This window comes from Bradyrhizobium sp. SZCCHNRI1009 (genome assembly GCF_032487575.1).
GTDB lineage: Bacteria > Pseudomonadota > Alphaproteobacteria > Rhizobiales > Xanthobacteraceae > Bradyrhizobium.
The window spans coordinates 344,141-400,153 of the sequence record NZ_JAUEUL010000005.1 but is presented as its reverse complement, the minus strand read 5'-3'; the positions used below and the strand labels follow the sequence as shown (position 1 = coordinate 400,153).

Here is a 56,013-nt window from a genome sequence, read left to right as displayed (position 1 = left end):
CCTCAGCGCGCGCTGCCGGCCGACGTCGCGCAGATGATCGGCCGCAAGATCTGGCTCAACGAGGCCGGGGGACGGCGCGACGCGATCACGTCGTGGAATGCGGGTGAAGAATTCGCCTCGCTGGGAATCGGGCATTTCATCTGGTATCCGGCCACCGCGAAGCCGCCGTATGAGGAGGGCTTTCCGGGGCTGATCGCATTTCTGCGCAAGGGCAAGACGCCGTTGCCTGCATGGCTCGACAAGACGCCGACTCCGGCATGCCCCTGGACCAGCCGGGCCGACTTCAAGCGGAATTTCAACTCGCCGCAAATGCGGCAATTGCGGCAGTTCCTGCTCGACACGATTGCGGAGCAGACGCAGTTCCTGGTGGCGCGTGCGCAAGGCGCAATGGACAAGATCCTCGCCAACACGCCCGACAGCGCCGAACGCGAGCACATCGTCGCGCAGTATTCGCGAGTCGTCCGCGCCTCGAACGATCTCTATCCGCTGATCGACTACATCAACTTCAAGGGCGAGGGCACCAACCCATCCGAGACCGCCGTGGACAAGGAGACGGGCCAGCGCCAGGGCTGGGGTCTCAAGCAGGTGCTGCTCAAGATGAACGGAACCACGACCGAGTCCAAGGCCGTGCTCGCCGAATATTCCGACGCGGTGCAGGTCGTGCTGCAGCAGCGGGTGCGCAATCTACCCTCGAACCGCGTGTGGGAGGCGGGCTGGCTGCGTCGCGCCGAGACCTATCGCCGTCCGATCGCGCAGCTCGAGCAGACCCCCGAGCGCGCGCCGCGCAGGTCGTCGCGTTACAGGGCCGACAACACGCGGTTCTGACGGGAGCATCGTTCCGGACGATCGAGGGGCGTGCGATCCGCGCGTCCCATGCGCGTGTCCGGCAAGCGAGCGTCTGATCACGACTTGCCCGAAGCGGCCTTCTTGTCGGCAACCACCTTCTCGTAAGCCGCCCTCAGCCGCTGACCGACGCTTGGCCCGGCCTTCCTGCGCCGTTTCGTGCCGAGATGAATCTCGCGCAGCTCATCCATGAACTCGGCCCACATCTTCGGCCCGCCTTCCATCAGCAGCCTGGCGCGGATGCCGAGCTCCTCTGAAACCGGCAGATATTTGTAACCCCAGCCCGCCATCTGCGCGAGGATCGGCAGCAGCTCGATGCCCTGCTCGGTCAGGGAATAGATGCCCTTCTGCTTGTGGCTCGGATCGTCCTCGCGGCTGATGATGCCGGCGGCGAGCAGCGTCTTCAGCCGGTCGGCGAGAATGTTCGAGGAGATGCCTTCCTCCGAGCCGCCGAGCAGCTCGCGATAATGCCGGCGATTTCCGAACATCATGTCACGGATGATCAAGAGGCTCCATTTGTCGCCCACCACTTCGAGCGAAAGGTTGATCGGGCAGCCGGAACGCTGAAGGTCGGACATCGACGTCTCATTGGGAGGGATCGCATATAAACCGCTTGCAATATTGCACCGGTCTGGGCATTCTCCAACTGCTTGCAAAATGAAAGCAGTCAGGGAGGAGCGTCGATGGCGAGACTGGTGATGTGGAACATGATGACGCTGGACGGCATGGTTGCGGGCCCGAACGGCGACATCTCCTGGCACGAGGATGTGTGGGGCCCGGAGCTAGAGCAGATCTCCGAGACGCAGCTGCAGGAGGCGGGCGGATTGCTGTTCGGCCGGGTGACCTACGATCTGATGGCCGGCTATTGGCCGACGGAGAAGGGCGTGACCGCCGACTTCATGAACAGCATCCCCAAATATGTTGCCTCCCGCACGCTGTCTCGCCTGCCATGGTCGAACGCGCATCTGCTGGGTCCGCAGCTCGCGGCTGAGGTCGACAAGCTCAAGCAGGAGAATGCCAAGGACCTGTTCCTGTTCGGCAGCGCGGACCTCGCCTCGACGCTTGTGGCGTCCGACCTGATCGATGAGTTTCGAATCGCGATCAATCCGCGCGTGCTCGGTGCCGGACGCCCGCTGTTCAAGCCGGGTCAGGCCTTGAAGCTCCGCCTGATCGACAGCCGGGCGCTGTCCAACGGCGTCGTCATCGCGCGCTACGCCCCCGTTCGGGACGTGTGAGCCCTATCTTGCGCCGCGTTCCGTGTCCCGGGCGAGCGCAGGTCTTTCAACTCACGCACCCGCCCGTCCAGCCCCTCACCTCAGCCCCCTCGAACAACGGGGCGCGGGAGCGCGCCGTCCTGCGGCCGCGCGTTCGGGACCAAACAACTTGTTCTCACCCCAACCTATCAGGAGCTTAAGATGTCCCTGACCCTTTACTATCATCCGCTGTCGTCGTTCTGCTGGAAGGTGTTGATCGCGCTGTATGAGAACGACGTTTCGTTCACGCCGAAGCTGATCAATCTCGGTGACGCGGATGAGCGCGCGGCGTTCTTGAAGCTGTGGCCGGTCGGCAAATTTCCCGTGCTGCGCGACGAGCAGCGCACGATTCCGGAATCGAGCATCATCATCGAATATCTCGACCAGCACTATGCGGGCGGGACGCGCTTCATTCCCGATGATCCCGATCTCGCCTTGCGGACACGTCTGCGCGATCGCTTTCTCGACCTTTATCTGCACATGCCGACGCAGACCGTCGTGTTCGACCGGCTGCGGCCGGCCGATGCCCGCGATCCGCTCGGCGTCGCCGACGCGCGAAGCCGGCTGCGCACGTCCTACGCGATGCTCGAGGCCGAGCTGCCGCCGCGTGGCTGGGCGATGGGCGACCCGTTCACCCTGGCGGATTGCGCGGCCCTGCCGGCGCTGTTCTACGCCGACAGAGTCGAGCCGCTGGGTGACGGGCTGCCTGGGGTCACAGCCTATCTCGACCGGCTCAAGGCGCGGCCATCCGTGGCGCGGGTGCTCGCAGAGGCCCAGCCTTATTTCCACATGTTCCCGCAAGAGGCGGGCTGAACCGGGAACCCGGTCAAAATAATCGCGAGGGCGTGTCGGCGGCGCCGGGACCGGATCGTCTTACTGATGCGGGCAGGGCAGTCCTGCCGCACAGCATCAGGAGAGAAGCCATGCGGTTCATGGTGATCGTGAAGGCGACCCGGGACACGGAAGCCGGAATCCTGCCGACCACCGAGGAGTTCGCGGCGATGGGCCGATTCAATGAGGAATTGGTCAAGGCCGGCATGATGGAGGCGGGCGAGGGCCTGCATCCGACCGCGAAGGGCGCGCGGATCGACTTCTCGAACGGGACGCCGAGCGTCGCGCGCGGTCCATTCGACCTCTCCGGCGATCTGGCCGCCGGCTTCTGGATGATCAAGGCCGGCTCGCTCGACCAGGTGATCGCGCACATGACGCGCGCGCCGCTCCCGGGCGGCCAGATCGAGATCCGGCAGGTCTATGCACCGGAGGATTTCGGCGAGACGTTCACATCCGAATTGCGCGAGCGGGTCGAACGGCTGCGTGCGCAGGTCGCCAAGGGCTGAACCGCGAGCCTGATCAGGAGAGGAGAGGCGCAATGCGATTCATGATGCTGATGATCCCGCTCGGCTATGAGAGCGCGCCGCCCGACGTGCAGCTCGATCCCGAGCGGGTCGCGGCGATGATGCGCTACAACGAGGCGCTGAAGGAGGCCGGCGTGCTGATCACGCTGGAGGGCCTGCATCCGCCGTCGATGGGTGCGCGGGTCTCGTTCGCGGGCGGCAAGCCCGCGGTGACCGACGGCCCGTTCGCGGAGGCCAAGGAGGTGCTCGGCGGCTATTGGATGATCGAGGTCGCGTCGCGCGACGAGGCGATCGCCTGGGCCAGGCAGTGCCCGGCCTCGGACAACGAGATCATCGAGATTCGCCAGGTCCAGGAGATGGCGGACTTTTCCGAGGAGGTGCAGCAGGCCGCGGCCGGCTTCGCCGAGCTGCCGCATGCCGGCCGTGTCTGATCGATCCGTTTCACAGCAGGAGAGGGAAGTGCAATGAGCGACAACAGCAACACCTATCTCGCCGTCTTTCTCGGCAGCAAGACCAGTCCGGCCTCGAAAGCCTGGGAGGCGCTGTCCGAGACGGAGCGCAATGCCAGGGGACAGCAGGGCATGGCGGCCTGGCATGCCTGGGTCGACCAGTACAAGGACGCGATCCTCGCGATGGGCGGGCCGCTCGGCAAGACCAAGCGGGTCGACAAGGGCGGCGTCAACGACATCGCCAACGAAATGGGCGCGTTCACCGTGGTCCGCGCCGCCTCGCATGAGGATGCGGCGAAGATGTTCGTGAACCATCCGCATTTTGCGATCTTCCCGGGCGAGCGGGTCGAGATCATGCCGGTGCTGCCGATCCCGGGCGGCGGATAGTTTCCAGTGGCGAGGACGCGCGGCCTTTGCCGCGCGTACGTTCTCAAGCGGGAAAATGCTCGACATGCGTCTCGGCGGTGCGGCCGAAATAGACCACGCGGCGGCCGGCAAACGACACCAGGTAGCCGGCGCAGCCGGCGGCTTTCGCCTTCTCGCAGAAGGCCACGTAGTTGTAGTCGGCGGGATTTGCCTGCGCCCATCGCACCAGATGCGCGATCTTCCGGGCATCGAAGGCGGGCGCGACGCGTCCGGCTGACGGCTGCATCGCGAGCGTCGCATGGTCGCCGTCGGGCAAATAGCAGGTCTGGGTGTTGCAGCGATAGTCGACGGTGTAGCTCTCGAATCCGGCAGCCATCAGCCGGCCGACGATTTCCGGAAAGCTCAGGCTGCCATCGTGGGCAGCATCGAGGCATGTCTTGGCAATGGAAATCCGGTCCGTGTCCATATCGGCGTCCTTCGATGAATCGAGTGCGTTCAGTCCAACGGGATCGTCTTGAGGCCGCGTCGTTCGGCGAGCGCCTTCAGCAGGCGGTTGAGCGTGTGGTGCTCGCTTTTGCTGAGCACGCCGAAATAGGCTGCGTCGTTCGCATCGGCCAGCGCGGCAAGCACGGGCACCTTGAACCGTCCCTCGGCCGTCAAAGCGAGGCGGTGCCCGCGCTTGTCTTCCGGGTTCTCCGTTCGCGCGATCAGGCCTTTGCTCAGAAGCCGATCCGCAAGCTTGCTGACCGCCCCCCGGGTCAGGCCCATCCGCTGCGCCAGAACGGAGGGGGGCATCGGGCCTTGGTCGTAGAGCGCCCGCATGAACGACCATTCCGCAACCGTGACTCCCTCGGCCGCGACCTTCCGCGCGAATTCCTGCGACACCGCGTTCGACACCATCCGCATCCAGAAGCCGGTATGGTCAGTCAGGTCCGAGACAGGGGTCACGCGATCACCATGTGGTTGACAAGGAAACTAGATGGATTTGGTTTCCTAGTCAACCAAATTCGCGCGGGCGCGCTGCCGGGACGCCGGGGCGGCTGCGGGACTGCGGACAGCCGCAGGCGCCTGAGCAAGTTCATCGACGCCGGGCGGTGGACCGCCGTCACTCTCGGCGGTGGTTGGTGACCGTTGGCACGTTGGAAAAGTCTCTGGCTTGTTTTCACCCGGCTCATGTAAAAGCCCTTTACATGAGCTGGCGCAAGGAAGAGCGCCGCGCCGAGCGCGGCTATCATCACGGCAACCTCAAGGAGGCGCTGCTGCAGGCGGCGCTCGACCTGATCGCGCAGAAGGGGGCCGCCGGCTTCACCTTTGCCGATGCGGCCCGCATGGCCGGCGTCAGCCCGGCCGCGCCGTACCGGCATTTCCGTGACCGCGACGAGTTGCTGTCGAGCATCGCCCAGCGCGGCTTCGAGCAGTTCGAATCCCAGCTCTCTGCGGCGTGGGACGATGGCCGCCCCGATACCGTTACGGCGTTCGAGCGCGTCGGCAAGGCCTATCTCGCTTTCGCCCGCGCGGAGCCAGCGTTCTATTCGGCGATGTTCGAATCCGGTGTGCCGGCCGACTCCACGGCGGGCCTGCTGGCGGCCGGCGAGCGGGCGTTCGGCGTGATCCGCGCCGCGGCCGAGCGGCTGGCGGCGCTGGCGCCGCCTGGCGTGCCGCGGCCACCGGCGATGATGATGGCGCTGCACATCTGGTCGATGGCGCACGGCATCGCCTCGCTGTTCGCCCGTGGCGACGCCGCCCGGCGCAAGCTGCCGATGTCGCCCGAGGAGCTGCTGGAAGCCGAGGTGCTGATCTATCTGCGTGGGCTCGGCTTCCCCACCGATCGCCGGCCTGCCGGGTCCTCCGCCGCCGAGCCGCCGCCGCTGCCGGACGACGACAAGCCGGCCGGGCCCTGGGGCCGCCCGAAATAAGGTTCAAAGACGAGCGAGAAATAATTCGGGCGGCGCGTCAGGCGGTCGCCTTGACAAAATCCCGGGTTGGTCTAGCTATGTAAATGTTATTTACATTCACACGGCATGGCGCCGCGAATGGAGAGGGAGATGGCCTACACCGCAGATGTCAATCGTTGGCGCGGTTCGGAGGAGGAGCAGAGGTACCGGCCCCATATGATGGAGTCGCCCTGGCATCCCGGCTGGATCGCCGTGACCGTGCTCGGCTTCATCATCTGGTGGCCGATCGGACTTGCCCTTCTCTTTTTCACACTCGGGAGCAGAAAGATGGCGTGCTGGAACGGCGGTGATCGCTGGTCGAACAAGATGGAGCGGATGCAGTGGAAGATGGACCGCATGCGCGACAAGATGGAGCGCCGCGGCTTCGGCTTCGGGTTCTCGGCGCCGTCGTCGAGCGGCAACCGCGCCTTCGATGAATACCGCATGGAGACCCTGCGCCGGCTCGAGGAGGAGCAGCAGGAGTTCCGCGACTTCCTGACCCGGTTGCGCCACGCCAAGGACAAGGAAGAGTTCGACGCGTTCATGGCCCAGCACAAGCCGCGTCCGGCGACCCCGCCGAACGACCAGCCCTCGAGCTGATCGCCCCTCACCCTGACGCCGCAGGGCTTTCAGCCCCCGCCCTGACGGCACAAGACGCCCGCCTGCGGTTCCCCGCCGGCGGGCGTTTTGCGTTTCCCGTTACCGTCCGGCTGCGGCGGCTGGCCGCTGCCGACGCCGGCCAAAATGGTCAAGCGGCTGATCACAAAGGCTCTATCTGGCTGGTCCGGCTGGACCTTTGACCTCCGCAATACTCCGCGGTAACCCCGCCTTAACCCCGGACGGGGTTTGGTTAAGGGGCGCTTACGCGCGCCAAGAGCCCTTGTTTTGACACGTTGGCAGAGGAAGCAGGCCGCTTATGGCTTCGGCGGGCCTCTTAAAGCGATCAGTTCAGGGTTTTCTCGCGCAGGCGCTTTCCGCCGCGACAGCATCCGGCATGGAACGGCGGCTGCATGGTCCCGGGCGTCCCGGGATGATTGGTTGAGAGGATACTTGCAGATGTCTGTCGATAGCGGCGGCCTGTCCCTGATCGATCTGTTCGGCAATGCCGGCTGGGTGGTCCGGATCATCATGCTCGGCCTGATCTCCTGCTCGATCTGGGTCTGGGCGATCGCGATCGACAAGATGTTCCTGTTTTCACGCACCCGCCGCTCGATGGACCGGTTCGAGCAAGCCTTCTGGTCCGGGGAATCGATCGAGGAACTGTACCGGGTGCTGTCGGCGAAGCCGACGCAATCCATGGCGGCGTGCTTCGTGGCGGCGATGCGGGAGTGGAAGCGCTCGTTCGAGGGCCATGCGCGCTCCTTCGCCGGCCTGCAGATGCGCATCGAGAAGGTGATGAACGTCTCGATCGCGCGCGAGGTCGAGCGGCTGGAACGCCGTCTCCTGGTGCTCGCCACGGTCGGCTCCGCCGGCCCGTTCGTCGGCCTGTTCGGTACGGTCTGGGGCATCATGACCAGCTTCCAGGCGATCGCGGCCTCCAAGAACACCTCGCTGGCGGTGGTCGCCCCGGGCATCGCGGAGGCGCTGTTCGCTACCGCCATCGGCCTGATCGCGGCCATCCCGGCGACGATTTTCTACAACAAGTTCTCTTCGGAGGTGAACCGGCAGGCGCAGCGGCTGGAAGGCTTCGCAGATGAATTTTCCGCCATCTTGTCCCGTCAGATCGACGAGCGGGGATGAGGGCAGGTATAGTGGCATCCGGATCGTGAGTACCACAGCATGGGCATGAGCATGGGCAGCGCGTCCGGCGGCAGTGGTCGCCGCGGTCGGCGCAAGGCGGCCGTGATGGCGGAGATCAACGTCACGCCGATGGTCGACGTCATGCTGGTGCTGCTGATCATCTTCATGGTCGCAGCGCCGCTGCTCACCGTCAACATCCAGGTCGACCTGCCCCAGGCGCAAGGCGGCTCGGCCTCGACGGCCGACGCCAAGCCGCCGCTCGAGGTGACCGTGAAGAAGACCGGCGGCGGCTGCGCGTCGAAGGTCGACGTGTATCTCGGCGACTCGCCGATCGCGATCAACGAGCTCGGGCCGAAGATCAAGGCGATGAAGGATGCGGGCGCCGGCGGCGCCGACAACGTCGTCAAGATCCGCGGCGACCGTGACGCCTGCTACTCCGACATGATGAAGGTGCTGGGACTGGCGCGCGACGCCGGCTATCGCGCCAGCATCGTCGTGCTGCCGGATCAGGGCTCATGACGTCGAAAGACCTCATCCGGTTCGTGCGCACGCGCAAGGGGACGGTGCTGTCCGTCGCCCTGCACGTGCTCGTGCTGTGCTGGGGTCTGTTCAGCTTCTCCGCGCGCTCGATGGTGGCGCCGCCGGAGGACCTGGTGCCGGTCGACGTGATCTCGGAGGACAACAGCTCGAAGGCCAAGGCCGGCGCCCTGACCGGCAAGAAGGAAGCCCAGAAGCTGCTGGCCGACAAGCTCGGCGAGAAGAAGCCGACCGAGGACATCGTCGGCAAGGTCGATACCAAGCAGGTCGCCGAGACCGATGCTGCGCCCGAGCCGCTGCCGAAGCCGGAGAAGCCGGTCGAGAAGAAGCCCGAGCCGCCGAAGCCGGTCGAGAAGCAGCCGGACACGCCGAAGCCCGTCGCCGAGAAGAAGCCGGAGCCGCCGAAGCCCGCGCCGGCCGAGAAGCCGAAGCCGGAAGAGAAGAAGCCGGATCCGTTCAATCCGGACCAGATCGCCAGCATGCTCAACAAGGACAAGGCGAAGCATCCGCCGAAGCCGCAGCAGGCCGCCGCCGCGCCGCCGGAGCCGCCCAAGCACAAGAGCGAGCGCAAGTTCGACGCCGAGAAGATGGCGAGCCTGATCAATCAGAAGGACCCGACGCGCCAGGCCGTGACGGGTTCGGAGCTGAATGCCAACGCCGCGCTCGGCGCTGTTCATGGCACGGCGGAGAGCAATGTCGCGAGCTGGCAGGCCGCCTTCCAGGAGGCGGTCACGCGCTGCTTCACGACGCCTTATAACGGCGTCGATGAAGACAAGATCGAAGTCGATATCGACATCCAACTCCGTCCCGACGGCTCGCTGGCCGCCGTCCCCTCGGTCGCGGGAACGCGAGGGCCGCCGCGGGTGAGCGCGGCGATGGCGGATAGCGCGAAGCGTGCGGTCGAGAACTGCGCGCCCTACGCGTTTCTGCCGAAGAACCGGTACAATGAGTGGAAGTTGATCCCGACGACATTCAATCTCAAAATGATGAATTCGATGCGAGGCCGAACTTGACGACACCTCCAACGCGCAAGACTGGATTCACCACGCGGCGCCAGGTTCTGCTGGCCGGAGGAGCCGCGATGGCGGCGTGGGGCGCGGGACCCGCCTTCGCTCAGCAGCGTCTGCAGATCAATCCCGGCGAGTTCAAGCCGATCCCGATCGCGATTCCGCCGTTCGTTCCCGGCGGTGCGGGCGATGCCGATGTCGGCAACGGCATCGCGCAGGTGATCACGAACAATCTGAAGCGCAGCGGCCTGTTCGCGCCGGTCGACCCGGCTGCGTTTCCCGAGCGCATCAGCAATTTCGAGGCGCCGCCGCAGTTCGCCAGCTGGAAGCCGCTCAACCTCACCGGGCTCGTGACCGGCCGCGCGACGCGGCAGCCGGACGGGCGCCTGAAGGCCGAGTTTCGGCTGTGGGACCCGAACTCAGGCCAGCAGCTCACCGGGCAGCAATATGTGACGGCGCCGGAGTATTGGCGGCGCATCGCCCATATCATCTCCGATCAGATCTACACGCAGATGACCGGCGAGAAGGGCTATTTCGACAGCCGCGTGGTGTTCGTCGACGAGAGCGGGCCGTCGGAGCGGCGCGTCAAGCGGCTGGCGCTGATGGATCAGGACGGCGCCAACGTCCGCTATCTGACCCGCGGCGCCGACCTCGTGCTGACGCCGCGATTCTCGCCGTCGAGCCAGGAAATCACCTACATGGAGTTCGGGCAGGGCGACCCGCGGGTCTATCTGTTCAACATCGAGACCGGCCAGCGCGAGATCGTCGGCAACTTCCCGGGCATGTCGTTCTCGCCGCGGTTCTCGCCGGACGGCCAGCGCATCATCCTCAGCCTGCAGCAGGGCGGCAACTCCAACCTGTTCGTGATGGACCTGCGCTCGCGCACGACGACGCGTCTCACCGACACGCCGGCGATCGACACCTCGCCGTGCTACTCGCCGGACGGCAGCCAGATCTGCTTCGAGAGCGATCGCGGCGGCAAGCCGCAGATCTATGTGATGGCCTCCAGTGGCGGTGCTGCGCAGCGCATCTCGTTCGGCGAGGGCAGCTACTCGACGCCGGTGTGGTCGCCGCGCGGCGACTACATCGCCTTCACCAAGCAGGGTGGCGGCCAGTTCGCGATCGGCATCATGAAGACGGACGGCTCGGGCGAGCGCATCCTCACCGCCGGCTTCCACAACGAAGGGCCGACCTTCTCGCCCAACGGCCGCGTGCTGATGTTCTTCCGTGACCCCGGCGGCACCGCCGGCCCGTCGCTGTATTCGATCGACGTCTCCGGCCGCTTCGAGCAGAAGGTGCCGACGCCGGGCTTCGCCTCGGATCCGGCCTGGTCGCCGCTGCTGTCGTGACGGCGAGCGAGCCTCTGGGCCCGCTCACGTCGTGGTGGACGCGATTTTTCGAGTCGCGCGATGCGTGTTCCCGTAAAATATGGAACCATTCGTTGCAGCAACCGGGTAGTGTTTGCCTAGTTGGCTGAATTTTCGAGCGAATCCGATCACTTCGCGAGTGCGGAAACGCTCTGCTAACGATGTTCCCTCAGAAAGACTTCACCTGCGAACGGTAATGTTGCGCACCGAACAGGACGCGTGCGCACGAATGCAGCTTGCCACTCAGAACGGAGAAGACGATCGAAAGTTGTCGCCTGCGATCCAGGCGGCTCTCGTCGACTCCCTCTTCCAGGATCCCGGCCCGATGTTCGCCGGCGCACTCTGCGCTGCCGTCGCCGCCGTCATGACCGCGATCAAGAGCGGCGACGTCAATCTGTGGCCGTGTGCCGCGATGCTGATCATCGCAGGAGCGTTCCGCTCGCTCGACATGCGCTACTATCGGAGCCTGTGCGACGCCGGCCGCCTCACGCAGACGGCGGTCGAGCGCTGGGAGGTTCGCTATCAGATCGGCGCCATGATCTATGCACTGGTGCTCGGCATTTGGTGCGTGGTCGCCCTGGTCGACAACAGCGACCCGGTGGTGCACCTGATCGCGATCACGGTGACGCTCTGCTACATGTCGGCGGGCGCAGGCCGGACCTACGGGCGGCCCTGGATCTTCCACGTCCAGATCCTGCTCGCCTGCGGACCGCTCGCAGTGGCTCTCGCGATCCACGGCAGCCCTTATTACCTGGGCATGGCGGCGTTCTGCGTCCTGTTCTTCGTATCGCTGAAGCACATCTCGACCAACCTGCAACGGATCTTCGTCCAGGCCTTTGTGGCGCGCGAAAGCGAGGCTGCACTGGCCAAGCAGTTCGATACGGCCCTGAACAACATGCCGCACGGCCTGTGCATGTTCCGCTCCGACGGGCGTCTGGCCGTAATGAACCATCGCTTCGGCCAGATGATGAACCTGCCGGATGACATCCTGCAGCGTGGCGGCAAGGCGGCCGACATCATCAACGCCTGCGTGATCGCAGGCTCGATCTCCGCTTCGAGCGGCCGGCTGATCCTGGCCGAGATCGAGCACACCAAGACCCATAATGTCATCACGAGCGATCCCGACGTCGCGCGCGACCGGTCGCTGTCCTGGACCTTCCAGCCGATGGCCGACGGCGGCGCCGTGGTCCTGCTCGAGGACATCACCGAGCGGCGGCATGCCGAGGCGCGCATCTCGCATCTGGCGCGCTACGACGAGCTCACGACCTTGCCGAACCGCGTCAGCTTCCGCGACGAGATCGAACGGCTGCTCAGGATTCCGCAGCGGCACGGCGAACTGTCCGCGCTGCTGTTCGTCGATCTCGACCGCTTCAAGCAGGTCAACGACACGCTCGGCCACCCCTGCGGCGATCAACTGCTCTGCGCGGTCTCCGAGCGGCTGCGCGACATGCTGCGTCCGGAAGATTTCGTTGCGCGCTTCGGCGGCGACGAGTTCGTGGTGTTCCAGCGCAACATCCGCTCCAACGACGACGCCGCGATGCTGGCGCGCCGGATCGTCGACCAGCTCAGCGAGCGCTACAAGATCGACAATCACCTGGTCGAGATCGGCGCCAGCGTCGGCATCGCGATGACCGCGCCGGGGATCAGCGCCGACACCCTGCTGAAGAATGCCGACATGGCGCTGTACCGCGCCAAGGCGGAGGGACGTGGCACCTTCTGCTTCTTCCGCGACGAGCTCGCCCAGACGGTGGAAGCACGCCGCATCCTCGAGCTCGACCTGCGCAAGGCGCTGGCGAACGAGGAGTTCGAGCTGTTCTACCAACCGCTGGTCAACCTGAAGTCCGGCAAGATCTCCACCTGCGAGGCGCTGCTGCGCTGGAACCACCCGGTGCGCGGCACGGTCTCGCCGGTCGACATCATTCCCGTCGCCGAGGACATGGGCCTGATCGTCGATCTCGGCCGCTGGATCCTGCGCAAGGCCTGCCTGGAATGCATGAAATGGCCGGATGCGGTCAGCGTCGCCGTCAACTTCTCGCCGCAGCAGTTCCATCAGCGCGATGTGCTCAGTGAGGTCCGCTACGCGCTGGAAGTGTCCGGGCTGCCGCCGCATCGGCTCGAGATCGAGATCACCGAATCCTCGCTGTTGCGCAACACCCAGCTCACCCACGATGTGCTGTCGCAGCTGCACATGCTCGGGGTCCGCATTTCGCTCGACGATTTCGGCACCGGCTATTCCAGCCTCAGCTATTTGCACAACTTCCCGTTGGAGAAGGTCAAGATCGATCGCTCTTTCCTCGAAGGCATCGACAGCGATCGGCCGCTGACTCTGTTGCGCGGTGTCGCAAGATTGTCCGCCGATCTCGGCATGTCGGTGGTGGTGGAGGGCATCGAGACCAACGAGCAGCTCGAATTGGTCAGCGCCGACGGCACGGTCACCGAAGCGCAGGGCTATCTGTTCAGCCGGCCCGTCCCCGCAATCCGCATCCGGCAGCTCCTGAATGCATCGCATGGGCGCCGTTCGAGCGACGGGGCGATCGCGGCCGCCGGCGGGACACGTTCGATCGCTTGATCGCTCGACCTCCGCCTTGATGCGGAGGTGCCGCGAAGATCGACCAGTGGAGGCGAGCCCTGTGCGCTGCATCCCGCCGGTCCGAGCATGGCTCGTATGTGAATGGCGATGTGACAACCCCACGTCGCATCATTCGGAAACATTGCACGTGTATGCCAAGCGAATCCGTTTCGATTTGACACGCAAGTGATCCGAAGCAATCCGTCCAGCACTGCATCCAATCCCGTAAGTCACGGTTAAGTCTCCGGGATTCTACGTGCCGTTAACTTTGTACCGCCGAAAGCTTTGCGTCGGCATTAACCCGCTGTTAAGCTCATACTGCTCGTAGGAGTTGTGTGAAAAGGGGTTGCGGATGAAGTCGGCGGCTAGAGTGAGTGCCGTTGCTGAACAGAAGTCGGATGTGCTGGAGAACGTGGATTATCGACTGGCGCTGACTGCTGAGGACAAGGACGAGATCTATCGGCTGCGCTACCGCGCCTATCTGCGTGAAGGCGCCATCCTGCCGTCGCCCAGCGAACGCGTCAGCGACGAATATGATGATCTTCCCAACAGCTTCATCTTCGGCGTCTACGTCAATGGCGAGCTCTACAGCTCGATCCGCATCAGCGTGCTGAACTCGCAATGGCGCCGATCGCTGTCCTCGGACATGTTCGCCGACCTGCTGCATCCCGAGCTCGATCGCGGCAAGGTCATCATCGACCCGACACGGTTCGTCGCCGACCATGAGAAGGCGCGGCTGTTTCCGGCGCTTCCCTATGTGACCGTCCGGCTCGGCTACGTCGCCTGTGCCCATTTCAACGCGGATATCGGTCTCGCCAACGTGCGCCCGGAACATCGCGCCTTCTACAAGAAAGTGTTCCTGCAGGAACCATGGGGCGAGCCGCGGCTCTACTCCGGCCTCACCAAGCCGGTCGGCCTGGTGGCGGCGCACTATCCGTCGATCCGCGATCGCGTGTTCCAGCGCTTTCCGTTCATGCGATCCAGCGCGTTCGAACGGCGGATGCTGTTCGATCGTCCCGCGCCGGACGCCTTCACTGATTCGTTCAGGATTCAGGCGGTCGCGAAGGCCGGCTGATCATCGGCCGATATCGGGGCCGGTTCGGCCGTCCGGCCGGTTCACACCGTGGCGCTGATGCAAAAATCAGCGAAAAAGCGCCCTGCTGCAGGCGCTGAGCGGCTTGCCTTCACCCTGGCGCCACATTTACAACCCATTAACCATCGCGGTCGCTTTTCGGGTTTCGTTAGCATTTGACGGGGTTCGGCAAGACCCCATCAAGGTTGACGGAACGTTCGCTTAACCATCGCCCTGTAGACCGGATGGCAGTCTAAGAACGTGAGCGTGGAGGCTCCGGGAATGAAATATCAGATGCGTATCCTCCAGGGATTGAAGTTGGCCGCCGTGCTGGCCGTGGCGCTGTCGATGGGCGCCTGCGCCAACAAGAATCTCACCGGGGCCGACGGGGCGATGGCCAGCGCTGCGACTCCAGGCAGCCAGCAGGACTTCGTCGTGAATGTCGGCGATCGCGTCTTCTTCGAGAGCGATCAGACCGATCTCACGCCGCAGGCGATCGCGACCCTGGAGAAGCAGGCTCAGTGGCTGCAGAGCTATCCGCGCTACTCCTTCACGATCGAGGGCCATGCCGACGAGCGCGGCACCCGCGAGTACAACATCGCGCTGGGCGCGCGGCGCGCGCAGTCGGTCCGCAACTTCCTGGCGTCGCGCGGCATCGACCAGGGCCGCATGCGCACCATCTCCTACGGCAAGGAGCGGCCGGTGGCGGTCTGTAACGACATCTCGTGCTGGTCGCAGAACCGCCGTGCGGTGACGGTCCTGAACGCCAGTTCATAAAGCTGAACGAATCCGTTGCTGATGAAGCCGGCGTCGCCCATCGACGCCGGCTTCGTCGTTTCTGGTCGGCGGGTCTCGTCCGGACTTGGTCTTGTCTTCGCTTGAACGTCATTTGTATCTATCGCATTTCTGCTTTACAGCCTCGCTCACAGGCCTGTTTTCAATGTCTCGCCGATCCGGTCGTCAGGGCAGCATGTCATTCATGTTTCTTCCACGGAGCGCCGCCGCGATCCTCGCCGCGCTCGTCATTTTCTCGTGCCAGGCAGTTTCGTCGCGGGCGCTCGCCCAGACCGATGACGATGATCCCGAGATCCGGATTCAGCGGCTCGAAAATCAGCTCCGGCAACTGACCGGTCAGAACGAGGAGCTGCAATATCGCAATCGCCAGCTCGAGGAGCGGCTGCGGCAGTTGCAGAGCGCTGCACCCGGCGGTGCGCCCGCGGCGCAGACCAACGCGGCTGCTCCCGCGCCGGCCAATCCCGCTTACGGCCAGCCCCCTCAGGCGGCCAACGGCCAGCAGCCCTATGGCCAGCAGCCGTACGGCCAGCCGCAACAGGCCTATCCGCAGCAGCAGCCGATCTACGCGCAGCCGCCCGCCGTCGGTGCGCCGGTGCAAATCGTCCAGGAGCCCGCGGCCCCCGGTCGGGGCCGCCGCGGCGATGCGTTCGACCCGAGCCAGAATCCGACCGCTCCAGGCGCCCCGCAGGCGCTCGGCGGCGGCCAGTTGCCGATCCAGCCGGGTGGCGGCCAGCCCGCTGGCCGTCCCGTCGGCGATCCCGCGGCTCTCGCCAACACCGCGGGCGGGCGCTATCCCCAGGGCGCGCCGCCGGCCGCCGCGCCGGGGGCGGGCGGACTGGAGACCGCGCCGCCGCGGCAGACGCCGCGCGACGAATACGACCTCGGCATCGGCTACATGCAGCGCCGCGACTACGCGCTGGCCGAGCAGACGATGCGCAACTTCACCCAGAAATATCCGAACGATCCGATGGTCGGCGACGCGCAATACTGGCTCGGCGAGAGCTTCTACCAGCGTCAGCAATATCGCGATGCGGCCGAGGTCTTCCTCGCCGTGACGACGAAATACGAGAAGTCGGGCAAGGCGGCGGATGCGCTGCTCCGGCTCGGCCAGTCGCTGGCCGCGCTGAAGGAGAAGGAGGCGGCCTGCGCCGCGTTCGGCGAAGTGACGCGCAAATATCCGCGCGCCTCGGCGGGCGTGAAGGCGACCGTCGATCGCGAGCAGAAGCGGGTGAAGTGCTGAGCGCCTGCGGGCGAGGGGAGGCCTCTCGCCTATAACCGGCGGGGCGGATAGGCTGCGGCGCCATGTCGAAGGCCCGTTCCGAAGCCGATCTTGCGATCTCCGCCGCCGAAGCCGAGCGCCTGTTCGCGCCGCTTTCGGCCGCGCCCGCACTGGTGCTCGCCGTATCGGGCGGTCCCGATTCGATGGCTCTGATGTGGCTCGCGGCGCGGTGGCGTGCGGGGCTCGCACAGGGACCGCACCTTGTGGCCGTGACGGTCGACCATGCGCTGCGGCGCGACTCCGCCCGTGAAGCCCGCATGGTGAAGGAGATCGCGCGCCGGCTCGCAATCCCGCACCGGACCCTTCGCTGGACCGACGCGAAGCCGGACACCGGGATTCCCGAAGCGGCGCGGCTGGCAAGATACCGCCTGCTGGCGCGCGCGGCGCGGCAGGCGCGTGCCGGACACGTCGTCACCGCCCACACCCGTGACGACCAGGCTGAGACGGTGCTGATGCGGCTGTTGCGCGGCAGCGGCATTGCGGGGCTCGCGGCGATGGCACCGCTCAGCGAGCGTGAAGGGGTGTTGCTGGCGCGGCCCCTGCTGAACGTTGCCAAAGTCCGGCTGGTAGCGACGCTGCGCTCGGCCGGAATCCCGTTCGCAGATGACCCGACCAATCAAGATCCCGCCTTCACCCGGCCGCGGCTGCGCGCCCTGATGCCGGCCCTGGCCGCGGAGGGCGGCGATGCCCGGACGCTGGCGACGCTGGCCGACCGGCTCGGACGGGCCAACGCCGCGATCGAATTGATGGTGGATGGCGCCGAACGCTATCTCGCACTGCGCGCGGCCGGGAGCAGGCGGGTCGGCGGGGGTCACGGCGAGACCTTCGAGGCGCGCGCCTTTGTCGCACTTCCAGCCGAAATCAGGCTGAGGCTGCTGATCCGCGCGATCAATCGCATTGGAACCGAAGGTCCCGTGGAACTCGGCAAGGCAGAGTCGCTGCTGGCGAGGCTGGACCGGACTCTTGCGGGGATCGCAGATGGTGGTACGTCTGCTCCGGGCAGGCTAAAACAGACCCTGGCTGGTGCACTGGTAAGCATGACGAGAGAGACGATCCGCATCACGCCCGCGCCGCCGCGGCGCTCGCGCGGGATTTGAAGCGGTTCACCGCCTTCGCGGACGCTTAACCACCTGCCTTGGCGACGCTTTCCCGCGCCATTTTTTGAGCGGGAATCGGGCTAGGATGCGATAAATAGTCCTTTCTAGTTCCCTTGGCATTGCCGTGAGTGGTACCTAGATTACGAGACGGTCGACCGGGGGATTCCCTCGTGGCTACCCAGGGATGAGTCCGAGGACTAACGGCCGCGATCCGCGCGACCACGAAGGAAAATCGATGAACGCCAATCTGCGCAATTTCGCCCTTTGGGTCATTATTGTCCTGTTGCTGTTGGCGCTGTTCACACTCTTCCAGAACCCGGGGCAACGCGCGTCGTCGACCGACATCAACTTCTCGCAGTTGTTGACCGAGGTCGATCAGGGCAATGTGCGCGATGTCGTGATCCAGGGGCCGGAGATTCACGGCACCTTCAAGAACGGCTCGTCGTTCCAGACCTACGCGCCGAGCGATCCGAACCTCGTGAAGCGGCTGTACGACGCCAAGGTCAACATCCAGGCCAAGCCGCCCGGCGACAACGTGCCGTGGTTCGTGTCGCTGCTGGTCTCCTGGCTGCCCTTCATCGCGCTGATCGGCGTCTGGATCTTCCTCTCCAGGCAGATGCAGGGCGGCGCCGGCAAGGCGATGGGCTTCGGCAAGTCGCGCGCCAAGATGCTGACCGAGGCGCATGGCCGGGTGACGTTCGAGGACGTCGCCGGCGTCGACGAGGCCAAGCAGGACCTGCAGGAGATCGTCGAATTCCTGCGCGATCCCGGCAAATTCCAGCGGCTCGGCGGCCGCATCCCGCGCGGCGTGCTGCTGGTCGGCCCTCCGGGCACCGGCAAGACGCTGATCGCGCGCGCCGTGGCCGGCGAAGCCAACGTGCCGTTCTTCACCATTTCGGGTTCTGACTTCGTCGAGATGTTCGTCGGCGTCGGCGCCAGCCGCGTCCGCGACATGTTCGAGCAGGCGAAGAAGAACGCGCCCTGCATCATCTTCATCGACGAGATCGACGCCGTCGGCCGCCATCGTGGCGCCGGTCTCGGCGGCGGCAATGACGAGCGCGAGCAGACCCTCAACCAGCTGCTGGTCGAGATGGACGGCTTCGAGGCCAATGAGGGCGTGATCCTGATCGCCGCCACCAACCGTCCCGACGTGCTCGATCCGGCCCTGATGCGTCCCGGCCGCTTCGACCGCCAGGTCGTGGTCTCGAACCCCGACATCATCGGCCGCGAGCAGATCCTGAAGGTTCATGTCCGCAAGGTGCCGCTGGCGCCGGACGTCAACCTCAAGACCATCGCCCGCGGCACGCCCGGCTTCTCCGGCGCCGACCTGATGAACCTCGTCAACGAGGCCGCCCTGACCGCCGCCCGCCGCAACAAGCGGATGGTCACGCAGTCCGAGTTCGAGGAAGCCAAGGACAAGGTGCTGATGGGCGCCGAGCGCCGCTCGATGGTCATGACCGAGGAAGAGAAGATGCTGACCGCCTATCACGAGGCGGGCCATGCGATCGTTGGCCTCAACGTCCCGAGCCACGACCCGATCCACAAGGCGACCATCATTCCGCGCGGCCGCGCGCTCGGCATGGTGCAGTCGCTGCCCGAGGCCGACCGTCACTCGCATACCCGTGAATGGTGCGTCTCCAAGCTCGCGATGATGTTCGGCGGCCGCGAGGCCGAGGTGCAGAAGTTCGGGCCGGAGAAGGTGACCAACGGCGCCACCGGCGATATCCAGCAGGCCACCAACCTCGCGCGAGCGATGGTGATGGAATGGGGCATGTCCGACAAGCTCGGCCGCGTCCGCTACCAGAGCAATGAGCAGGAGGTGTTCCTGGGCCATTCGGTGGCGCGCTCGACCAACATCTCCGACGATACCGCCCGCCTGATCGACTCGGAAATTCGCGGCCTGATCGAGGCCGGCGAGCAGGAGGCGCGCCGCATCATCACCGAGAAGCGCGACGATTGGGAAGCGATCGCCCAGGCCCTGCTGGAATACGAGACGCTGACCGGCGAGGAGATTCTCGACCTGCTCAAGGGCAAGAAGCCGAACCGCGAATCGGCGATCGAGCCGTCGACGCCGCGCGCGTCGGCCGTGCCGCCGGCCGGCAAGCCGCGGCCGCGACCCGATCCCGGCCTGGAGCCGCAGCCCCAGGCGTGAGCCAGGGCGGGATACGCAACAGGCTTCCGACGGTCTGGCTGCGCCTGATCCGGAAGATCGAGAGAGACGACGAGCCCGGCTTGCAGCCGGGCTTTTCGTTTGTTGGAGCTCTGTGCCGATGCTGATCCGACTTGCGCCGCAGGCGCGCGCTGCTGTCGGTCCACGCGCTTAAGTCTTCTTCAAGCGTCCCCGCCTATGTCTCGATGAGGAGGCGCCCATGCAGGCGCGGGGCGAGGTCCAGATGGCTGACAATCCTGATGCCGCCGCGATCCCATCGCAGGGTCGTGACGTTCCGCTCGGCCTGTTCACGGCCTGCTTTGCGCTCGCCTGCATCAACGCCTCGTTCTTCCCGGCCGGACTGTGGTCGGGCACCTGGATCTGGGACCAGGCGGGTCTCGGCATTCCCACCGACTTCGTCAACGTGTGGGCGGCCGGCAAGCTCGCGCTGCAGGGACATCCGGCGCTGGCCTGGGACTGGAACGTGCAGCGCCAGGTCGAGCTCGATCTGCTCCGGCAGGATTTCCCGGGCTACTTTGCCTGGCACTATCCGCCGCCGTTCCTGTTCGTCGCGGCGTTCCTGGCGCAGTTTCCCTACACGCTCGCCTTCGTCGGCTGGGTCTATGCCAGCTTCGTTCCCTATGCGCTCGCGATGCGCGCGATCGTCGGCCGCGGCTTCGGCCTGCTGCTGGCAGCCGGCTTTCCGGCCCTGTTCTCCAACGCGCTGGTCGGGCAGAACGGATGCCTCACCGCCGCGCTGGTCGGCGGCACGCTCTATCTGCTGCCGGTGCGGCCGGTGCTGGCGGGGATCTGTCTCGGGCTGCTGACCTACAAGCCGCAATACGGTCTGCTCTTCCCGATCGTACTGATCGCCACCCAGCGCTGGACCGCGTTCATGTCGGCGAGCGTCACCGCCGTCGTGCTGGCACTGCTGTCATGGCTCGCCTTCGGGCTGGAGAGCTGGCAGGCCTTCTTCCATTGGCTGCCGATGTTCTCGCAGGCGTTCCTGACCGAGGGCAAGGCGACCTGGTGGAAGCTGCAGAGCCTGTTTTCGCTGGTCCGCTATTTCGGCGGCTCGGAAGCGCTCGGCTGGACCTTCCAATGGGTCCTGACCGCAACCGTCGCAGTCGTGCTGGTGACGCTGTGGCGCAGCCCGGTACGTTACGCGCTGAAGGCGGCGGCGCTTGCCGTCGGGCTGCTGCTGACGACGCCGTATCTGTTCATGTACGACATGATGGTTCAGGCCGTCGCCGTGGCCTGGCTGGTGCGGATCGGCCTCGCCGAGGGCTTTCGCCGCTACGAGCTGCCCGCGCTCGGCGGCATCGCGGCGCTTCAGATCACGTTCATGCTGTCCGGGATTCCGCTCGGGCTCGCCGCCAACCTGATCATGGCCGGCCTGGTGCTGGCGCGCGCCGGCTCGTGGTGGCGTCGGCAGCCGGCGCCCGCCGACATGGCGCTCGCGAGCGCCTGACGCTCCGGGCGGGGTCGGGCAGGGTCATGATTTCCCTTGTCTTCCTTCGTGAACAAGTGTTCAGTTCTTCCCACCTTTTGTGAGATCGATCCTCCAAAAACACTGAACCAGCGTTCGCCGGGTGCCCTGGACGAGCGCGTCCGGGACGAGAAACGCCATGGTCTATCGGCGAACCCATCAGGTCGTGAAGCGGCTGGCGGCCCGCCGCAGCGCGATTTTGGCTGCCGCACGTGAGACCGCCGCCGAAGGCGGCATGTCGGCCGTCCAGATCGCCCCGGTGGCGGTCCGGGCCAATGTCGCAGCCGGCACCGTCTATCGCTACTTTCCCTCGAAGGCCGATCTGATCTCGGAGCTGATCGCGGAGGTCTCGCGCGACGAGCTCGCCGCCGTCCGGCGCGCCGCCGATGCCGCGCCCGGTCCATCCTCGGCGCTGGCTGCCGCGGTATCCACGGTCGCAGTGCACGTCCTGTCGCAGCGCAAGCTCGCTTGGGGCATCCTGGCCGAGCCCGTCGACGTCGACGTGACGGCGTCACGGATCGCGAGCCGCCGCGAGATCGTCGGCGAGATCGCCTCGCGGATCGACGCGGCCGTCCGTGCCGGCCACCTTCCGGCGCAGGACACCCAGTTGGCCGCGACCGCGCTGCTCGGCGCGCTGCACGAGGCGCTGGTGGGGCCGCTGGCGACGGAGAATCCCGACGACCCTGCCAAACTCCGCGACACCGTTCAGGCGGTCACCCTGCTGGCGCTGCGCGCGGTCGGCGTCATGGACGCGCGTGCGCGCGGTCTCGTCGTGCAGGCCGTGCTGCCGGTCAGGAGCCTGGTCGGCGCGTAGTCCGCGCTTAAGCAAGGATTCACCCGGCGCGGCGATGGTGAGGCTGGCGTGCCGCGAGAGCACCGCCTTGCCCCACTCCAGGTGCCTCCTCGGACGATGTCGATTGCACGCAACCCTCTGGCGACGCGCCTCGTCATCGCCGGATCGGCCGCCGCCGGCGCCGTCTATGCGTATCTGGCCGGCGAGGACATCAACTGGGACTGGCAGAACTATCACGACTATGCCGGCTTCGCGCTGCTGCATGGCTGCTTCGATGTCGATGTGGCGCCCGGCGGCTTTCAGAGCTTCCTCAATCCGCTGATCTATGTGTTGCCCTATGCCGTCCGCCACGGGCTCGATGCGCCGTGGTGGGGCGTCGCGCTGGGCGCGCTGCACGGCCTCAATCTCGCGCTGGTCTACTGGGTCGCGCGCGTGTTGCTCGGGCGCCTGGCGGACGCGTTCACGCTCAGCGCGGCGATCCTCATCGCGGCCCTCAGTCCGATGGCGCTGTCCGAGGTCGGTACCAGCTTCGCCGACATTCTCACGACCCTTCCGATCCTTGCCGGCATCGCGCTGATCTTCGGGGAGCACGATGAGCGCGGCCGCCGTTTCGTCGCCGCTGGCCTGCTGATCGGCGCGGCCACGGGATTGAAGCTCACCAATGCGACGTTTCTGGTCGGAGCCGGCGTGTCACTGCTGCTGGTGGCGCGGCCGTGGCGCGCGATCGCCGCGTTCGGAGCGGGCAGTGCGGCCGGCGTGTTCGTGACTGCGGGGCCGTGGGCGCTGAAGATGACGCGCGACTACGGCAGCCCGCTGTTTCCGTTCTACAACACGATCTTCCGGTCGCCCGAAGCGCCGCTCGCCTCGATCGTCGATACGCGCTTCATGCCGCAGGGCCTGCTCGATGCGCTCGCCTATCCGTTCTACTGGGTGATCGGCAAGCATCCCTCGTCGGAATGGCCGTTTCGCGATCCGCGCTTCGCCGTCGTCATCGTGCTGCTCGTCGCGCTGATCGTCACCGGCCTGTGGCAGCGGCGCGAGGTGCTGCCGCTGCGCGAGCGGCGGCTCCTGATCTTCTTCTGGCTCAGCTACGTCCCGTGGATGCTGGCCTTCTCGATCCAGCGCTATCTGATGCCGCTCGAGCTGTTGTCGGCGCCGCTGATCGTCCTGCTGCTCATCCGCCTGATTGAGTCCTGGCAGGCGGGCTCTGGCTTGGACGTGTCACCGCCGCGGCGGATGACGCAGGCCGTCGCGGTGATGGCCGCGCTCGGCATCGCGCTGGCATCGCAGCCGACCGACTGGATGCGGCGGCCGTGGTCGGATCCCTACCGGCCGCAGCTCGCGGCCAGCCTGCAACGTCCGGCGACGTTCCTGCTGCTGCAGAAGCCGCTCGGCTACGTCACGTCGTTCCTGCCCCAGGGCTCGCGCGTCTATCAGTTGTCGGAGCTCGTCGTGCCGATCGTGCCCGGCGGCGTGCTCGATCGCCGCGTTCGCAACGGCCTGGCCGATCCGTTGCCGGGCGGCGTCTGGGCGCTGTATTTCTCCAACAGCCCGGAGGACAACCCGCCGCGGCTCGCGGCGCTCGCGGACTACAACCTTGAGATCGATTCATCGCGCGGCTGTGAGCGCATTCCCGGCGCCGCCGGCATTGCGATCGAGGCGTGTCCGGTGATCGCGCGGGTCAAGGCGCCGTCAACGGCCGGACTGGGGTCGACGACGCGTTAGCGTTCGTCTCAGATATGGGCGTCGCTCGACGGCCCGACATAGGCGATCCGCACCATGTTCGTGGTGCCGGGTGTGCCGAGCGGCACGCCGGCGACGATGATGACGCGCTGCCCGGCGCGGACGAAGCCGTCGCGGAAGGCGATCGAGCCGGCGCGCTCGACCATGTCGTCCTGGTCGCGCGCGTCCTCGGCCACCACGCAGTGCACGCCCCACACGACCGACAAGCGGCGCCCGGTCGCCAGGTTGGGCGTGATCGCGACCACCGGCGGCTTCGGCCGCTCGCGCGCGACGCGGATGGCGGTGGAGCCCGACGAGGTCCAGCAGATGATGGTGGGCAGATCGAGATTCTCCGCAATCTGCCGCGCGGCTTCGGCGATGGCGTCGCCCGCGGTCGATTCGGGCTCGGGGCGCTGGGCCGCGATCACGGAGCGGTAGACCACGTCGCGCTCGACCTCCTCGCCGATGCGGTTCATGGTCGAGACCGCCTCGACCGGATATTTGCCGGCGGCCGACTCGGCCGACAACATGATGGCGTCGGCGCCTTCATAGACCGCGGTGGCGACGTCGGAGACCTCGGCGCGGGTCGGCACCGGCGACTGGATCATCGATTCCAGCATCTGCGTCGCCACCACCACCGGCTTGCCGGCGCGGCGCGCCAGCCGCGTCATCTGCTTCTGCAGTCCGGGCACACGCTCCAGCGGCAGCTCGACGCCGAGATCGCCGCGCGCCACCATCAAGGCATCGGAGACGTCGACAATGTCGTTGAGCCGGTCGATCGCCTGCGGCTTCTCGATCTTGGACATCACGGCGGCGCGGCCGCGGATGATCTTCTTGGCTTCCAGCACGTCGTCGGCGCGCTGCACGAAGGACAGCGCGATCCAGTCGATGCCGATGTTCAAGGCGGCATCGAGGTCGGCGCGGTCCTTCGGCGTCATCGCCGAGACCGGCAGGTCGGTGTCCGGCAGGCTCACGCCCTTGCGGTCGGACATCCTGCCGCCGATCACGACCCGGGTGACGGCGCGGGTCGGCGAGGTCTCCTCGGCGATCAGCCGCACCTTGCCGTCATCCAGCAGCAGCGCATGCCCGGGCTGCAGGGCGGCCAGGATTTCCGGATGCGGCAGGTGGACCCGCGTCGCATCGCCCGGCGTCTTGTCCGAATCGAGCACGAAGCTCTGGCCATTGTTGAGCTGAACCGGGCCCTCGGCGAAGGTGCCGAGCCTGAGCTTCGGGCCCTGGAGATCGACCAGAATGCCGATCGGGCGGCCGTAGCTCGCCTCGACGCTGCGGATCGTGGCCACCAGCTCCCGCAGCTTGTCGTGCGGGGTGTGGCTCATGTTGATCCGGAAAATGTCCGCCCCGGCCTCGAACAGCTTGCGAATCATCGCGCTGTCCGAGGAGGCGGGACCGAGCGTGGCGAGGATCTTGATGCGTCGCAGCCGCCTCATGGCTTGGGTGCTTGTCCTGGCGGCAGGGCCGGCGCGGCCGCCGGCGGCGTGCCCTGCGGCCCATTCGGCAGACCGGGGACGTTGCCTCCGGGTCCAAGCGTGCCGGGAATTCCAGGCACGCGCTGCTGCGCCGGCTGCTCGTTGGCCTCGGTGAGCTGTACCGTCCAGGCGCGCTGGTCGCCGGTGTCGACTTCGAAGAAGCCGGTGCGGTCGAAGCCGCGGGCCAGGCAATTGTCGGTGCCCTTGATCGTGAATTCCTTGTCACGCGAGCACATGAAGGCCTGTCCCGACCATTCGCCGCCGCGGTCATAGTCCAGCGCATAGATGTAATAATAGCGCGCCACCAGCGTGCCCTTGAGCAGCGTCTCGCAGCTGCGTGACGACACGTTCCACCAGCCTTCGGTGGTCCAGCCTTCGGAGTCCTTGTAGCCGAGGGCGATCCCGACCCGGCTTGAGGTGTTGTTGCAGAGCCGAAAATCGGCGGCCGCAGGGGAGGACCACAGACAGAGCGCGGCCAGCCCAAGCAGCGAAAGCAGTCCGTAACCGGGGCGGAAGGGATTGCGATGCAGGAGAGAGGAGATTTTCGGGATCATTGCGCGACGCTATATCAACCGTTGAACGATGTCGCTGGGCTTGGCTGCGGCTGTCAACGCCATGACGATCTCGTGCGAAGCCGCTGCGATCGAGCGCCTCGCTCCTCCTGACGGTGCTGCGATATGGCCAAATCCGCGACGAAGCCTCATTATATAGCAGACATCCGTCACGGCGCGGAACAGGGAACAAAGAGATGACGATGGACAGCACCACCCGGACCGAGCTCGAAGCCGCCGCCTTTCGCCGGCTTGTCGAGCATCTGCGGACGAGAACCGACGTTCAGAACATCGATCTGATGAATCTGGCAGGCTTCTGCCGCAACTGTCTCTCCAACTGGCTGAAGGACGCCGCCGACGCCCAGGGAGCGCCAATGACCAGGGACGAGAGCCGCGAGGCGGTCTATGGCATGCCCTACGAGGAATGGAAGGCGAAACACCAGCGTGAGGCCAGCGCCGAGCAGCGCGAAGCCTTCAAGAAGTCGCATCCGGGCCACTGATCAGACGCGCAGGAGCCGCGCTGTCCGGCGCGGCAATGTGCGAATCGGGTGCTGCGCGGGATGGCGACGAAACACAAGTGGCGCGAGCTGCTTGCGCAGGCTTGACGCTGCGCAGGCCAACAAGGTGTGGGCGCTCTGTGGATGAGGTCGATGCCGCCTTGACGCAGGGCACGCCAGATTTGAGGGTCGCGGCGAACACGTAGCGCCCTTTGGCGCCTTCCTTGGACACAGAGTTCCACTCAGGAGTATCAGATGGCCACCTCCGCCGCCGCGAAGGACGACGACTCGCCCGCGACCCGCTTTGCCGTAGACCAGCTCAAGTCGATCATCGAGCGGATCGAGCGTCTCGAGGAGGAGAAGAAGGCGATCTCCGAAGACATCAAGGACGTCTACGCCGAGAGCAAGGGCAATGGCTTCGACGTCAAGGCGCTGCGCACGATCATCCGGCTGCGCAAGCAGGACCCGAACGAGCGCCAGGAAGAGGAAAGCATCCTCGAGACCTATATGCAGGCGCTCGGAATGATCTGAGCAGCAGGCCTCGCTCACCTGCAGGAGATCTCCGCTGCCCCTGACGGGGCATTCGCTTTCTCCCGATCCGGCTCGGCTTGCCGGCGGCATGCGCATGTTGCGGCGATCGACGCCGCACTCCAAACCCGCCGATGCTGAGGAGAACGACTAGCAGGCCGCCGCGGCGTCAGCGCAAGGCTGCCGCGCGCATGGCGAAGGATTTGGTTTCGAGCTTGATGATCGCCGGCCCCGTGAACTGGTCGTAGCTCAGTCCCGGCGTCGGCTCGGCGGCGAAGCTCATCGCCAGCGCGACCTGCGGCTTGACGAAATAGCTGCGCATCACGGTGAGGTCCACGTCGCCCATTTTCGTCACGGACATCGAGGATGAAGCGCTCGGCGTCAGCATGATGGCCCGCATCCAGGTCGAATCGGGACCCTTGGCCGCCGAGATCCGCGTCGCCATCGTGATGGCGCCGTCCTGACCTTGCCCGTTCTTCGCGGCCTCCGGCACCGGCGCGACGCTGCGGGTCGCCGGGCGGCCATTTCGCACCGGGATGACGGTCGTGGAGGCGGCATTGGCGCGATCGAGCGGAGAGGAGGCCGGGGGCGCGAAGGCCATGGCCTGCATCAGGCTCGCGGTCTGCTGCTGATCGATCGACGACAGCGCACGGCGCGCCGTGATCGCGGCAACCTGCTCGGGGGTGGCCTGCTTCGGCGTGCCGGGATTGTCACCCCAGAAGCCGCGCGAATTGATGATGTCGGCGACGCTCTGCGGCGCGCCGTCCCTGGATCTGCTGCCGACGGCGCCCGTCGTTTCGGACTTCGTCTCCGGCTTGGTCGCCACGGGCTGAGCTGCAGATTGCGCATCCGCGGAGGCCAACTGCAGGGCGTTGACGATCTTGCCACGCGCGGTGGCGGCTTTGCTGTCCACCGATCGCTCGGCGGTCCGGCTGTCCTTGTCGGAGTTCTTGTCAGCCGGCTTGGCGGCGAGTGCCGCGGTTTGAACCGGCTTGGCGTCGGCCTTGCTCTCGCTCTCGCCCGACTCCTCGTCATCCTCGCTCGGACGACCGCGGAACAGCCGTGCAAACAGGTTGGGGCTGGACGACGTGTCATCGCCATTGCCGCGCTTCTCGATCTCGGCCTTGGCCAGCTCATAGCCCTTGAGCGGAACGCCGTTGCTCGGCACGTGAACGGTCTTGCCGTCGGGGAACACGCGGGCGAGCTGCTCGGCGGTCATGCGCGGCCAGTGGCGGATGTTGCCGGTGTCGAGATGGACGAAGGGCGAGCCGGAGGTCGGGTAGAAGCCGACGCCGCCGCGCTGCAGGCGCAGGCCGGCAAAGCGGATCTGCTCCAGCGGCACGCCAGGGATGTAGAAGTCCATCGCATGGCCGAGCATGTGCTGACTGTGGCGGGCCACCCCGGAATGCGCCGAGCGCCGGCGCAGCATCGAGTTGGTGGCGGGCGACCGGTACGACGAGATGATCTGGATCGGCTGCTTGGCGTCGACGTCGCGATAGACTTCCCAGAGGATGTCGAACAGGCGGCGGTCCATGACCGTCTCGTCCTGGGTACGCCAGTCGCGCAGGAAATGGTTGAGCTTCTTCAGCGCGTCTTCGTCGTAGCGGCCTTCGCGCTTGAAGGTGACCGTGAGATCTTCGCCGGAATGGGTATGGTGGAAGGAGAGAGTCTTGGTCTCGTTCAGTGCAGCGGCGTCATGCACCGAGCCGGCGCCCAGCACCAGGAGCAGTGCCGCCAGTCCGTATTGGCATCCAGCCTTCCAGCCCGCTCTCGTGAGCGAAACAGATTGGCGCGCGAAAACAGACAGCAAGATGCAGCCCACCCCGTCGACGAGCGTTTACTCGAATACCCTCTTGCGGCCCGTCCGGCGGAAGAGAGAGGAAACGCTTACCTAAGGCGGGATGGTTAAGGGATACTCACCGACCCGCCCCCCAATTACCCTTAACATATACTCTTGAGTGTGGCGAAAAAGAGCCATCGAATCTTGGTTGATCATTGTGGTTAACCTAAAGCAAAGGCCCCGCCGATCGGCGAGGCCTTTGATCTCAAAATGGAATTTGACCGTGATCGGCGGCCTGATCAGCGGGTGAAGACCCGCCGGGCAGGGCGGCCGACCGGCGCCGGCGGCGTCGGCGCGCCGCCGCCGCCAAACAGCCGCTCGAAGAAGTTCGGGCCGGAGGAGAAGCTGTTGTCGCTGAGGCTGACCGAGTTCGGCAGCGGCCCCTTCGGACGCGCGTAGCTCGGCTGGGCATGGGCGACGACGTTCTCGAGATCCTTGCCGCGGCTGTTCTTCAGGATCGCGATCATGGTGGCGTCGCGGCCATAGATGTCCTTGCGGAATTGCAGCTTGCCGGCATCGTCGACGAAGGCGGTCTGGTAGGTGATGTTGACCGGAATCGGCGTCGGGAATTTCAGGTCGATCTCGCTCCGGCCGTACATGCTGCGGATGCGCTCGGGCGTGTAGCGCTCGCCGGGCATGGTGATGTTGAGCAGGACCGACGCGTACTGATCCGGATACTGTACGCGCATGCAGCCATGGCTGAAGGCGCGCTCGTCACGGGCGAACAGGTTCTTGTCCGGCGTGTCGTGCTGATAGACCAGGAACTTGTTCGGGAAGTTGAAGCGAATGCGGCCGAGCGCGTTGGCCTCGCCCGGCGGCTGCGAGATGTGGATCGAGCCGTCGCGCGCGCGCTCCAGCCGGAGCCCCATGCGGTCGAGCACCGTCGGATCCTGCTGCAGGGCCGGCAGATACTCGTTGTAGATGATCGACGGCGGCACGTTCCAGGTCGGATTGACCGTGATGAACTTCATCGTCTCGCTGAGCAGCGGCGTCGCATGCTGCCCGGGCTTGCCGGTCACCACGCGGGTGCTCCACACCTGCGCGCCGTGCTGCATCACCTTCAGCGTGTAGTCGGGGATGTTGAGGATCACATAGGCGTCGCCGATGCCGGGGGCGCCGAGGTCGCGCGGCAGCCAGCGCCAGCGCTCCATGTTGACGAGGACCGTATCGATCTGCTTGTCGCGCTTGGGCGTGTTCAGCGCCTTCACGGTGCGGTCGTCGAGCACCCCGGTCGGCTTGAGGTCGACGCTCTCCTGGAACTTGCGGACGGCGGCGGCGACCTTGGCGTCGTAGCGGATGTCGTCGGCATTCTCGGTGAGACCGAGCTTGGCGCGCAGCTTCGGCACGCGCGGGTCGGACATCTGCGCCTCGGCCTCCGGCGCATTCTTGCCGCGGGCAGGCGTGTATTTCAGCGGCTGGCCTTCGTCGATGATCACGGGCGCGCCGTCGGTGACGCCGCGCAGCTCGGCGAGCTTGGCCTTCAAGAGCTTGTAGAGCTTGTGCGGAGGGTTGTAGCTCTCGAGCGCCGCCGAGGCGTCCTTGGCGCCGGTGACGTTGGCCAGCACCTCGTTGGGGTCGACCGGATGCTCGGGATACTGGATGTCCGCCGAGACCTGCGACCAGTGCATGCGGCCGCTCTGCGCCTGGCGCGCGTAGTCCATCATGCTCTCGGTGAGCCTGAGGTCGGCCTCCGCGAGTGCATCCGGTGCGGAGGCTGCGGCTGCGAAGTCCGGCACCGGATAGTCGCCGGGATTGAGGCCGTCGGCTGCTGCATCCTTGAGACGGGCGATGACGCCCTTCGCGGCGGCGGTCAGGCTGCCGCCCTGGGTCCAGACCGGCGCATAGTCGCGGCCGGTGTAGAACTTCTCGACGGCGGCGCGCTCGGCCTTGCGGTCGAAATACTTCGTCGCCTTGGTCGCCATCAGGTCGCGCAGACGGTCGGCAACGGGCTGGTCGGCGGCGGGAACGGTGCTGGCGGCCTTGACCGGCTCCGGGGCTGTCGCGGTGGCAGGAGCCGCTGCGGGCGGCGTGGCGACGGTCTTGGTGGGATCGGCCGCAGGCGCCGCCGCAGAGTCGACCGGCTTGACCGTGGTCTCGGGCGCCTTGACCTGCTCGGGCGACACGGTTGCGGTGGTGTCGGATTTGGTTGTGTCGAGTTTGAAGTCACTGGCGGTCGGCGGCGGCACGTTGGCCGGCTCGGGGAACGGGATCGCCGCATCGATGGCCAGCTCGGCCGCGCTGTTGCGGGGCGGATCGCTCTGGGCGAAAGCAGAGGTCGAGGACACCGCGAGGAAGGTCGCCGCGACAGCCATGAGCACGCGGTCATATCCGCCACGGGTGGTCACACAATCTCGCATCGTCAATCCCTCGGATGATCTGTCCCGGCTGGAACAGGTGTAACAAGGTCGATCCGCCAGCTTCGGCGTGGGTACCGCCGGTGAGGATGGCTCACGTCTGCACGCAATGATTCACGCCCAAACGATACTCAAGCCCCACTTCTGCGGCCAGCGCCACACGGGACAACTCACGACAAACTGACTCTTGGGAAACCCCGGCCAAACCGATCGTGCGTTTGTGCCACGCGTTATTTCCTTTGTCTGTCACCGCAAGGCAACGGTTCAGATGTTCCATTGTTGCCAAGACTTGCGGCCTTTTTCGGACGACAGCCGAGCGCGACCATGGTGAGCATCCGCGCGGCTCAGCCGAGCGGCGGGCTTTCCGTTGCGGGCGTCTCGCCATTGGCTTCGTCGAGTTTGCGGTAGAGCGTTGAGCGTCCGATTTTGAGGCGGCGCGCCACCTCCGACATCTGGCCGCGGTAATGGGCGATGGCGAAGCGGATGATCTCATGCTCCATCTCCTCGAGCGGCCGCACCTCGCCGCTCGCGGTGAGCAGCGGCAGGAACCCATGCGAGGGCAGAGGGGCAATGGGTACTTCACTACCCGGCACCATCGCAGGCAGGGGAGGAACAGGCCGCTCCACGGTGAGGGCCGGCGCAGGCTCCACCGGCGGCGCGTGGGTGGGAATCAGCGGAAAATCGGCGACGCCGAGCTGGTCGCTCTCGCCCATGACGACGGCGCGGTAGACCGCGTTTTCCAACTGGCGGATGTTACCGGGCCAGTCGAGCTTGGTCAGATAGGCGACGGCCTCGCCGGTGATGCCCGAAATGGCGCGGTTCTCCTCGGCCGCAAACCGCGCGAGGAAATGCCGCAACAGATGCGGGATGTCCTCGCGGCGGGTGCGCAGCGGCGGAATGGTCAGCGGCAGCACATGCAGCCGGTAGAACAGATCCTCGCGAAAATGTCCTTCCTTGACGCGGTCGAGCAGCCTGCGATTGGTCGCCGAGATGATGCGCACGTCGACCTTGACCGGCTTGCGGCCGCCGACGGCCTCGACGGCGCCCTCCTGCAGGGCGCGCAGCAGCTTGACCTGGGCGGTGAGCGGCAGCTCCGAGACCTCGTCGAGGAACAGCGTGCCGCCATGGGCTTCGACGAACTTGCCCATGTGACGCTCGGTCGCGCCGGTGAATGCGCCCTTCTCGTGACCGAACAGGATCGATTCCACCAGATTGTCCGGAATCGCGCCGCAATTGACGGCGACGAACGGCTTCGTCTTGCGCTCGCTGGTGCCGTGGATGGCGCGGGCGAACAGCTCCTTGCCGACGCCCGATTCGCCTTCGATCAGCACGGGAATCGACGAGGCCGCGGCCTTCTCCGCGATGCGCAGGATCGGCGCCATCGCCTCGGCGCGGGTGATGATGTCGGCGAAGGTCAGGCGGCCTTCGCGGCTGTGCCGGATGCGCTGCAATTCGCCCTTCAGGGCCGAGGTATTGAGCGCATTGCGCAAGGAGACCTGGAGCCGCTCGATGCCGACCGGCTTGACGACGAAATCCTGCGCGCCGGCGCGCATCGCGGAGACCACGTTGTCGATGCCGCCATGCGCGGTCTGCACGATGACAGGTATCGAAATCCCGATCTCGCGCATCTTCGAGAGCACGCCCATGCCGTCGAGGCCGGGCATCACGAGGTCGAGCACGATGGCGTCGATGGGGCCGGCGTCAGGATTGGTCAGCTTCTCGATGACGGCGTCGCCGGTCTCGACGACGACCGCCTCGTAGCCGCATTTCTGCACCATGTTCTCCACCAGCCGGCGCTGGACCGGATCATCATCGGCAATCAAAATGCTGGCAGCCATGGCTTTCCTTGCACGCTACGACTATCTGTCTCGAATCGGGGCACTCTCGCCGACGCCGATTAACGCAACCTTAAACCTCGCTGATCGGGATAAACGTTCGAACAACAGGTTACCCATCCGATGACCTCGCGCGCCTCTTCTGCCCTTCGCAAGCCGACCAAAGCTGCTCCTCCGCCCAAAGCCGCGTCAAAGACTGCCAAGGCCAAACCGGCCAAGACGTCCGTCGTCAAGACGCCGTCGAAGCCGGCGGCCGCCAAGGCCAAGCGTGGCGCGACGGCCAAATCATCTGCAAAGCCGGCGAAGAAGGTGGTCGCGGCCAAGACCGGAATCGGAACGCTGCCCGAATGGAATCTCGGCGATCTCTATATGGGCATCGACGCGCCTGAGATCGCTCACGATCTCGCGAAGATGGATGCCGAATGCGTCGCGTTTGAGACAGACTACAAGGGCAAGCTCGCCGAGCATGTGGCGCGCGAGGATGGCGGCGAATGGCTCGCAGAAGCCGTGCGGCGCTACGAGGCGATTGACGATCTTGCCGGACGGCTCGGCTCGTTCGCCGGTCTCGCGCATGCCGGCGACAGCGTCGATCCGGCGATCTCCAAATTCTACGGCGACATCTCGGAGCGGCTGACGGCCGCGTCGACGCATCTGCTGTTCTTTCCGCTCGAGCTCAACCGCATCGACGACGCCGTTATCACGCGTGCGATGGAGACGCCCGCGCTCGGTCACTACCGGCCATGGATCGAGGACCTGCGCAAGGACAAGCCGTATCAGCTCGAGGATCGCGTCGAGCAGCTATTCCACGAGAAGTCGCAGACCGGCTATTCGGCCTGGAACCGGCTGTTCGACCAGACCATCGCCGGTCTGCGGTTTCAAGTCGGGGCCAAGGAGCTCGCGATCGAGCCGACCTTGAACTTCCTGCAGGACCGTGACGGCGCCAAGCGCAAGGCCGCCGCCGAGGCGCTGGCCAAGACCTTCAAGGCCAATGAGCGAACCTTCGCGCTGATCACCAACACGCTCGCCAAGGACAAGGACATCTCCGACCGCTGGCGCGGTTTCCAGGACGTCGCGGATTCGCGCCATCTCAACAACCGCGTCGAGCGCGAGGTGGTCGATGCGCTGGTGGCGTCGGTGCGCGCGGCCTATCCGAAGCTGTCGCATCGCTACTACCAGCTCAAGGCGCGCTGGTTCAAAAAGAAGAAGCTCGCGCATTGGGACCGCAACGCGCCGCTGCCGTTCGCCGCCAATGCCACCATCGCGTGGCCGGAGGCGAAGAGCATGGTGCTGACGGCCTATCGCGGCTTCTCGCCGGAGATGGCCGACATCGCCCAGCGCTTCTTCGATCACAGCTGGATCGATGCGCCGGTGCGCCCGGGCAAGGCGCCGGGCGCGTTCTCGCATCCGACCACGCCCTCGGCGCATCCCTATGTGCTGATGAACTACCAGGGCAAGCCGCGCGACGTGATGACGCTCGCGCATGAGCTCGGCCATGGCGTGCACCAGGTGCTGGCGGCCAAGAACGGCGCGCTGATGGCGCCGACGCCGCTGACGCTCGCCGAGACAGCGAGCGTGTTCGGCGAGATGCTGACCTTCAAGCGGCTATTGTCGGAGACCAAGGATGCCAAGCAGCGCCAGGCGCTGCTCGCCGGCAAGGTCGAGGACATGATCAACACGGTGGTGCGGCAGATCGCGTTCTATTCGTTCGAGCGCGCGGTTCATACCGAGCGCAAGAATGGCGAACTGACCGCGGAGCGGCTCGGCCAGATCTGGCTCTCGGTGCAGACCGAGAGCCTCGGCGAGGCGATCGAGATCAAGCCGGGCTACGAGAACTTCTGGATGTATATCCCGCACTTCATCCATTCGCCGTTCTACGTCTACGCCTATGCGTTCGGCGACTGCCTCGTGAACTCGCTCTATGCCGTCTATGAGCACGCCGCCGACGGCTTCGCCGAGCGTTATCTGGCGATGCTGTCCGCCGGCGGAACGAAGCACTATTCGGAGCTGCTCGCCCCATTCGGACTGGACGCCAAGGATCCCAAGTTCTGGGACGGCGGCCTGTCGGTCATCGCCGGCATGATCGACGAGCTGGAGGCGATGGGGTAGGGCTGTTAAACATTTGTTGAACGGCAGAAAGGGGTGCGTTATACGTCTGTATAACACGCCCCTTTCTCGCTAGCGGACCTCACCATGAAGATCGAGATCAAGAAGATCGGCAATTCCGATGGCCTGTTGCTGCCGCGCGAGTTGATGCAGCGGCTCGATCTCAAGCGCGGCCAGCAGTTGCATATCGTGGAACTGCCCGGGGGCGGATTCCAGGCGCTCCCCTACGATCCGGATTTCGAGCGGACGATGGAGATCGCCGACGACATTATGGATGAGTACCGCGACACCCTCGCCGCGCTCGCCAAATGAGCGACCAGCAAGAGCCGCTTTGGATCACCTACGAGCAGGCGATCGCGATTCACGCCCGTCAGTTGCGCCGCTTCGGCGGCGCGCCAGGACTGCGCGAAGAAGGAATGCTGCGGTCGGCGTTGGAGCGTCCGGTCAACAAATGGAGCTATGAGCAGGCGACGCTGCCGGAGCTTGCCGCGGCCTACGCATTCGGGCTCGCCAAGAACCACGCCTTCGTCGACGGCAACAAGCGCATCGCGTTCATGGCGATGATGACGTTTCTGCGCAGAAACGAAATCGCGTTCGCGCCCGACCCTGCGCAGGCAACTGCCATGATCCTCGCCCTCGCCGCCGGCGAGGTCAGCGAGGCCAGCCTGACGCGCTGGATCCGTGACAATTGGCCTGGCCAATAGCCCGATCGGAAAAACCGATAAAATCGCCTTGCATGCCAGCCGTTGCCCTTGCATCGGCTTTGAGGTATGCGACCTTAACAAAGCAATTTTTCTCTGGGGGACCCCGATGGCAAACCATGGCGAGATCGCCTACTCGACGGCTGACGGCAACGACTACGTGGCACATGAGGCCACCTATGAGGGCTTCATCAAGCTGGTGAAGTACGGCACGATCAGCGTCGCTCTCATCGTCATCTTGATGGCTATTTTCCTCGCTTAATGTCGCTATGGGCCCGCCGGCATCTCCGCCGGCGGGCCTTCAGCTGACTGGCCGGGCCGATCCGCCGTCATGCTGAAGCCATGGACGTCCCGCCCTTTTAAGCTCGCGCGCGCATTCGCGCCGGAGGCCTCATGAAGATTGCCGTCGCCAAGGAAATCGACCCGTTGGAGCCGCGGGTCGCCGCCTCTCCCGACACGGTGAAGAAGTTCAAGGCGTTGGGTGCCGAGATCGCGGTCGAGCCCGGCGCCGGCATCAAGTCCGGCCTGCCGGATTCGGAATTCACGGCGGCAGGCGCAACCGTCAGCGCCGACGCGCTGAAGGACGCCGACATCATCATCAAGGTGAAGCGGCCGGAAGCCTCCGAACTCGCCAACTATCGGCGCGGCGCCTTGGTGTTCGCGATCATGGATCCCTACGGCAACGATGCCGCGCTCAAGGCGATGGCCGATGCCGGCATTGCCTCGTTCGCGATGGAACTGATGCCGCGCATCACCCGCGCCCAGGTGATGGACGTGCTGTCGAGCCAGGCGAACCTCGCCGGCTACCGCGCCGTGATCGAGGGCGCAGAGGCGTTCGGTCGCGCCTTCCCGATGATGATGACCGCGGCCGGCACCGTGCCGGCGACCAAGGTCTTCGTGATGGGCGTCGGCGTCGCCGGCCTGCAGGCCATCGCAACCGCGCGCCGGCTCGGCGCCATGGTCTCCGCCACCGACGTGCGCCCCGCCACCAAGGAGCAGGTGGAGAGCCTCGGCGCCAAATTCCTGGCGGTTGAGGACGAGGAGTTCAAGAACGCGCAGACGGCCGGTGGCTATGCCAAGGAGATGTCCAAGGAGTACCAGGCCAAGCAGGCGGCGCTGACGGCGGAACACATCAAGAAGCAGGACGTCATCATCACCACTGCGCTGATTCCCGGCCGTCCGGCGCCGCGCCTCGTCACCATGGAGATGGTGAAGTCGATGCGCCCTGGCTCGGTCCTGGTCGACCTTGCGGTCGAGCGTGGCGGCAATGTCGAGGGCGTCAAGCTCGGCGAGACCGTCGAGATCGACGGCGTCAAGATCATCGGCTACCCCAATCTCGCCGGCCGGGTCGCAGCGTCCGCCTCCGGCCTCTACGCCCGCAACCTGTTCTCCTTCATCGAGACGATGATCGACAAGAAGGAAAAGACACTGGCGGTGAACTGGGACGACGAGTTGGTCAAGGCCACGGCTTTGACAAAGGATGGCGCCATCGTCCACCCGAACTTCCAGCCGAAGGCCTAAGGAGCAGAGCCATGGAACATGTCGTCCAAGCCGTCGACCCCTTCGTCTTCCGGCTGTCGATCTTCGTGCTGGCGGTGTTCGTCGGCTACTTCGTGGTGTGGTCGGTGACGCCGGCCCTGCACACGCCGCTGATGTCGGTGACCAATGCGATCTCCTCGGTGATCGTTGTCGGCGCGCTGCTGGCGGTCGGCGTTCCCATGCTGTCGAGCGGCAGTGGTCTGGCGCGAGCGTTCGGCTTCATCGCGCTGATCTTCGCCTGCGTGAACATCTTCGGCGGCTTCCTCGTCACCCAGCGCATGCTGGCGATGTACAAGAAGAAGTCCAAGTAACAACGCCGCACGACGCGGGATGACAGGCACAACGGGGCATCTGCAATGAACGCCAATCTGTCGGCACTCCTTTATCTCGTGGCAGGTGTGCTGTTCATCCTGTCTCTTCGCGGGCTGTCGAGCCCGGCCTCCAGCCGGCAAGGCAACTTCTTCGGCATGGCCGGCATGGCGATTGCGGTCGCCACCACGCTGGCTGGGCATCCACCGGCGGATGCGATCGCCTGGATCCTCGTGATCCTCGGCGTTGCGATCGGCGGCGGCATCGGTGCGGTGATTGCGCGCCGGGTGCCGATGACGTCGATGCCCGAGCTCGTCGCCGCCTTCCACTCGCTGGTCGGCATGGCCGCGGTGCTGGTCGCCGCCGGCGCGTTCTTCGCGCCGGAAGCGTTCGACATCGGCACGCCCGGCAACATCCATCCGCAGAGCCTGGTCGAGATGTCGCTCGGCGTCGCCATCGGCGCGCTGACCTTCACCGGCTCGGTCATTGCCTTCCTCAAGCTGTCCGCGCGGATGAGCGGCGCGCCGATCATCCTGCCGGCGCGTCACATCATCAACATCGCGCTCGCCGTGGCGCTGGTCTTCTTCGTGGTCCGCCTGGTGATGACGGGCGGCGGCTTCGACTTCCTGATGGTGACGCTGCTGGCGCTGGCGCTCGGCGTGCTCATGATCATCCCGATCGGTGGCGCCGACATGCCGGTCGTTATCTCGATGCTGAACTCCTACTCCGGCTGGGCGGCCGCGGGCATCGGCTTCACGCTCGGTAATTCGGCGCTGATCATCACCGGCGCATTGGTCGGCTCGTCCGGTGCGATCCTGTCCTACATCATGTGCCATGCGATGAACCGGTCCTTCATCTCGGTCATCCTCGGCGGCTTCGGCGGTGAGACCGCAGCGGCCGGCGGTGGCACCGGCGAGCAGAAGCCGGCCAAGCTCGGCTCGGCCGACGATGCCGCCTTCATCATGAAGAACGCCTCGAAGGTGATCATCGTGCCCGGCTACGGCATGGCGGTCGCCCAGGCGCAGCACGCGCTGCGCGAGATGGCCGACACGCTGAAGAAGGAAGGCGTCGAGGTGAAATACGCGATTCATCCGGTCGCGGGCCGCATGCCCGGCCACATGAACGTGCTGCTCGCCGAAGCCAACGTTCCCTATGACGAGGTGTTCGAGCTCGAGGACATCAACTCGGAATTCGCCCAGGCCGACGTCGCCTTCGTGATCGGCGCCAACGACGTCACCAATCCGGCAGCCGAGGAGGACAAGTCCTCGCCGATCTACGGCATGCCGGTGCTGCAGGTGTGGAAGGCCGGCACCGTGATGTTCATCAAGCGCTCGCTGGCGTCGGGCTATGCCGGCATCGACAATCCGCTGTTCTACCGCGACAACACGATGATGCTGCTCGGCGACGCCAAGAAGATGACCGAGAACATCGTCAAGGGCATGTAGCCGGCGGCATCGGGAGCCATGACGTTTCTGAAATGGCTCCTGATCGTCGTGGCGGCGGTCTACGGCATCGTGCTTGCGGCCCTATTCGTCCGCCAGCGTGCAGTGCTGTTCCCCATTCCGCCGGTGGGCCGCACGGCACCGGCTGCAGCCGGGTTTCCTCAGGCTGAGGAGCATGTGCTGACCTCGGTCGATGGCGAGAGGGTCATCGTCTGGCATGTGCCGGCGAAGCCTGGCCACAAGGTCGTTCTGTACTTCCCGGGCAATGGCGATTTTCTCGCGGGCGTGGTGTCGCGCTTCAAGGCGCTCACGGCCGACGGCACCGGTCTCGTTGCGCTGTCCTATCGCGGCTATGCGGGGTCCAGCGGCAGTCCCAGTGAGCACGGGCTGCTGCAAGATGCCGCAGTCGCCTATGCGTTCACGACACAGCGCTACGAGTCGGGACGGATCGTGGCCTGGGGTTTTTCCCTCGGCAGCGGCGTGGCCACCGCGATCGCCGCGGAGCATCCGGTCGCCAAGCTGATCCTCGAAGCGCCCTATACATCCACGGTCGATGTCGCGTCGGAGATGCTGAAGGTGGTTCCGGTCAGTCTGCTGATGCTCGACAGCTTCCATTCCGATCGGCGCATCGCCGATGTGCGTGTGCCGCTCCTGATCATGCATGGCGAAAGGGATCCGGCGATTTCGATCCGCTTCGGGGAACGATTGTTCGCACTTGCGCATGACCCCAAGCGCTTCGTACGGTTTCCCAACGGCGGACATAATGACCTGGATCTTTTCGGTGCGACTGAGACGGCCAAGAGCTTCATCGACGGCTTGTAACGTTCATCGATCGCGGTGGCCGGCTCTCCTCGGGATCGTCCTGCTCTTTGGGAGCCTGCCGGTGCAGGCGCATGCCGCCGGGCTGAACGGCGCGGCGATGACCTGGCCGTTCGCACTGCCATTCGCGGGACTGCTGTTGTCGATCGCGCTCGGGCCGTTGCTGTTTGCCAGGTTCTGGCATCATCACTACGGAAAGATCGCCGCGGCATGGGCCTTGGTGGCGTTGGCGGCGTTGACCTGGAATGCAGGGCTTGGCACGGCGCTCGCTGCCTTCGTCCACGCGCTGCTCGCCGAATATCTCAGCTTCATCGTGCTGCTGTTCGCCCTCTATACGGTCGCCGGCGGCATCCTGGTGACCGGCGACATCAAGGGCACGCCCGCGACCAACACCGCCATCCTGGCGCTCGGCACGATCATCGCGAGCGTCGTCGGCACGACGGGCGCCGCGATGATCCTGGTGCGTCCCCTGATCCGCGCCAATCTGAGCCGGCCGCATAATGTGCACGTGCTGATCTTCTTCATCATTCTGGCCGCCAATGTCGGTGGTGCACTGAGCCCGCTCGGCGATCCGCCACTGTTCGTCGGCTTTCTGCGTGGCGTCGACTTCTTCTGGACGACGCAACACCTCTGGCTGCAGACGGCGATCGTCGCCGGATTGCTGCTCATCGTCTTTGCCGCTATCGACTGGTGGCGCTTCCGCGCCGAGAAGCTTGCGTCGCATGCGTTCGCAACAAAGGAGCCGGTGCGCATCCGCGGCCTCATCAATGTCGTTTTGATCGCCGCGATCGTTGCCAATATGCTGCTATCGGCGACCTGGAAGCCGGGCATCTCCTTCGACGTCTTCGGTACGCATGTCGCGCTTCAGAACCTCCTGCGCGATGCCGTTCTCGTGGCGATCGCCGGACTGTCGCTCTGGCTTACGCCGGACGAGCACCGCGAGGCGAACGGGTTCAACTGGGAGCCGATCCGAGAGGTCGCCAAGCTGTTCGCGGCGATCTTCACCGCGATCGTTCCGGTCATCGCCATGCTGAATGCTGGGCGCAGTGGCTCTTTCGGCTGGCTGTTGGATGCCGTGACAACGCCCGCCGGCGCACCGCGGGAGGTCGCCTATTTCTGGTTCACTGGTCTGATGTCGGCCTTCCTCGACAATGCCCCGACCTATCTCTTGTTCTTCGAATTGGCGGGCGGCGATCCCAAGGTGCTGATGGGCGAGCTCTCGGGAACGCTGGCGGCGATCTCGATGGGCGCAGTGTACATGGGCGCGCTGACCTATATCGGAAACGCGCCGAACTTCATGGTCGCAGCGATCGCCAAAGAGCGCGGCATCCAGATGCCGAGCTTCTTCGGCTACATGCTGCGGGCAGGTGCCGTCCTCGTTCCGCTGTTCGTGCTGCTGACGGCGCTTCCGATCCATCCGCTGCTCAGTCCGCATTGATCTGATCGACGGCGCGTTCAGAGGGCGTCCCGGTCGAGACCCTGCCCCGGCCGGACCGCGTGACGATCGCCTCGCTGTCGCGCATAGTCGGACAGAACGGATCGAAGGGACGCGAATCATGAGCGTGAAGGGCGCAACGCCCGCATCATCGGTGATCTTTCCCGGCCTCGCGGTCGCGCTCGTCGCGATCGTCACGGCGACGCATTACGACTTCACGCCTTCGGCTGCCGGCTTGGTCTTCGCCGCGGTGCTGCTGGTGATCCTGTTCGGCACGGTGTTCGCGGCCGTGCACCATGCCGAGGTGATCGCGCATGAGATCGGCGAGCCGTTCGGCACGCTGCTCCTGACCCTGGCGGTGACGGTGATCGAGGTGGCGCTGATCGCCACCATCATGCTCGGCGACAAGGCTGCGCCGGCGCTCGCCCGCGACACCGTGTTTGCGGTGGTCATGATCGTGTGCAACGGCCTGGCCGGCATCTGCATCTTCATCGGCGGCCTGCGCTATCGCGAGCAGGACGTGCTGGTCTCCGGTGCCAATCTGTATCTCAGCGTACTGTTCACGATGGCAACCATCACGCTGGTGCTGCCGAATTATACCTTGACGTCGCCAGGTCCGGTGTATTCTGCCGTGCAGATCGCCTTCGTCAGCGTCGTGACGATCCTTCTCTACGCGGTGTTCCTGTATACGCAGACCACCCGCCATCGGGATTATTTCGTCGGGAACTCGGTGGGGTTCGCCGATGACGATGTCAGGCTGCCGCGCGCGAAGCTGTTGCTCAGTGTCGGGCTGCTGCTGGTCGCGCTGCTCGCTGTGGTCCTGCTTGCCAAGAAGTTCTCGCTGGTGGTCGACGCCGGCGTTGCCGCAACGGGTGCGCCGCAGGCGGTCGCAGGCGTGCTCGTGGCGCTGTTGATCCTGCTGCCGGAGAGTGTCGCCGCCCTCTCGGCCGCCCGCGCCAACGACCTGCAGAAGAGCATCAATCTCGCGCTTGGCTCCTCGCTCGCCACCATAGGGCTGACCATCCCGGCAGTGGCGGTCGCCGCCCATGTGCTCGACAAGCAGCTCGTCCTCGGGCTGGACCCGCAGGGAATAGTGCTGCTGGTCCTGACCTTCGTCCTGAGCATGCTGACCTTCGGCACCGGACGGACGAACATCCTGTTCGGGCTGGTGCACATGGTGGTGTTCGCGATATTCCTGTTTCTGCTCTTCGTCCCCTGATTCAAGAGATCCAGCATGCTCAGCGCCCAGTCCGACGTCCAGGTCGATACGCCCGAAGTCCGCGTCACGGAGTGGCGGCTATTGCCCGGCAGTGCCACGGGGCGCCATGTTCATGAGATGGATTACGTGATCGTGCCGGTCACCGCGGGTGAGATGACGATCGTGGCGCCGTCCGGCGAGCGCTCGAAGGCGCAGCTCGCGGTCGGCAAATCCTATTTCCGAAAGGCCGGGGTCGAACACGATGTGCTGAACGAGACCGGTTCCGAGATCGTTTTCCTCGAAGTTGAATTGAAGCCGTAACCAATTGTTTACCGGGATGCCGCTGATTGTGGTATCTTGAGCCGGCGATCCGGAAGCTGTGGCAACACCCTCGGATTGCTGCACGGCTCCGGTTCGAAGGGTTTCAGGAAACGACTTTTCGGCGGTCGCGGCTGCACGGAGTGCAGTCCGCGAGCTCCGGAAGGTGTGGGATGGTCCCTTAATTGTGCCTCAAAGTTCCCGCAAATACCGCGCGGGAGTGGTCAGCATGCTGAAATATCTCACAAAGTTCGCCATGGAGATCATCCCGTCGGTGGTTGCCACCATCATCGGGGCCTACATCGTCAATCACTACATCAACACCAAGCCCGACTCGCCGCCATCGACCATGGCGGCGGTGGCCTCGGCTGCTTATGCCAAGCTCACAGGCGGTAAGAGCGAGGCTCCGAAATCCACAGGCAAGGGGACCGACCCTGCCAAGCTGGACGCGAAGGCCGATCCCAAGTCTGACGCCAAGCCGGCGGAAACGTCGAACGAGGTCTCCAGCATTCCCGCTCCCGGCATCAAGGCCAAGGGCGTGTCGGAGAAGTCGCTGGCCGACAAGGCCGCCGAGAAGGCCGTCGAAGTGAAGCCGACCGAAACGGCGAGCCTCCCGGCCGATCCGCAGACCTCGCGCCATCCTGCATCGTCGAAGGAAAAGCTGATCGTGCGTGGCACTCCGGCCGAGGCCCCAGCGACCCAGCAGGAAGATCGCCGGGATGCTGCCGACCTTGCCCGCGCCGCGATCGAGCGGTTGCGCGCGAGCGAAGGTGCCGGCAAGGCGGCTGCCGAGAAGCCATCGACCGATGCAGCCCGCGGGGCTGGCGAGGCGCCGCGCGTCGCAACCGTGTCACCTCAGGTGTCGCCGGTTCGTCCGCTGCCGCCTCCGGTGACGGTCTCCGCGCCTCCGGCCGAGCAGGGTTTCATCATGCCGTCGGCCTCGAGCCCGACCTACACGGGATCATTGCAGCCGGACGGGCGCCCGACGCCGCCCGCGGAGATCCCCGTCCAGCAGTTGCGTCCGCTCGACCTGCGTGCCGACAAGTCCGATCCTTCGATCAAGGACCAGATGTCCAACGTGGCGCAGGACATGATGTCGGCGGCGAAATCGGTGTTCCACTCGGTGCTGCCGAAATAATTGATCGGCATTGCTCTCGAACGAGATCGAGCGGCGGGCCTGCTGGTCCGCCGCTTTTTCTTTGGGGCGTGCCGTGCTCTGCATCGTAGCGACGGGCGGGCACACCGCGGCCGGCTCCGGACGCCGGATGGCAGGGAGGCGCGAAATCAAAATGAGGTGCCCAAAACAAAAACGCGAGCCAGAGGCCCGCGCTTCAGACGACGTCAGATCTAGCGGGCCAGATCAGCGCGGCGCGCCGGGACGGGCACCTGCGCCCGGACCACGACCAGCACCACGGTCACCGCCGGGGCCAGCGCCAAACACCGGCTTCGGCTTCATCGGCAGCAGGCCTTCACGCTGCAGCTTCTTGCGGGCCAGCTTGCGCGCACGGCGCACGGCTTCGGCCTTCTCGCGGGCTTTCTTCTCGGACGGCTTCTCGTAATGGCCGCGAAGCTTCATCTCGCGGAAAATGCCCTCACGCTGCATCTTCTTCTTGAGCGCCTTGAGGGCTTGATCGACATTGTTATCGCGAACGAGAACCTGCACGCGGCATCCTCTTTCTCAGTCTATCGGTTTGAAATCTGGTGAAGTCAGGGCTGGCAAATGGCCGCGCCCTTAACCTTGAGGGCGCCCGTGTATCAGAGGACACCGTCGCTGTCCACCCGCTGACGTGCTCTTGACCGCAAGTTTAACCCGCCCGAGCGGTTTATTTCAGCCCTGCCTCGGCGGCAGGGGCGAGACCTGGGTCACATGCCCCATCTTGCGACCCGGGCGGGCGGCGCCCTTGCCGTAAAGGTGCACGGTGGCGCCGGGAACCGTGAGCCACTGCTCGTAGGTGTCGATCTCGTCCCCGATCAGGTTCGTCATCGTGACGTGGCCGTGGCGCAGCGGCTTGCCGAGCGGCCAGCCTGCGATCGCGCGGATGTGCTGTTCGAACTGGGAAATCGAGGCACCGTCAAGGGTCCAGTGGCCGGAATTGTGCACCCGGGGGGCAATTTCATTGACCAGGACGCCGGGCGCAGGTCCATCGGATACCACGAACATCTCCACGGCGAGCACCCCGACGTAATCGAGGGCGGTGGCGATCCGGCTGGCAATGTCCCGGGCCTCGTCGGCGAGCGGATCGGGGATGCGGGCTGGCGCCCGCGACACCTTCAGGATGTGATCGCGATGCTCGTTCTCGGTGACGTCGAAGCACTCGACCTGGCCATCGGCCGCGCGGGCCGCTACGACCGAGATCTCGCGCTCGAACGGAACGAACGCCTCGAGGATCGCCGATTTGGTGCCGAGCTCGGCCCAGATCCGATCGAGATCGTCACCCTGGCGGATCTTGATCTGGCCCTTGCCGTCATAGCCGAACCGCCGTGTCTTCAGCACGGCCGGCAGGCCGATCCGAAAGGCTGCTTCGCGCAACGTGGCGAGTGAGGACACGTCGGCATAGTTCGCCGTGCGGATACCGAGCGAGGTGACGAAATCCTTCTCGATCAGCCGATCCTGCGTCGTCTCCAGCGCAGAGCGGCTCGGCAGCACCGGGCGCCTTGCCGCCAGCACCATCGCGGCCGCCGACGGGACGTTCTCGAACTCGTAGGTGACGACGTCGACGTCATTGGCGAACAGCTCGAGCGCCTCGACGTCGGCATATTCGGCGCAGGTGGCGTTCAGCACGACGTCGAAGGCGGGCGAGTCCGGGTCCGGCGAGAACACCTGGCAGCGCAGCCCGAGCCGCGCCGCAGCCAGCGCCAGCATGCGGCCGAGCTGGCCGCCGCCGAGAATACCGATGGTGTCGCCGGGCTTGAGCTTCACCCGATTGGAGCCGGTCACGCCGTGCCCTCCGGACGTTCGGCGATCGCATTGGTCTGCGCCTGCCGCCAGGCCGACAGGCGGCCGGCGAGCGCGGAATCCGAGAGAGCGAGCACGCTGGCCGCCAGCAGCGCTGCGTTAATGGCGCCGGATTTGCCGATGGCGAGCGTTCCGACCGGAATTCCGGCCGGCATCTGGACGATGGAATACAGCGAATCGACCCCCGACAGCGCCTTCGACTCGACGGGGACGCCGAACACGGGCAGTTCCGTGAGCGAGGCCGTCATGCCCGGCAGATGGGCGGCGCCGCCGGCACCGGCGATCACGACCTTGTAGCCCGCCGCCTTGGCACCCTTGGCGAAAGCATACAGCCGGTCCGGGGTGCGGTGCGCCGAGACGATCCGGGCGTCGTAGCTCACGCCCAGGGCTTCGAGCGTCTCGGCGGCATGGCGCATGGTATCCCAGTCCGACTGGCTTCCCATGATGATGGCGATCGGGGCGGTCATGACCTCAATTCTTCTCGGGAATCCATCAGCATGGGCCGGAGTATAGGATCGGTCCTGACAGCGGCAAGCCATGGCATGAAGGTCCGAATGGACTATCCTGTCTTGGTCAAGCCCGGCAAGCCCAAACGGTGGCGCGGCAGGTGTCCGATGAAAAAGAAGCGCATGGCGGCCGCGTGGCGAGCCGGGAAGCGAAGAACCCGGTACCGTCATCGGCCTTCGCGGCGCGCGCGGGCTCCTGAACCCGGTTCCGTACCGGCAGGCGCGCGGCAGACGATCCGACGCCTTAATGCCGAGTTGGCGACAGCACAGGCCCGGATCGCCGAGCTGACGGCCTCCGCTGAGCGCGACTTCCTGCTCGACATCTTCAATCGTCGCGGCTTCGCCCGCGAGCTCCATCGTTCGATCGCCTTCATCAAGCGCTATGACGCGACCGGTGCCCTGGTCGTGCTCGACGTCGATCGGCTGAAACCGATCAATGATACGTTCGGCCATGCCGCCGGTGACGAGGTCCTGAAGGCGGTTGCGCGTGTCCTCAGCGAGCATGTCCGATCCTCCGACGTGATCGGCCGGCTCGGCGGCGACGAGTTCGGCGTGCTGCTCTGGCATCTCAGCGCGGCGGACGCCCATGCCAAGGCGGCGGAACTGGAGCAGGCCATCGACAGCCTGACCTTCACCTTCGGCGATCAGACCGTGCGTGCCGGCGCGTCGGCCGGGATTGCTCTGCTCGACAAGCGCGTCAACCCGGTGCGTGCGCTGGAGGAAGCCGACCGCGCGATGTACATGCGCAAGGCCCAACGAAGGTACGAGAGCCCAGCGCACGCAACGGCCCGGTCGGGCGACCAGCGGTGACGCTCCCGGGCCATCCGCGCCGATGACAGAGCTTGTGGTGCACGGCGCTCACAACTCGCCGAGATCGTCGGGCAACTCGCCGAACTTGTGCAGCAGCCGGGCGTCGCTGAATTCCCCCATCAAGGGATCGCCGCTGCGGCTGAAGGCAATGGCGCCGATGTTGTCCGGCAGGCGCGACATCGCTTCGGCACGACGCAGCGCTGCGGACGAACTCTGGCATTCCTCGGCCGCGCCTGCGACCAGCATCCCTGCCTCGTCCCGTCTGAACGGCATGGCGACGTAATAGGTGATATCAGGCATTGCACGCACCTCCCGGCCTTCGTCGAAGCTGCGAGCGAGCGCGGTGGCAATCGTCCGGAGAGTCTCGACGGCCCGAGGACTCAGGTAAGACTCAGGCAGGGCTCAGGCCGCATTGCTCTCCGGACCGTCCGAAGCGGTGTTGGGCACGCAGCCGCAGGAGATCGCGGCCCGCAGCTCCTGCAGCTCCAGCTCGAGATACTCGTTCGCCATGATCAGCGCCTTGATCGTGGAGCGCAGATTGCCGTCGCACATCGCGATGGCCTGGTCACAGGCCTGTTCGTAGAGCCGATCCTGTGGGGAGAAGGAGGCGGGCATCACAACCATCCTTGTTGTCGTCAGGGGACGAGGGATGACCTGATTGTTCTCTTTTTGTTCTGTTTGTCAAGGCGCCTCGGCATATCCTGCACCGCTGATGCATATTGCCTGTGTGCATACGGTCAGGCGTGCTGACGCTTCGCCTCAGGCGATAATGTCGGGCGTGATCTGGTCTTCGATGAAGGCGATCCGATCGCGTAGCAGAAGCTTCCGCTTCTTCAGTCGTTGCAGCCGCAACAAATCGGGGGCGGGCGATTGATGCAAAGCGTCGATCGCCGCGTCGAGATCGCGGTGCTCCTGCTGCAGGCGCGCGAGTTCGGCCTGCAGTTCGCGCTCGTCTTGGTCAGCCATGATCTATGATAGCAAAAAAGCGGAAGGAAGTGGAAAGCCTTGCGAAGGCGGGCGCAAATATTGCGCCTGCGAAGCTGATAAGCAAGCCGCGCCCCTCAAGATCCGTGCAGCTGTCCCGTGAATTTCAGGTTGGCACCGGCGTTAGATTCGTCCGGATCTGCTCACGGTTCGTTACACACGGCGCTCAAATTTGCATGTGCGGTCTTTTGGCCCCATCGACAGGTCAAGCGACTTGTGTACACTCATTAGCCCTGGTCGAATCTCAGGTTCACCTACCGAGGAGGTTTCGAATGGCCATTCAGGCGCATCTCGTTGAACTGGAGCGTAAGCATAAAGTTCTTGAAAGCGAATTGCATGAAGCTCTCCTGCATCCATCGACGGACGACCTGCGAATTGCCGAACTGAAGCGACGCAAACTGATGGTGAAGGACGAGATCGAGCGCTTGAGACAGGTAACCAGCGAAACACTTCACTGACATGTGACCATCACCCGCCGTACCATCCGATCGTAAGACCGTGCGCCTGGGATGGTGACTGTCCATCCCAGACGCAACTTCAATCAAATTAGTTGCGATAGACTTAGTTGCGATAGACGATGACGCGAACGCATCTGCCTGCGTTGTCTCCCGCTATCGCCACACGCCGTTCATCCCGATATCGGGGTCTTCAGCTCAAGGCGAGATCGCGGACGTGAGCCGCAATCGCCAGCGATGACGTCAATCCAGGCGATTCAATTCCGAACAGATTGATGAGTCCGGGCACCCCGTGATCGCGGGGGCCCTGAATGACGAAATCCTGCGACGCCACGGCCGGCGGTACGATCTTCGGCCTGATGCCCGAATAGCTCGGCATCAGCGCCCCATCCGGCAGCGACGGCCAGTACTTGCGGATCGCCGGGTAGAAGCGCTCGGCGCGCGCCGGATCGACCGTATAGTCGATCCGGTCGATCCACTCGACGTCGGGGCCGAATCTGGCTTGGCCTGCCATGTCGAGCGTGAGGTGCACGCCGAGGCCGCCTGGTTCCGGCACCGGGTAGATGAGTCGGCTGAACGGTGCCCGGGCGCTGCAGCTGAAATAGTTGCCCTTGGCGAGATAGGTCATCGGCACCAGCGGCGACGGCATGCCGTCGATCAGCCGCGCCAGCTCGGGCGCGTCGAGGCCGGCGGCGTTCACCAGCAGCCGGCAGCTCAGCGTCATCGGTTGCGCGCCGCCCGCATCGACCTCGATCGATCCCCCCGTCGCCTTGGCCCGCAGCAACGGCGTGTGGAAGGCGAAGGCGCCGCCGGCGTCCTCGATCTCGCCGCGCAGCGACAGCATGAAGGCATGGCTGTCGAGGATGCCGGTGGATGGCGACAGCAGCGCGGCCTGGCAGGCCAGGGCCGGCTCCAGCGCCAGGGCTTCGGACCCGGGCAGCAGCCGCATCCCTTCGACACCATTGGCTTCGGCGTGCGCGCGGATGCCCTGCAGCTTCTCGGTCTCGGCTGGATTGGTTGCAACGATCAGCTTCCCGCAATTGCGGTAGGGCACGCCATGCTCGTCGCAATAGCGGTAAAGCATGCGCTTGCCGGCCACGCAGAAGCGGGCCATCAGGCTCCCGGCCTTGTAATAGATGCCGGCGTGGATCACTTCGCTGTTGCGAGACGACGTGACGGTTCCGATGCCCTCGGCCGCCTCGAGAACGATGACCTCGCGTCCGGCCCGCGCCAATTGACGGGCGACGGCAAGTCCGACGACGCCGGCGCCAACGACCACGCAATCCACTTTATCCATGCATAGTCCTGAGACGATTGGGAGAAGTCATGTCTCTCTGCAATCCCTGGTAGGTGGAGCCTCGGTCCGGAGTTCGTCTGCCCTTAGCAAACCATTCATCATAGGGCGGCCATTGACCAAATTTGCTTCGTCTTTTTCGAAGTTTGCGGAACCCGTTTACCCGATCCCAATAGGTGAAGCCAGATACTGTCGCCGAATACCGCGGGTGATTGATGGCTGGCAAGAATTGGCAGGCGAGCGACCGAAACGCGTTTTCTGCGCGTGTCGTTGCGGCCTCGGTGGCCGCCATGGCAGCGTGGGCGGCTGCGCCGACGCGCGCCTGGGCCGCTTCCTCCGATTTCTCGCCCTCCGGCTACCTGGGCACCATCGAGCCGGACGTGCTCTGGAAGGTGTTGATCGCCGGCGTTGTCGTCTGCGCCTTCCTCGCGTCGGTCGTGATCTGGATCCATTCGGCCTTGCGGCGCGCCAAGCGGGCACAACTTCGGCGTAACGTTTTCATCAGCTCCGCGCTCAACAATTTGAGCCAGGGGCTGATGCTGACGGACGCCGCCAACCGCGTCGTCTTCTACAACCACCGCTTTCTCGAGATCTACGGCATGAGCCGGGCCGACATTCCGCCCGGCTGCACCGGCCGGGATCTGGTCGAGTTGCGGCGGCAGCGTGGCCTGCTCAATCTGACGGTCGAGGACTATGCGCGCCAGGCGCGGCAGCCGGACGGGTGCCTGACCGAGCTGCCCGGCGGACGTGTGGTGCGCGCCCAGATGTTCCGTCTTCCGACCGGCGGATCAATCGGCATCCATGAAGACTGTACGGTGCAGCACCGGCTGGAGCGCGAGCTCGCCTCGACCAAGCAGTTCCTGGAATCGGTGGTCGATCAGGTTCCCGTCTGCGTCGCCGCCAAGAACATCGAGGACGGCCGCTACATCTTCGCCAACCGGGCGTTTGAGCAGTTCGCGCAGGTGCCGCGGGATCAGATCATCGGACGGCGCCCGAGCGACCTGTTCGGCGAAGAGACCGCGGCCGACATCGCGGCTGCCGACCGCGAAGCGATGCTGGCGCCCGGCACCACCTATTGCAGCGAACTCGTGGTTCAACGCGGTGACGAGAAGCGCATCCTGGACGCCCACCGGGTCGTTGCACGCAACGACAAGAACGAACCGCAATTCCTCATCGCGCTGTTCGACGATGCCACGGAGCGGCGATCGCTGAGCCGCGAGCTGGAGAACAGCAAGAAGTTCCTGGAACTGGTCGTCGACAACATTCCGGTTTCGCTCATCGTCGAGAGCGTCAGCGACGGCCGCTATCTGCTCGCCAACCGCAGCGCCGAGATCATCCTCAACCGCAAGCGCGAGGACGCCACCGGCCTGACCACCGCCGACATCTTCAATCCGCGCGAAGCCAGACTGATCACGGCGCGCGACGAAGCCGCCATCAAGAAGCGCGGCCTTCTGACTGAGGAACATCCGATCTCGACCAAGGACGGCCTGCGGCTGTTCCTGACGCGGCGGGCAACCGTGCTGGGCGAGACCGGCCAGCCGCAATATCTGATCAAGACCTATGAGGACGTCACCGATCGGCGCCAGACCGAATCGCGGATGGCGCACATGGCCTATCACGACGGCCTGACCGATCTGCCTAACCGCGCCGCGTTCCTGCAGGCCCTGAGCCAGATGATCGAGGCCTGCGCGGATACGGACGAGGAGTTCGCGGTCCTGAACGTCGATCTCAAGGGCCTGAAGGACGTCAACGACGTGTTCGGCCACGCCATCGGCGACAAGCTGTTGATCGAGGTCGCCCGCCGCGTCCACGCCGTTGCCCGGGGCGGGGTGGTCGCGCGCCTCTCCGGCGACGAGTTCGGGCTGATCATCGACGGCAAGCAACCGGAAACGGGCAGGGCTCTGGCCGAGCAATTGGCGGCGGCGATCGCGGTGGACTTCCAGATCGAGGGCAAGTCGATCCGCACTGCGCTGACGACGGGCATCTCGGTGTTCCCGCACAATGGTTCGGATCCGGCGTCGCTGCTCGCCAATGCGGGTGCTGCTCTGTTCCGCGCCAAGGCCAAATCGCGCGGCAGCATCACCTTCTACGAGCCTGAAATGGATCAGCAGATTCGCGACCGCCGCGTTCTGCATCAGGAGCTGTCTGTCGCGATCAAGCATGGCGAACTGTCGCTGTACTTCCAGCCGCAGGCCGTCTCCGGCCGCACGGTCGACGCCAGCGAGATCATCGGCTTCGAGGCGCTGGCGCGCTGGCAGCACCCGGTCCGGGGGTTCGTGCCGCCGAGCGACTTCATTCCGCTCGCGGAAGAGAGCGGCCTCATCGTCGAGATGGGCGAGTGGATCCTGCGCGAGGCCTGCCGCGAGGCGGCGTCGTGGCCGAAGCCGCTGCAGGTCGCGGTCAACCTGTCTCCGGCGCAGTTCGTCCATGGCGACCTCGTTGCGCTGGTCCACTCGATCCTGATCGAGACGGGGCTCGCGCCCGGCAGGCTCGAGCTGGAGATCACCGAGGGTGTGCTGATCGAGGATTTCGATCGCGGTGTCGCGCTGCTGCGCCGGCTGAAGGCGCTCGGCGTTCGCGTCTCGATGGACGATTTCGGTAGCGGCTACTCGTCGCTGAGCTACCTTCAGGCGTTCCCGTTCGACAAGATCAAGATCGACCGCGCCTTCGTCATGAATATCGGCCGCAACCCGCAATCGGCGGCGATCATTCGTGCGGTCATCGGTCTGGGTCACGGCATGAACATGTCGATCGTGGCGGAAGGCGTCGAGACGCCGGAGCAGCTCGGCTTCCTCGCCGAGCAGGGCTGCGACTCGGTTCAGGGCTATCTGCTCGGCAAGCCCCTGCCGATCGCCAAATACGACGGCATTGTCGGTCGCGCTCACGACGACATCGCCTCCGTTCGCAAGACGGGCTGACCTGGCACTCGTGCTCAGAGGCGGTTGCGCAACAGCGCGGATTTATCCGTGCGCATGACGGCTGGGCCGCTACGAGAATCATCTCCGCCGCTCTACGATCGCTCGTCCTGGGACGCTCGAAGATCTTGCGCATGGCGGACTACGATCTGGCGATCATCGGCGGAGGTCTGAACGGCGTCAGCCTGGCGCGTGATGCGGCTGGCCGCGGTCTGCGCGTGATCCTCGTCGAGCAGGGCGATCTCGGCGGCGCCGCCTCGTCGGCGACGTCGCGGCTGGTGCATGGCGATCTCGCAGCGCTGGAGCGCCGCGGCTTTCTGCGCGTGCGCCGTGCGCTCGCGGAGCGCAATGTCTGGCTCACGGTCGCGCCGCATCTGGTGCGGCCGATCCGCTTTGCGATTCCAGCTCACGCCAATGAGCGGCCGCCATGGCAGCTGCGCGCAGGGCTCTGGCTCTATGACCGCCTCGCTACGCGCAACCGGCTGCCGGCCGCTTCGGCGCTCGATGTCACGCATCATCCGATCGGCGATGCCCTGAAGCGTCCGATCGGGACGGCGTTCGACTATTCCGATTGCGTGGTCGACGATTCCCGCCTGGCGGTCCTGACCGCGATGGATGCCGCCGAGCGCGGTGCGGAGATTCGCACCGGTGCCCGCTGCGTGCGGGCCGATCGTCATCACATATGGCAGCTCGCCATCATCGACCGCGGCCATCGCCGCATCGTCACGGCGCGCGCGCTCGCCAATGCTACCGGCGCGTGGAGCGTCTCGACGGCGGAAACCGTGCTGCGTCAGCCGCCGCCGCGGGTCACCGCGCGGCAGGTCAGCCAGATCATCGTGCCGCGGTTGTTCGACGTCGAAGCGGTCTACGTGTTCCAGAATTCGGATGGACGGCTGATCTTTGCCCAGCCCTACGAGCAGGATTTCACCCTGATCGGCACGGTCTCCCACGGCTTCAAGGGCGACCCAGCCGTGGTGGCGGTGCCGGCGGCAGACGTGGCCTATCTCTGTAAGGCGGCGAACCGCTATTTCCGCTCGGACATTCAGCCTGCGGACGTGGTCCGGAGCGTGGCTGGCGCCAACATGATGGTGCTGCGCGCCGCCGACAGCGGACGGTTGGAAACGGTCGTGTGCCTCGATGCTGGACGCGCCAGGGAGCCGGCCAAGGCGCCGCTGCTGACCATGTGCGGCGGCGACGTCACGACGGTCCGGCACCGGGCCGAGCAGGCGGTCTCCCGCCTCGCGCGCTTCTATCCAATGTCGCCACGCTGGACTGCGAGCGCGCCGCTTCCTGGGGGCGACTTCGCCTGGGACCGGTTCGAGGATCTCGTCGATGACGCACGGGACCGCTGGCGCTTTCTCGGCGAAGCCGAGGCCCGGCGGCTGGTCGGCGCCTATGGCACCCGGCTGGCGGAGATGCTGGGCGAGGCGAGATGCCGGGCCGATCTCGGACAGGCGTTCGGGCCGCAGCTGACCGAGGCGGAGGTCCGCTACCTCATGACGCGCGAATGCGCACGCTTTGCCGACGACGTGCTGTGGCGGCGAACCAAGCTGGGCCTGACGCTTCCCGCTGCCGACCGCGACGCGCTCGCTGCGTTCATGGCCGCTGCGACCTGTGGCCGGAGCACGCCGCAGGCGGCTGACGCGAGCGGGGATAGTCCGGCCCGTGCGGTTGAGCTGCAATCCGCGGGCGGCTAGCTTGCCGACTGGCCCGGCGTTGTGGCCGGGCAGGGTGACTAGATCAGGACATGGCTGACGAGACCGCAAATCCAGCACCCGCCGAGGAGCCGGTAGCATCGCCACCGCCGGATCCGCGCCCCGATCCTCAGCCGCCGCTCCTGCGCATCGAGAACGTCGTCAAGACCTTCGGCAGCTTCCGCGCCGTCGATGGCGTCTCGCTCGACATCCGCGCCGGCGAGTTCTTCGCGCTGCTCGGCCCCAGCGGCTGCGGCAAGACGACCTTGCTGCGCATGCTGGCCGGCTTCGAGACGCCGGATGAAGGACGCATCCTGCTGTCGGGCGAGGACATCGCGCAGGTGCTGCCGCATCAGCGGCCCGTCAACATGATGTTCCAGAACTACGCGCTGTTCCCGCATCTGAACGTGCGCGACAACATCGCCTTCGGCCTGAAGCGTGCCGGCATGCTGCGCGCCGAGATCGCCACCCGTGTCGCCGAGATGGTGGCGCTGGTCCGGCTCGAAGGCCTGGAGAAGCGCAAGCCCGATCAACTGTCCGGGGGCCAGAAGCAGCGCGTCGCCTTGGCGCGCTCGCTGGCGCGCCGGCCGCAGGTGCTGCTGCTGGATGAGCCGATGGCGGCGCTCGACAAGAAGCTCCGCGAGAGCACGCAGTTCGAGCTGATGGAGCTGCAGCGCAAGCTCGGCATGACCTTCATCATCGTCACCCACGATCAGGAAGAGGCGATGACAGTGGCGAGCCGCATCGGGGTGATGAACGCGGGACGGCTCGAACAGGTCGCTGCACCGCGCCGGCTGTATGAAGAGCCCGTGTCGCGGTGGGTCGCGGAGTTCGTCGGCGACATCAACCTGTTCGAGGGCGAGGTGATCGCGCGGGAGCCGCACCGGCTGCGGATCACGACTGCCTCGGCCGGCGAGCTCGCTGCGGCACAGCCCGTCACTCCCGTCAGCGAGAGCAGGGTTGCGGTCGCGATCCGTCCCGAGAAGATCCGTCTCGCGCTTCGCCGGCCGGCCGGCGATGCCGCCGCGATCAACTGTGTCGAGGGGACCATTTCCGATGCGAGCTATCTCGGCGGCAAGACCGCGTACAAGATCCAGCTCGACGGCGGCGCTGTCCTGCACGCCTCTCAGGCCAACACGGCCCGGCTCGACGTCGACGGCTATGGGCTGAACCAGCGCGTCGTGGCCTGGTTCACGCCCGATGATTGTGTGGTGCTGGAGCGATGAGCGCGCGCCGCATCTTCTCGCGTCCGGCCCGCTTCGCGGCGATCGCGCCCTACGTCTGGATGGTGCTGTTCTTCCTGGTGCCGTTCGCCTTCGTCGCCAAGATCAGCCTGTCGCAGACTGCGATCGCGCAGCCGCCCTATACGCCGGTGTTCTCGCTGGCTGATGGTTTGTCGTCGCTCCGGGATGCATTTGCGGCGCTGTCGCTCGACAATTTCCGTCTGCTGCTGTCGGACGACCTGTATCTCGCGTCCTATCTGCGCAGCGTCGTCGTCGCGGCGACGTCGACGGCCATCCTGCTGCTGATCGGCTATCCCGTCGCCTATGGCATGGCGCGGCTGCCGAGGCGCTGGCAGGGCGTCGCGATGATGCTTGTGATCGTGCCGTTCTGGACCTCGTTCCTG

General features: G+C 65.6%; 56 protein-coding genes (2 of these 56 only partly in view). 41 read left to right on the top strand and 15 right to left on the bottom strand.

The window, feature by feature from the left end:
* A protein-coding gene (locus QX010_RS12735; RefSeq protein ID WP_316179801.1) for a hypothetical protein crosses the window boundary here: on the top strand, positions 1-825 show its 3' portion. The gene continues 372 nt to the left of window position 1, outside the view; 825 of the gene's 1,197 nt are visible here — the last part of the coding sequence; its start codon lies beyond the left edge, outside the window; it ends in the stop codon at positions 823-825.
* Between the two features lie 77 nt (positions 826-902).
* Here QX010_RS12735 and QX010_RS12730 read toward each other — a convergent pair whose 3' ends face one another.
* Positions 903-1,421 (bottom strand): helix-turn-helix domain-containing protein, encoded by a 519-nt coding sequence (locus tag QX010_RS12730; RefSeq protein ID WP_315802576.1) that lies wholly within the window; start codon positions 1,419-1,421, stop codon positions 903-905.
* A gap of 105 nt (positions 1,422-1,526) precedes the next feature.
* On the opposite strand from QX010_RS12730, the gene QX010_RS12725 reads away from it, so the two are divergent.
* The 5 genes from QX010_RS12725 to QX010_RS12705 all read left to right on the top strand — a co-directional run bounded on the left by QX010_RS12725 (position 1,527) and on the right by QX010_RS12705 (position 4,287).
* Entirely contained in the window at positions 1,527-2,078 is a 552-nt protein-coding gene (locus QX010_RS12725; protein ID WP_315802577.1) for a dihydrofolate reductase family protein, read from the top strand.
* A gap of 180 nt (positions 2,079-2,258) precedes the next feature.
* Positions 2,259-2,909 carry a glutathione S-transferase family protein gene (locus QX010_RS12720; RefSeq protein WP_315802578.1) on the top strand — a complete coding sequence of 217 codons (651 nt, stop codon included), beginning with the start codon at positions 2,259-2,261 and terminating at the stop codon, positions 2,907-2,909.
* A 110-nt stretch (positions 2,910-3,019) separates the two neighbouring features.
* A complete protein-coding gene (locus QX010_RS12715; protein WP_316179798.1) occupies positions 3,020-3,433 on the top strand; it encodes a YciI family protein in 414 nt (137 codons plus the stop codon).
* Positions 3,434-3,465: 32 nt separating this feature from the next.
* The gene (locus QX010_RS12710; protein WP_315802580.1) at positions 3,466-3,882 is read left to right on the top strand and encodes a YciI family protein; all 417 of its coding nucleotides are present in this window, start codon (positions 3,466-3,468) and stop codon (positions 3,880-3,882) included.
* Between the two features lie 33 nt (positions 3,883-3,915).
* Positions 3,916-4,287 carry a hypothetical protein gene (locus QX010_RS12705; protein WP_315802581.1) on the top strand — a complete coding sequence of 124 codons (372 nt, stop codon included), beginning with the start codon at positions 3,916-3,918 and terminating at the stop codon, positions 4,285-4,287.
* 43 nt (positions 4,288-4,330) lie between these two features.
* On the opposite strand, the gene QX010_RS12700 is transcribed toward QX010_RS12705, so the two are convergent.
* Complete coding sequence (locus QX010_RS12700; protein ID WP_316179795.1) at positions 4,331-4,732, bottom strand: DUF1398 domain-containing protein; 402 nt, start codon at positions 4,730-4,732, stop codon at positions 4,331-4,333.
* A 29-nt stretch (positions 4,733-4,761) separates the two neighbouring features.
* Positions 4,762-5,172: a MarR family transcriptional regulator gene (locus tag QX010_RS12695; RefSeq protein WP_316179793.1), complete on the bottom strand. Its 411-nt coding sequence runs from the start codon at positions 5,170-5,172 to the stop codon at positions 4,762-4,764.
* Between the two features lie 284 nt (positions 5,173-5,456).
* Between QX010_RS12695 and QX010_RS12690 the strand changes: the two genes are divergently transcribed.
* From QX010_RS12690 to QX010_RS12620, 15 genes are all read left to right on the top strand, one after another.
* Entirely contained in the window at positions 5,457-6,182 is a 726-nt protein-coding gene (locus tag QX010_RS12690; RefSeq protein WP_316179792.1) for a TetR/AcrR family transcriptional regulator, read from the top strand.
* A 129-nt stretch (positions 6,183-6,311) separates the two neighbouring features.
* The gene (locus QX010_RS12685) at positions 6,312-6,800 is read left to right on the top strand and encodes a DUF2852 domain-containing protein (protein ID WP_315802585.1); all 489 of its coding nucleotides are present in this window, start codon (positions 6,312-6,314) and stop codon (positions 6,798-6,800) included.
* Between the two features lie 456 nt (positions 6,801-7,256).
* Positions 7,257-7,940 carry a protein TolQ gene (gene tolQ / locus QX010_RS12680; protein ID WP_315717584.1) on the top strand — a complete coding sequence of 228 codons (684 nt, stop codon included), beginning with the start codon at positions 7,257-7,259 and terminating at the stop codon, positions 7,938-7,940.
* Between the two features lie 39 nt (positions 7,941-7,979).
* Positions 7,980-8,459 (top strand): biopolymer transporter ExbD, encoded by a 480-nt coding sequence (locus QX010_RS12675; protein WP_315802586.1) that lies wholly within the window; start codon positions 7,980-7,982, stop codon positions 8,457-8,459.
* The gene (locus QX010_RS12670) at positions 8,456-9,490 is read left to right on the top strand and encodes a cell envelope integrity protein TolA (RefSeq protein ID WP_316179789.1); all 1,035 of its coding nucleotides are present in this window, start codon (positions 8,456-8,458) and stop codon (positions 9,488-9,490) included. Before QX010_RS12675 ends, QX010_RS12670 begins: the two co-directional genes overlap by 4 nt.
* A 68-nt stretch (positions 9,491-9,558) precedes the next feature.
* On the top strand, positions 9,559-10,833 hold the full coding sequence (tolB, locus tag QX010_RS12665) for a Tol-Pal system beta propeller repeat protein TolB (protein ID WP_315802857.1): 1,275 nt from the start codon (positions 9,559-9,561) through the stop codon (positions 10,831-10,833).
* A 247-nt stretch (positions 10,834-11,080) separates the two neighbouring features.
* Positions 11,081-13,420 (top strand): putative bifunctional diguanylate cyclase/phosphodiesterase, encoded by a 2,340-nt coding sequence (locus tag QX010_RS12660; RefSeq protein WP_315802588.1) that lies wholly within the window; start codon positions 11,081-11,083, stop codon positions 13,418-13,420.
* A 352-nt stretch (positions 13,421-13,772) separates the two neighbouring features.
* Positions 13,773-14,495: an N-acyl amino acid synthase FeeM domain-containing protein gene (locus QX010_RS12655; RefSeq protein ID WP_315802589.1), complete on the top strand. Its 723-nt coding sequence runs from the start codon at positions 13,773-13,775 to the stop codon at positions 14,493-14,495.
* A 279-nt stretch (positions 14,496-14,774) separates the two neighbouring features.
* The gene (gene pal / locus QX010_RS12650; RefSeq protein WP_172133860.1) at positions 14,775-15,269 is read left to right on the top strand and encodes a peptidoglycan-associated lipoprotein Pal; all 495 of its coding nucleotides are present in this window, start codon (positions 14,775-14,777) and stop codon (positions 15,267-15,269) included.
* Between the two features lie 202 nt (positions 15,270-15,471).
* Positions 15,472-16,527 (top strand): tol-pal system protein YbgF, encoded by a 1,056-nt coding sequence (gene ybgF, locus QX010_RS12645; protein ID WP_316179786.1) that lies wholly within the window; start codon positions 15,472-15,474, stop codon positions 16,525-16,527.
* Positions 16,528-16,589: 62 nt separating this feature from the next.
* Positions 16,590-17,663, top strand: a complete 1,074-nt coding sequence (gene tilS, locus QX010_RS12640) for a tRNA lysidine(34) synthetase TilS (protein ID WP_316179784.1) — start codon at positions 16,590-16,592, stop codon at positions 17,661-17,663.
* Between the two features lie 235 nt (positions 17,664-17,898).
* Positions 17,899-19,815 (top strand): ATP-dependent zinc metalloprotease FtsH, encoded by a 1,917-nt coding sequence (gene ftsH, locus QX010_RS12635; protein ID WP_315802592.1) that lies wholly within the window; start codon positions 17,899-17,901, stop codon positions 19,813-19,815.
* Positions 19,816-20,056: 241 nt separating this feature from the next.
* Positions 20,057-21,283, top strand: a complete 1,227-nt coding sequence (locus QX010_RS12630) for a glycosyltransferase family 87 protein (protein ID WP_316179782.1) — start codon at positions 20,057-20,059, stop codon at positions 21,281-21,283.
* Positions 21,284-21,440: 157 nt separating this feature from the next.
* Positions 21,441-22,115, top strand: a complete 675-nt coding sequence (locus tag QX010_RS12625; protein WP_315802595.1) for a helix-turn-helix domain-containing protein — start codon at positions 21,441-21,443, stop codon at positions 22,113-22,115.
* A gap of 96 nt (positions 22,116-22,211) precedes the next feature.
* Positions 22,212-23,819, top strand: coding sequence for a glycosyltransferase family 87 protein (locus tag QX010_RS12620; protein ID WP_316179780.1), 1,608 nt, complete (start codon positions 22,212-22,214; stop codon positions 23,817-23,819).
* A gap of 8 nt (positions 23,820-23,827) precedes the next feature.
* On the opposite strand, the gene pyk is transcribed toward QX010_RS12620, so the two are convergent.
* Together pyk and QX010_RS12610 are read right to left on the bottom strand one after the other, a co-directional pair.
* Positions 23,828-25,264: a pyruvate kinase gene (gene pyk / locus QX010_RS12615; RefSeq protein WP_315802597.1), complete on the bottom strand. Its 1,437-nt coding sequence runs from the start codon at positions 25,262-25,264 to the stop codon at positions 23,828-23,830.
* Positions 25,261-25,857, bottom strand: coding sequence for a DUF1036 domain-containing protein (locus tag QX010_RS12610; RefSeq protein ID WP_315802598.1), 597 nt, complete (start codon positions 25,855-25,857; stop codon positions 25,261-25,263). Before QX010_RS12610 ends, pyk begins: the two co-directional genes overlap by 4 nt.
* A gap of 200 nt (positions 25,858-26,057) precedes the next feature.
* Here QX010_RS12610 and QX010_RS12605 point away from each other — a divergent pair, with 200 nt between their 5' ends.
* Together QX010_RS12605 and QX010_RS12600 are read left to right on the top strand one after the other, a co-directional pair.
* Positions 26,058-26,354, top strand: a complete 297-nt coding sequence (locus tag QX010_RS12605; RefSeq protein WP_316179843.1) for a DUF1244 domain-containing protein — start codon at positions 26,058-26,060, stop codon at positions 26,352-26,354.
* A 252-nt stretch (positions 26,355-26,606) separates the two neighbouring features.
* A complete protein-coding gene (locus QX010_RS12600) occupies positions 26,607-26,882 on the top strand; it encodes a DUF2312 domain-containing protein (protein WP_008961835.1) in 276 nt (91 codons plus the stop codon).
* A gap of 166 nt (positions 26,883-27,048) precedes the next feature.
* On the opposite strand, the gene QX010_RS12595 is transcribed toward QX010_RS12600, so the two are convergent.
* The 3 genes from QX010_RS12595 to QX010_RS12585 form a co-directional block, all read right to left on the bottom strand.
* Positions 27,049-28,689, bottom strand: a complete 1,641-nt coding sequence (locus tag QX010_RS12595) for a DUF882 domain-containing protein (protein WP_316179778.1) — start codon at positions 28,687-28,689, stop codon at positions 27,049-27,051.
* A 269-nt stretch (positions 28,690-28,958) separates the two neighbouring features.
* Complete coding sequence (locus tag QX010_RS12590) at positions 28,959-31,031, bottom strand: murein L,D-transpeptidase (protein WP_316179842.1); 2,073 nt, start codon at positions 31,029-31,031, stop codon at positions 28,959-28,961.
* Between the two features lie 386 nt (positions 31,032-31,417).
* Positions 31,418-32,911 (bottom strand): sigma-54 dependent transcriptional regulator, encoded by a 1,494-nt coding sequence (locus QX010_RS12585; protein ID WP_315802601.1) that lies wholly within the window; start codon positions 32,909-32,911, stop codon positions 31,418-31,420.
* A gap of 120 nt (positions 32,912-33,031) precedes the next feature.
* Here QX010_RS12585 and QX010_RS12580 point away from each other — a divergent pair, with 120 nt between their 5' ends.
* From QX010_RS12580 to QX010_RS12525, 12 genes are all read left to right on the top strand, one after another.
* The gene (locus QX010_RS12580) at positions 33,032-35,014 is read left to right on the top strand and encodes a M3 family oligoendopeptidase (protein WP_316179777.1); all 1,983 of its coding nucleotides are present in this window, start codon (positions 33,032-33,034) and stop codon (positions 35,012-35,014) included.
* 84 nt (positions 35,015-35,098) lie between these two features.
* Positions 35,099-35,323, top strand: a complete 225-nt coding sequence (locus QX010_RS12575) for an AbrB family transcriptional regulator (protein WP_315802603.1) — start codon at positions 35,099-35,101, stop codon at positions 35,321-35,323.
* Positions 35,320-35,715 (top strand): type II toxin-antitoxin system death-on-curing family toxin, encoded by a 396-nt coding sequence (locus QX010_RS12570; protein WP_315802604.1) that lies wholly within the window; start codon positions 35,320-35,322, stop codon positions 35,713-35,715. The genes QX010_RS12575 and QX010_RS12570 overlap by 4 nt, the downstream gene beginning before the upstream one ends.
* Positions 35,716-35,821: 106 nt before the next feature.
* A complete protein-coding gene (locus QX010_RS12565; RefSeq protein WP_315736334.1) occupies positions 35,822-35,974 on the top strand; it encodes an aa3-type cytochrome c oxidase subunit IV in 153 nt (50 codons plus the stop codon).
* Positions 35,975-36,105: 131 nt separating this feature from the next.
* A complete protein-coding gene (locus QX010_RS12560) occupies positions 36,106-37,233 on the top strand; it encodes a Re/Si-specific NAD(P)(+) transhydrogenase subunit alpha (RefSeq protein WP_315753919.1) in 1,128 nt (375 codons plus the stop codon).
* Positions 37,234-37,244: 11 nt separating this feature from the next.
* Positions 37,245-37,562 carry a proton-translocating transhydrogenase family protein gene (locus tag QX010_RS12555; protein ID WP_284420324.1) on the top strand — a complete coding sequence of 106 codons (318 nt, stop codon included), beginning with the start codon at positions 37,245-37,247 and terminating at the stop codon, positions 37,560-37,562.
* A gap of 45 nt (positions 37,563-37,607) precedes the next feature.
* Positions 37,608-39,005, top strand: a complete 1,398-nt coding sequence (locus tag QX010_RS12550; RefSeq protein WP_315736336.1) for an NAD(P)(+) transhydrogenase (Re/Si-specific) subunit beta — start codon at positions 37,608-37,610, stop codon at positions 39,003-39,005.
* 18 nt (positions 39,006-39,023) lie between these two features.
* Positions 39,024-39,824 carry an alpha/beta hydrolase gene (locus QX010_RS12545; RefSeq protein ID WP_315802605.1) on the top strand — a complete coding sequence of 267 codons (801 nt, stop codon included), beginning with the start codon at positions 39,024-39,026 and terminating at the stop codon, positions 39,822-39,824.
* A 97-nt stretch (positions 39,825-39,921) separates the two neighbouring features.
* Positions 39,922-41,259 carry a sodium:proton antiporter gene (locus QX010_RS12540; protein WP_316179840.1) on the top strand — a complete coding sequence of 446 codons (1,338 nt, stop codon included), beginning with the start codon at positions 39,922-39,924 and terminating at the stop codon, positions 41,257-41,259.
* A 118-nt stretch (positions 41,260-41,377) separates the two neighbouring features.
* Entirely contained in the window at positions 41,378-42,475 is a 1,098-nt protein-coding gene (locus tag QX010_RS12535; protein WP_316179774.1) for an ionic transporter y4hA, read from the top strand.
* A gap of 15 nt (positions 42,476-42,490) precedes the next feature.
* The gene (locus QX010_RS12530) at positions 42,491-42,775 is read left to right on the top strand and encodes a cupin domain-containing protein (RefSeq protein WP_315717559.1); all 285 of its coding nucleotides are present in this window, start codon (positions 42,491-42,493) and stop codon (positions 42,773-42,775) included.
* 226 nt (positions 42,776-43,001) lie between these two features.
* On the top strand, positions 43,002-43,910 hold the full coding sequence (locus tag QX010_RS12525) for a hypothetical protein (protein ID WP_316179772.1): 909 nt from the start codon (positions 43,002-43,004) through the stop codon (positions 43,908-43,910).
* A gap of 222 nt (positions 43,911-44,132) precedes the next feature.
* Here the strand turns inward: QX010_RS12525 and rpsU are convergent, their stop codons facing one another.
* The 3 genes from rpsU to purE all read right to left on the bottom strand — a co-directional run bounded on the left by rpsU (position 44,133) and on the right by purE (position 46,195).
* Complete coding sequence (gene rpsU, locus QX010_RS12520) at positions 44,133-44,435, bottom strand: 30S ribosomal protein S21 (protein ID WP_011924350.1); 303 nt, start codon at positions 44,433-44,435, stop codon at positions 44,133-44,135.
* A gap of 165 nt (positions 44,436-44,600) precedes the next feature.
* Positions 44,601-45,710, bottom strand: a complete 1,110-nt coding sequence (locus tag QX010_RS12515; protein WP_315802608.1) for a 5-(carboxyamino)imidazole ribonucleotide synthase — start codon at positions 45,708-45,710, stop codon at positions 44,601-44,603.
* Complete coding sequence (gene purE, locus QX010_RS12510; protein WP_315802609.1) at positions 45,707-46,195, bottom strand: 5-(carboxyamino)imidazole ribonucleotide mutase; 489 nt, start codon at positions 46,193-46,195, stop codon at positions 45,707-45,709. The genes QX010_RS12515 and purE overlap by 4 nt, the downstream gene beginning before the upstream one ends.
* A gap of 147 nt (positions 46,196-46,342) precedes the next feature.
* Between purE and QX010_RS12505 the strand changes: the two genes are divergently transcribed.
* Positions 46,343-47,044 (top strand): GGDEF domain-containing protein, encoded by a 702-nt coding sequence (locus QX010_RS12505; protein ID WP_315802860.1) that lies wholly within the window; start codon positions 46,343-46,345, stop codon positions 47,042-47,044.
* A gap of 48 nt (positions 47,045-47,092) precedes the next feature.
* Here the strand turns inward: QX010_RS12505 and QX010_RS12500 are convergent, their stop codons facing one another.
* From QX010_RS12500 to QX010_RS12490, 3 genes are all read right to left on the bottom strand, one after another.
* Entirely contained in the window at positions 47,093-47,344 is a 252-nt protein-coding gene (locus QX010_RS12500; RefSeq protein WP_315802610.1) for a hypothetical protein, read from the bottom strand.
* A gap of 102 nt (positions 47,345-47,446) precedes the next feature.
* Entirely contained in the window at positions 47,447-47,659 is a 213-nt protein-coding gene (locus tag QX010_RS12495; protein ID WP_315802611.1) for a hypothetical protein, read from the bottom strand.
* A 144-nt stretch (positions 47,660-47,803) separates the two neighbouring features.
* The gene (locus tag QX010_RS12490) at positions 47,804-48,010 is read right to left on the bottom strand and encodes a YdcH family protein (protein ID WP_009028242.1); all 207 of its coding nucleotides are present in this window, start codon (positions 48,008-48,010) and stop codon (positions 47,804-47,806) included.
* A gap of 290 nt (positions 48,011-48,300) precedes the next feature.
* Here QX010_RS12490 and QX010_RS12485 point away from each other — a divergent pair, with 290 nt between their 5' ends.
* A complete protein-coding gene (locus QX010_RS12485) occupies positions 48,301-48,486 on the top strand; it encodes a YdcH family protein (RefSeq protein WP_315802612.1) in 186 nt (61 codons plus the stop codon).
* Between the two features lie 190 nt (positions 48,487-48,676).
* On the opposite strand, the gene QX010_RS12480 is transcribed toward QX010_RS12485, so the two are convergent.
* Entirely contained in the window at positions 48,677-49,780 is a 1,104-nt protein-coding gene (locus QX010_RS12480; protein WP_316179769.1) for an NAD(P)/FAD-dependent oxidoreductase, read from the bottom strand.
* A gap of 212 nt (positions 49,781-49,992) precedes the next feature.
* Here QX010_RS12480 and QX010_RS12475 point away from each other — a divergent pair, with 212 nt between their 5' ends.
* The 4 genes from QX010_RS12475 to QX010_RS12460 all read left to right on the top strand — a co-directional run.
* Entirely contained in the window at positions 49,993-52,695 is a 2,703-nt protein-coding gene (locus QX010_RS12475; RefSeq protein ID WP_315802614.1) for an EAL domain-containing protein, read from the top strand.
* A 131-nt stretch (positions 52,696-52,826) separates the two neighbouring features.
* A complete protein-coding gene (locus QX010_RS12470) occupies positions 52,827-54,389 on the top strand; it encodes a glycerol-3-phosphate dehydrogenase (RefSeq protein WP_316179767.1) in 1,563 nt (520 codons plus the stop codon).
* Positions 54,390-54,439: 50 nt separating this feature from the next.
* Entirely contained in the window at positions 54,440-55,612 is a 1,173-nt protein-coding gene (locus tag QX010_RS12465; RefSeq protein ID WP_315802616.1) for an ABC transporter ATP-binding protein, read from the top strand.
* Positions 55,609-56,013: the start of an ABC transporter permease gene (locus QX010_RS12460; RefSeq protein ID WP_315802617.1), read on the top strand. Its footprint extends 510 nt past the window's final position; only the first 405 of its 915 coding nucleotides appear in the window; it begins with the start codon at positions 55,609-55,611; the stop codon falls past the right edge of the window. The genes QX010_RS12465 and QX010_RS12460 overlap by 4 nt, the downstream gene beginning before the upstream one ends.

Coding starts and splice junctions, on each gene's coding strand:
- QX010_RS12505 (WP_315802860.1), top strand. CDS start 46,343: ATGAAAAAGAAGCGCATGGCGGCCGCGTGGCGAGCCGGGAAGCGAAGA.
- QX010_RS12545 (WP_315802605.1), top strand. CDS start 39,024: ATGACGTTTCTGAAATGGCTCCTGATCGTCGTGGCGGCGGTCTACGGC.
- QX010_RS12575 (WP_315802603.1), top strand. CDS start 35,099: ATGAAGATCGAGATCAAGAAGATCGGCAATTCCGATGGCCTGTTGCTG.
- QX010_RS12600 (WP_008961835.1), top strand. CDS start 26,607: ATGGCCACCTCCGCCGCCGCGAAGGACGACGACTCGCCCGCGACCCGC.
- QX010_RS12555 (WP_284420324.1), top strand. CDS start 37,245: ATGGAACATGTCGTCCAAGCCGTCGACCCCTTCGTCTTCCGGCTGTCG.
- QX010_RS12540 (WP_316179840.1), top strand. CDS start 39,922: ATGACCTGGCCGTTCGCACTGCCATTCGCGGGACTGCTGTTGTCGATC.
- QX010_RS12565 (WP_315736334.1), top strand. CDS start 35,822: ATGGCAAACCATGGCGAGATCGCCTACTCGACGGCTGACGGCAACGAC.
- QX010_RS12690 (WP_316179792.1), top strand. CDS start 5,457: ATGAGCTGGCGCAAGGAAGAGCGCCGCGCCGAGCGCGGCTATCATCAC.
- purE (WP_315802609.1), bottom strand. CDS start 46,195: ATGACCGCCCCGATCGCCATCATCATGGGAAGCCAGTCGGACTGGGAT.
- QX010_RS12590 (WP_316179842.1), bottom strand. CDS start 31,031: ATGGCTGTCGCGGCGACCTTCCTCGCGGTGTCCTCGACCTCTGCTTTC.
- QX010_RS12530 (WP_315717559.1), top strand. CDS start 42,491: ATGCTCAGCGCCCAGTCCGACGTCCAGGTCGATACGCCCGAAGTCCGC.
- ybgF (WP_316179786.1), top strand. CDS start 15,472: ATGTTTCTTCCACGGAGCGCCGCCGCGATCCTCGCCGCGCTCGTCATT.
- QX010_RS12655 (WP_315802589.1), top strand. CDS start 13,773: ATGAAGTCGGCGGCTAGAGTGAGTGCCGTTGCTGAACAGAAGTCGGAT.
- QX010_RS12685 (WP_315802585.1), top strand. CDS start 6,312: ATGGCCTACACCGCAGATGTCAATCGTTGGCGCGGTTCGGAGGAGGAG.
- QX010_RS12475 (WP_315802614.1), top strand. CDS start 49,993: ATGGCTGGCAAGAATTGGCAGGCGAGCGACCGAAACGCGTTTTCTGCG.
- QX010_RS12480 (WP_316179769.1), bottom strand. CDS start 49,780: ATGGATAAAGTGGATTGCGTGGTCGTTGGCGCCGGCGTCGTCGGACTT.
- QX010_RS12705 (WP_315802581.1), top strand. CDS start 3,916: ATGAGCGACAACAGCAACACCTATCTCGCCGTCTTTCTCGGCAGCAAG.
- QX010_RS12695 (WP_316179793.1), bottom strand. CDS start 5,172: ATGCGGATGGTGTCGAACGCGGTGTCGCAGGAATTCGCGCGGAAGGTC.
- QX010_RS12730 (WP_315802576.1), bottom strand. CDS start 1,421: ATGTCCGACCTTCAGCGTTCCGGCTGCCCGATCAACCTTTCGCTCGAA.
- ftsH (WP_315802592.1), top strand. CDS start 17,899: ATGAACGCCAATCTGCGCAATTTCGCCCTTTGGGTCATTATTGTCCTG.
- QX010_RS12670 (WP_316179789.1), top strand. CDS start 8,456: ATGACGTCGAAAGACCTCATCCGGTTCGTGCGCACGCGCAAGGGGACG.
- QX010_RS12660 (WP_315802588.1), top strand. CDS start 11,081: ATGCAGCTTGCCACTCAGAACGGAGAAGACGATCGAAAGTTGTCGCCT.
- QX010_RS12485 (WP_315802612.1), top strand. CDS start 48,301: ATGGCCATTCAGGCGCATCTCGTTGAACTGGAGCGTAAGCATAAAGTT.
- QX010_RS12560 (WP_315753919.1), top strand. CDS start 36,106: ATGAAGATTGCCGTCGCCAAGGAAATCGACCCGTTGGAGCCGCGGGTC.
- QX010_RS12570 (WP_315802604.1), top strand. CDS start 35,320: ATGAGCGACCAGCAAGAGCCGCTTTGGATCACCTACGAGCAGGCGATC.
- QX010_RS12725 (WP_315802577.1), top strand. CDS start 1,527: ATGGCGAGACTGGTGATGTGGAACATGATGACGCTGGACGGCATGGTT.
- QX010_RS12465 (WP_315802616.1), top strand. CDS start 54,440: ATGGCTGACGAGACCGCAAATCCAGCACCCGCCGAGGAGCCGGTAGCA.
- QX010_RS12720 (WP_315802578.1), top strand. CDS start 2,259: ATGTCCCTGACCCTTTACTATCATCCGCTGTCGTCGTTCTGCTGGAAG.
- QX010_RS12700 (WP_316179795.1), bottom strand. CDS start 4,732: ATGGACACGGACCGGATTTCCATTGCCAAGACATGCCTCGATGCTGCC.
- QX010_RS12490 (WP_009028242.1), bottom strand. CDS start 48,010: ATGGCTGACCAAGACGAGCGCGAACTGCAGGCCGAACTCGCGCGCCTG.
- tolB (WP_315802857.1), top strand. CDS start 9,559: ATGGCGGCGTGGGGCGCGGGACCCGCCTTCGCTCAGCAGCGTCTGCAG.
- QX010_RS12610 (WP_315802598.1), bottom strand. CDS start 25,857: ATGATCCCGAAAATCTCCTCTCTCCTGCATCGCAATCCCTTCCGCCCC.
- tilS (WP_316179784.1), top strand. CDS start 16,590: ATGTCGAAGGCCCGTTCCGAAGCCGATCTTGCGATCTCCGCCGCCGAA.
- pal (WP_172133860.1), top strand. CDS start 14,775: ATGAAATATCAGATGCGTATCCTCCAGGGATTGAAGTTGGCCGCCGTG.
- QX010_RS12715 (WP_316179798.1), top strand. CDS start 3,020: ATGCGGTTCATGGTGATCGTGAAGGCGACCCGGGACACGGAAGCCGGA.
- QX010_RS12495 (WP_315802611.1), bottom strand. CDS start 47,659: ATGCCCGCCTCCTTCTCCCCACAGGATCGGCTCTACGAACAGGCCTGT.
- QX010_RS12580 (WP_316179777.1), top strand. CDS start 33,032: ATGACCTCGCGCGCCTCTTCTGCCCTTCGCAAGCCGACCAAAGCTGCT.
- pyk (WP_315802597.1), bottom strand. CDS start 25,264: ATGAGGCGGCTGCGACGCATCAAGATCCTCGCCACGCTCGGTCCCGCC.
- QX010_RS12470 (WP_316179767.1), top strand. CDS start 52,827: ATGGCGGACTACGATCTGGCGATCATCGGCGGAGGTCTGAACGGCGTC.
- QX010_RS12675 (WP_315802586.1), top strand. CDS start 7,980: ATGGGCATGAGCATGGGCAGCGCGTCCGGCGGCAGTGGTCGCCGCGGT.
- QX010_RS12710 (WP_315802580.1), top strand. CDS start 3,466: ATGCGATTCATGATGCTGATGATCCCGCTCGGCTATGAGAGCGCGCCG.
- QX010_RS12525 (WP_316179772.1), top strand. CDS start 43,002: ATGCTGAAATATCTCACAAAGTTCGCCATGGAGATCATCCCGTCGGTG.
- QX010_RS12500 (WP_315802610.1), bottom strand. CDS start 47,344: ATGCCTGATATCACCTATTACGTCGCCATGCCGTTCAGACGGGACGAG.
- QX010_RS12535 (WP_316179774.1), top strand. CDS start 41,378: ATGAGCGTGAAGGGCGCAACGCCCGCATCATCGGTGATCTTTCCCGGC.
- QX010_RS12550 (WP_315736336.1), top strand. CDS start 37,608: ATGAACGCCAATCTGTCGGCACTCCTTTATCTCGTGGCAGGTGTGCTG.
- QX010_RS12625 (WP_315802595.1), top strand. CDS start 21,441: ATGGTCTATCGGCGAACCCATCAGGTCGTGAAGCGGCTGGCGGCCCGC.
- tolQ (WP_315717584.1), top strand. CDS start 7,257: ATGTCTGTCGATAGCGGCGGCCTGTCCCTGATCGATCTGTTCGGCAAT.
- QX010_RS12605 (WP_316179843.1), top strand. CDS start 26,058: ATGGACAGCACCACCCGGACCGAGCTCGAAGCCGCCGCCTTTCGCCGG.
- QX010_RS12630 (WP_316179782.1), top strand. CDS start 20,057: ATGGCTGACAATCCTGATGCCGCCGCGATCCCATCGCAGGGTCGTGAC.
- QX010_RS12585 (WP_315802601.1), bottom strand. CDS start 32,911: ATGGCTGCCAGCATTTTGATTGCCGATGATGATCCGGTCCAGCGCCGG.
- QX010_RS12620 (WP_316179780.1), top strand. CDS start 22,212: ATGTCGATTGCACGCAACCCTCTGGCGACGCGCCTCGTCATCGCCGGA.